The 57671-nt window shown below is 41.4% G+C and carries 60 protein-coding genes and 1 tRNA gene (2 of these 61 running past the window's edge); 32 read left to right on the top strand and 29 right to left on the bottom strand.

The window, feature by feature from the left end; genetic code table 11:
- Positions 1-1157 carry the 5' portion of an excinuclease ABC subunit UvrB gene (uvrB, locus tag FTU09_RS02540; protein ID WP_104851763.1) on the bottom strand. Its footprint begins 871 nt before the window's first position, so the window shows 1157 of its 2028 coding nt (coding positions 1-1157); the start codon lies at positions 1155-1157; its stop codon lies beyond the left edge, outside the window.
- A gap of 252 nt (positions 1158-1409) precedes the next feature.
- On the opposite strand from uvrB, the gene FTU09_RS02535 reads away from it, so the two are divergent.
- Positions 1410-2198, top strand: a complete 789-nt coding sequence (locus tag FTU09_RS02535) for a hypothetical protein (RefSeq protein ID WP_004971705.1) — start codon at positions 1410-1412, stop codon at positions 2196-2198.
- Positions 2199-2254: 56 nt separating this feature from the next.
- Here the strand turns inward: FTU09_RS02535 and FTU09_RS02530 are convergent, their stop codons facing one another.
- The gene (locus tag FTU09_RS02530) at positions 2255-2434 is read right to left on the bottom strand and encodes a hypothetical protein (protein WP_004971707.1); all 180 of its coding nucleotides are present in this window, start codon (positions 2432-2434) and stop codon (positions 2255-2257) included.
- Between the two features lie 218 nt (positions 2435-2652).
- Between FTU09_RS02530 and FTU09_RS02525 the strand changes: the two genes are divergently transcribed.
- A complete protein-coding gene (locus FTU09_RS02525) occupies positions 2653-3888 on the top strand; it encodes a pyridoxal phosphate-dependent aminotransferase (RefSeq protein ID WP_004971708.1) in 1236 nt (411 codons plus the stop codon).
- Between the two features lie 195 nt (positions 3889-4083).
- Here FTU09_RS02525 and FTU09_RS02520 read toward each other — a convergent pair whose 3' ends face one another.
- Both FTU09_RS02520 and FTU09_RS02515 read right to left on the bottom strand, forming a co-directional pair.
- Positions 4084-4911, bottom strand: coding sequence for a DMT family transporter (locus tag FTU09_RS02520; RefSeq protein WP_180051606.1), 828 nt, complete (start codon positions 4909-4911; stop codon positions 4084-4086).
- A gap of 124 nt (positions 4912-5035) precedes the next feature.
- A complete protein-coding gene (locus FTU09_RS02515; RefSeq protein ID WP_179990066.1) occupies positions 5036-5494 on the bottom strand; it encodes a hypothetical protein in 459 nt (152 codons plus the stop codon).
- A gap of 250 nt (positions 5495-5744) precedes the next feature.
- On the opposite strand from FTU09_RS02515, the gene FTU09_RS02510 reads away from it, so the two are divergent.
- Positions 5745-5820 (top strand) — tRNA-Asn (locus FTU09_RS02510).
- Between the two features lie 281 nt (positions 5821-6101).
- Here the strand turns inward: FTU09_RS02510 and FTU09_RS02505 are convergent.
- From FTU09_RS02505 to FTU09_RS02455, 11 genes are all read right to left on the bottom strand, one after another.
- A complete protein-coding gene (locus FTU09_RS02505) occupies positions 6102-6755 on the bottom strand; it encodes a tRNA-(ms[2]io[6]A)-hydroxylase (protein WP_004971715.1) in 654 nt (217 codons plus the stop codon).
- Between the two features lie 39 nt (positions 6756-6794).
- On the bottom strand, positions 6795-7520 hold the full coding sequence (pdxJ, locus tag FTU09_RS02500; protein ID WP_167846448.1) for a pyridoxine 5'-phosphate synthase: 726 nt from the start codon (positions 7518-7520) through the stop codon (positions 6795-6797).
- An 11-nt stretch (positions 7521-7531) separates the two neighbouring features.
- Positions 7532-8245 (bottom strand): DNA repair protein RecO, encoded by a 714-nt coding sequence (gene recO, locus FTU09_RS02495; RefSeq protein WP_180008383.1) that lies wholly within the window; start codon positions 8243-8245, stop codon positions 7532-7534.
- 8 nt (positions 8246-8253) lie between these two features.
- A complete protein-coding gene (locus FTU09_RS02490; protein ID WP_019837686.1) occupies positions 8254-8454 on the bottom strand; it encodes an NF038104 family lipoprotein in 201 nt (66 codons plus the stop codon).
- Positions 8455-8476: 22 nt separating this feature from the next.
- Positions 8477-9505, bottom strand: coding sequence for a GTPase Era (gene era, locus FTU09_RS02485; protein WP_004971721.1), 1029 nt, complete (start codon positions 9503-9505; stop codon positions 8477-8479).
- Complete coding sequence (rnc, locus tag FTU09_RS02480) at positions 9502-10203, bottom strand: ribonuclease III (RefSeq protein ID WP_004971722.1); 702 nt, start codon at positions 10201-10203, stop codon at positions 9502-9504. Before rnc ends, era begins: the two co-directional genes overlap by 4 nt.
- Positions 10175-10546: a DUF4845 domain-containing protein gene (locus tag FTU09_RS02475; RefSeq protein WP_004971723.1), complete on the bottom strand. Its 372-nt coding sequence runs from the start codon at positions 10544-10546 to the stop codon at positions 10175-10177. Before FTU09_RS02475 ends, rnc begins: the two co-directional genes overlap by 29 nt.
- 24 nt (positions 10547-10570) lie before the next feature.
- On the bottom strand, positions 10571-11398 hold the full coding sequence (lepB, locus tag FTU09_RS02470; protein WP_004971724.1) for a signal peptidase I: 828 nt from the start codon (positions 11396-11398) through the stop codon (positions 10571-10573).
- A 21-nt stretch (positions 11399-11419) separates the two neighbouring features.
- Entirely contained in the window at positions 11420-13237 is a 1818-nt protein-coding gene (gene lepA, locus FTU09_RS02465) for a translation elongation factor 4 (RefSeq protein ID WP_004971725.1), read from the bottom strand.
- 318 nt (positions 13238-13555) lie between these two features.
- Entirely contained in the window at positions 13556-14002 is a 447-nt protein-coding gene (locus tag FTU09_RS02460) for a thioesterase family protein (protein ID WP_180079481.1), read from the bottom strand.
- A 167-nt stretch (positions 14003-14169) separates the two neighbouring features.
- A complete protein-coding gene (locus FTU09_RS02455; protein ID WP_180050404.1) occupies positions 14170-15552 on the bottom strand; it encodes a Do family serine endopeptidase in 1383 nt (460 codons plus the stop codon).
- A gap of 331 nt (positions 15553-15883) precedes the next feature.
- Here FTU09_RS02455 and nadB point away from each other — a divergent pair, with 331 nt between their 5' ends.
- Positions 15884-17518: an L-aspartate oxidase gene (nadB, locus tag FTU09_RS02450; protein WP_035310664.1), complete on the top strand. Its 1635-nt coding sequence runs from the start codon at positions 15884-15886 to the stop codon at positions 17516-17518.
- Between the two features lie 178 nt (positions 17519-17696).
- Here the strand turns inward: nadB and mtlD are convergent, their stop codons facing one another.
- From mtlD to pabC, 5 genes are all read right to left on the bottom strand, one after another.
- Positions 17697-19826: a bifunctional mannitol-1-phosphate dehydrogenase/phosphatase gene (mtlD, locus tag FTU09_RS02445; protein WP_180079480.1), complete on the bottom strand. Its 2130-nt coding sequence runs from the start codon at positions 19824-19826 to the stop codon at positions 17697-17699.
- Positions 19827-20020: 194 nt separating this feature from the next.
- A complete protein-coding gene (locus tag FTU09_RS02440) occupies positions 20021-20431 on the bottom strand; it encodes a PaaI family thioesterase (RefSeq protein ID WP_004971730.1) in 411 nt (136 codons plus the stop codon).
- A gap of 140 nt (positions 20432-20571) precedes the next feature.
- Positions 20572-21168, bottom strand: a complete 597-nt coding sequence (gene tmk, locus FTU09_RS02435) for a dTMP kinase (protein WP_179990080.1) — start codon at positions 21166-21168, stop codon at positions 20572-20574.
- Positions 21169-21170: 2 nt separating this feature from the next.
- Positions 21171-22241, bottom strand: coding sequence for an endolytic transglycosylase MltG (mltG, locus tag FTU09_RS02430; protein WP_179990082.1), 1071 nt, complete (start codon positions 22239-22241; stop codon positions 21171-21173).
- The gene (gene pabC, locus FTU09_RS02425) at positions 22234-23067 is read right to left on the bottom strand and encodes an aminodeoxychorismate lyase (RefSeq protein ID WP_179990084.1); all 834 of its coding nucleotides are present in this window, start codon (positions 23065-23067) and stop codon (positions 22234-22236) included. Before pabC ends, mltG begins: the two co-directional genes overlap by 8 nt.
- Before the next feature lie 160 nt (positions 23068-23227).
- Between pabC and FTU09_RS02420 the strand changes: the two genes are divergently transcribed.
- The 7 genes from FTU09_RS02420 to FTU09_RS02390 all read left to right on the top strand — a co-directional run bounded on the left by FTU09_RS02420 (position 23228) and on the right by FTU09_RS02390 (position 30368).
- Positions 23228-24235 carry a sulfate ABC transporter substrate-binding protein gene (locus FTU09_RS02420; RefSeq protein ID WP_180079479.1) on the top strand — a complete coding sequence of 336 codons (1008 nt, stop codon included), beginning with the start codon at positions 23228-23230 and terminating at the stop codon, positions 24233-24235.
- A gap of 319 nt (positions 24236-24554) precedes the next feature.
- The gene (locus tag FTU09_RS02415; protein ID WP_096901106.1) at positions 24555-25160 is read left to right on the top strand and encodes an alpha/beta hydrolase; all 606 of its coding nucleotides are present in this window, start codon (positions 24555-24557) and stop codon (positions 25158-25160) included.
- 87 nt (positions 25161-25247) lie between these two features.
- Complete coding sequence (cysT, locus tag FTU09_RS02410) at positions 25248-26081, top strand: sulfate ABC transporter permease subunit CysT (protein WP_180079478.1); 834 nt, start codon at positions 25248-25250, stop codon at positions 26079-26081.
- Positions 26078-26971, top strand: coding sequence for a sulfate ABC transporter permease subunit CysW (cysW, locus tag FTU09_RS02405; protein WP_096901108.1), 894 nt, complete (start codon positions 26078-26080; stop codon positions 26969-26971). Before cysT ends, cysW begins: the two co-directional genes overlap by 4 nt.
- A gap of 11 nt (positions 26972-26982) precedes the next feature.
- Entirely contained in the window at positions 26983-28044 is a 1062-nt protein-coding gene (locus tag FTU09_RS02400) for a sulfate/molybdate ABC transporter ATP-binding protein (protein ID WP_179990088.1), read from the top strand.
- Positions 28045-28096: 52 nt separating this feature from the next.
- Positions 28097-29020, top strand: coding sequence for a CysB family HTH-type transcriptional regulator (locus FTU09_RS02395; RefSeq protein ID WP_131261163.1), 924 nt, complete (start codon positions 28097-28099; stop codon positions 29018-29020).
- A 184-nt stretch (positions 29021-29204) separates the two neighbouring features.
- Complete coding sequence (locus FTU09_RS02390; protein WP_180079477.1) at positions 29205-30368, top strand: outer membrane protein transport protein; 1164 nt, start codon at positions 29205-29207, stop codon at positions 30366-30368.
- 55 nt (positions 30369-30423) lie between these two features.
- Here FTU09_RS02390 and carO read toward each other — a convergent pair whose 3' ends face one another.
- Entirely contained in the window at positions 30424-31140 is a 717-nt protein-coding gene (gene carO, locus FTU09_RS02385) for an ornithine uptake porin CarO (RefSeq protein WP_180079476.1), read from the bottom strand.
- A 299-nt stretch (positions 31141-31439) separates the two neighbouring features.
- On the opposite strand from carO, the gene dapD reads away from it, so the two are divergent.
- The 5 genes from dapD (at position 31440) to FTU09_RS02360 (ending at position 34760) form a co-directional block, all read left to right on the top strand.
- Positions 31440-32261: a 2,3,4,5-tetrahydropyridine-2,6-dicarboxylate N-succinyltransferase gene (gene dapD, locus FTU09_RS02380; protein WP_004971762.1), complete on the top strand. Its 822-nt coding sequence runs from the start codon at positions 31440-31442 to the stop codon at positions 32259-32261.
- Positions 32262-32341: 80 nt separating this feature from the next.
- Complete coding sequence (gene queE / locus FTU09_RS02375) at positions 32342-33052, top strand: 7-carboxy-7-deazaguanine synthase QueE (protein WP_136144777.1); 711 nt, start codon at positions 32342-32344, stop codon at positions 33050-33052.
- Positions 33053-33141: 89 nt separating this feature from the next.
- Positions 33142-33813 carry a 7-cyano-7-deazaguanine synthase QueC gene (gene queC / locus FTU09_RS02370; protein ID WP_136144778.1) on the top strand — a complete coding sequence of 224 codons (672 nt, stop codon included), beginning with the start codon at positions 33142-33144 and terminating at the stop codon, positions 33811-33813.
- A gap of 13 nt (positions 33814-33826) precedes the next feature.
- Complete coding sequence (locus FTU09_RS02365; RefSeq protein WP_004971768.1) at positions 33827-34231, top strand: hypothetical protein; 405 nt, start codon at positions 33827-33829, stop codon at positions 34229-34231.
- Positions 34232-34301: 70 nt separating this feature from the next.
- Complete coding sequence (locus FTU09_RS02360; RefSeq protein ID WP_096901114.1) at positions 34302-34760, top strand: peroxiredoxin; 459 nt, start codon at positions 34302-34304, stop codon at positions 34758-34760.
- 78 nt (positions 34761-34838) lie between these two features.
- On the opposite strand, the gene FTU09_RS02355 is transcribed toward FTU09_RS02360, so the two are convergent.
- On the bottom strand, positions 34839-35411 hold the full coding sequence (locus FTU09_RS02355) for a nicotinate-nicotinamide nucleotide adenylyltransferase (protein WP_096901115.1): 573 nt from the start codon (positions 35409-35411) through the stop codon (positions 34839-34841).
- A gap of 411 nt (positions 35412-35822) precedes the next feature.
- Between FTU09_RS02355 and FTU09_RS02350 the strand changes: the two genes are divergently transcribed.
- Together FTU09_RS02350 and FTU09_RS02345 are read left to right on the top strand one after the other, a co-directional pair.
- Positions 35823-36623 (top strand): enoyl-CoA hydratase-related protein, encoded by an 801-nt coding sequence (locus FTU09_RS02350; protein ID WP_131261168.1) that lies wholly within the window; start codon positions 35823-35825, stop codon positions 36621-36623.
- Between the two features lie 150 nt (positions 36624-36773).
- Positions 36774-37550 carry a nitroreductase family protein gene (locus FTU09_RS02345; RefSeq protein WP_180079475.1) on the top strand — a complete coding sequence of 259 codons (777 nt, stop codon included), beginning with the start codon at positions 36774-36776 and terminating at the stop codon, positions 37548-37550.
- A 562-nt stretch (positions 37551-38112) separates the two neighbouring features.
- Here the strand turns inward: FTU09_RS02345 and FTU09_RS02340 are convergent.
- Complete coding sequence (locus FTU09_RS02340) at positions 38113-38430, bottom strand: NGG1p interacting factor NIF3 (protein ID WP_180079474.1); 318 nt, start codon at positions 38428-38430, stop codon at positions 38113-38115.
- A gap of 263 nt (positions 38431-38693) precedes the next feature.
- On the opposite strand from FTU09_RS02340, the gene FTU09_RS02335 reads away from it, so the two are divergent.
- From FTU09_RS02335 to ruvB, 3 genes are all read left to right on the top strand, one after another.
- The gene (locus FTU09_RS02335) at positions 38694-40034 is read left to right on the top strand and encodes a deoxyguanosinetriphosphate triphosphohydrolase (protein ID WP_104851741.1); all 1341 of its coding nucleotides are present in this window, start codon (positions 38694-38696) and stop codon (positions 40032-40034) included.
- A gap of 129 nt (positions 40035-40163) precedes the next feature.
- Entirely contained in the window at positions 40164-40766 is a 603-nt protein-coding gene (gene ruvA / locus FTU09_RS02330) for a Holliday junction branch migration protein RuvA (protein WP_178865673.1), read from the top strand.
- A gap of 242 nt (positions 40767-41008) precedes the next feature.
- Positions 41009-42016, top strand: a complete 1008-nt coding sequence (ruvB, locus tag FTU09_RS02325; protein ID WP_004971787.1) for a Holliday junction branch migration DNA helicase RuvB — start codon at positions 41009-41011, stop codon at positions 42014-42016.
- Positions 42017-42098: 82 nt separating this feature from the next.
- On the opposite strand, the gene FTU09_RS02320 is transcribed toward ruvB, so the two are convergent.
- Positions 42099-42677: a hypothetical protein gene (locus FTU09_RS02320; RefSeq protein WP_180079473.1), complete on the bottom strand. Its 579-nt coding sequence runs from the start codon at positions 42675-42677 to the stop codon at positions 42099-42101.
- A 228-nt stretch (positions 42678-42905) separates the two neighbouring features.
- On the opposite strand from FTU09_RS02320, the gene ybgC reads away from it, so the two are divergent.
- From ybgC to pal, 6 genes are all read left to right on the top strand, one after another.
- Positions 42906-43313 (top strand): tol-pal system-associated acyl-CoA thioesterase, encoded by a 408-nt coding sequence (gene ybgC, locus FTU09_RS02315; protein WP_004971791.1) that lies wholly within the window; start codon positions 42906-42908, stop codon positions 43311-43313.
- Positions 43314-43340: 27 nt separating this feature from the next.
- Positions 43341-44039: a protein TolQ gene (gene tolQ / locus FTU09_RS02310; RefSeq protein WP_179989288.1), complete on the top strand. Its 699-nt coding sequence runs from the start codon at positions 43341-43343 to the stop codon at positions 44037-44039.
- Entirely contained in the window at positions 44039-44488 is a 450-nt protein-coding gene (gene tolR / locus FTU09_RS02305) for a protein TolR (RefSeq protein ID WP_070154130.1), read from the top strand. Before tolQ ends, tolR begins: the two co-directional genes overlap by 1 nt.
- Before the next feature lie 3 nt (positions 44489-44491).
- On the top strand, positions 44492-45772 hold the full coding sequence (tolA, locus tag FTU09_RS02300; RefSeq protein WP_180079472.1) for a cell envelope integrity protein TolA: 1281 nt from the start codon (positions 44492-44494) through the stop codon (positions 45770-45772).
- A gap of 193 nt (positions 45773-45965) precedes the next feature.
- A complete protein-coding gene (gene tolB, locus FTU09_RS02295; protein WP_026438303.1) occupies positions 45966-47249 on the top strand; it encodes a Tol-Pal system beta propeller repeat protein TolB in 1284 nt (427 codons plus the stop codon).
- A gap of 71 nt (positions 47250-47320) precedes the next feature.
- Positions 47321-47890, top strand: a complete 570-nt coding sequence (gene pal, locus FTU09_RS02290; protein WP_180079471.1) for a peptidoglycan-associated lipoprotein Pal — start codon at positions 47321-47323, stop codon at positions 47888-47890.
- A 156-nt stretch (positions 47891-48046) separates the two neighbouring features.
- On the opposite strand, the gene FTU09_RS02285 is transcribed toward pal, so the two are convergent.
- Positions 48047-48232, bottom strand: a complete 186-nt coding sequence (locus FTU09_RS02285; RefSeq protein WP_004971800.1) for an NF038105 family protein — start codon at positions 48230-48232, stop codon at positions 48047-48049.
- 177 nt (positions 48233-48409) lie between these two features.
- On the opposite strand from FTU09_RS02285, the gene FTU09_RS02280 reads away from it, so the two are divergent.
- From FTU09_RS02280 to FTU09_RS02260, 5 genes are all read left to right on the top strand, one after another.
- Positions 48410-49384 (top strand): class 1 fructose-bisphosphatase, encoded by a 975-nt coding sequence (locus tag FTU09_RS02280; RefSeq protein WP_004971801.1) that lies wholly within the window; start codon positions 48410-48412, stop codon positions 49382-49384.
- Positions 49385-49434: 50 nt separating this feature from the next.
- Complete coding sequence (locus FTU09_RS02275; RefSeq protein ID WP_180050424.1) at positions 49435-50211, top strand: RNA methyltransferase; 777 nt, start codon at positions 49435-49437, stop codon at positions 50209-50211.
- 156 nt (positions 50212-50367) lie between these two features.
- Complete coding sequence (locus tag FTU09_RS02270; RefSeq protein WP_004971803.1) at positions 50368-50982, top strand: RNA polymerase sigma factor; 615 nt, start codon at positions 50368-50370, stop codon at positions 50980-50982.
- Positions 50979-51299, top strand: a complete 321-nt coding sequence (locus FTU09_RS02265) for a hypothetical protein (protein WP_004971804.1) — start codon at positions 50979-50981, stop codon at positions 51297-51299. The genes FTU09_RS02270 and FTU09_RS02265 overlap by 4 nt, the downstream gene beginning before the upstream one ends.
- Positions 51289-51690 carry a DUF3106 domain-containing protein gene (locus tag FTU09_RS02260; RefSeq protein ID WP_004971806.1) on the top strand — a complete coding sequence of 134 codons (402 nt, stop codon included), beginning with the start codon at positions 51289-51291 and terminating at the stop codon, positions 51688-51690. Before FTU09_RS02265 ends, FTU09_RS02260 begins: the two co-directional genes overlap by 11 nt.
- A gap of 100 nt (positions 51691-51790) precedes the next feature.
- Here the strand turns inward: FTU09_RS02260 and FTU09_RS02255 are convergent, their stop codons facing one another.
- From FTU09_RS02255 to cxpE, 4 genes are all read right to left on the bottom strand, one after another.
- Positions 51791-54205, bottom strand: a complete 2415-nt coding sequence (locus tag FTU09_RS02255; RefSeq protein WP_257226844.1) for a CSLREA domain-containing protein — start codon at positions 54203-54205, stop codon at positions 51791-51793.
- Between the two features lie 57 nt (positions 54206-54262).
- Positions 54263-56080 (bottom strand): rhombotarget A, encoded by a 1818-nt coding sequence (rbtA, locus tag FTU09_RS02250; RefSeq protein ID WP_180079469.1) that lies wholly within the window; start codon positions 56078-56080, stop codon positions 54263-54265.
- 122 nt (positions 56081-56202) lie between these two features.
- Positions 56203-56907, bottom strand: coding sequence for a DnaA regulatory inactivator Hda (gene hda / locus FTU09_RS02245; RefSeq protein WP_004971812.1), 705 nt, complete (start codon positions 56905-56907; stop codon positions 56203-56205).
- A 14-nt stretch (positions 56908-56921) separates the two neighbouring features.
- On the bottom strand, positions 56922-57671 hold the 3' portion of the coding sequence (gene cxpE / locus FTU09_RS02240; RefSeq protein ID WP_167845886.1) for a chloramphenicol efflux transporter CxpE. The gene runs 471 nt beyond the window's last position; only the last 750 of its 1221 coding nucleotides appear in the window; the start codon falls outside the window, past its right edge; the stop codon is at positions 56922-56924.

Below are 57671 nucleotides of genomic sequence, written 5' to 3'. Positions count from 1 at the left end.
CGCTCCCATTCTTCAAATTTCATTGGACGGTTGTCTAACGCACTAGGTAAACGGAAACCATAATTCACCAAGTTTTCTTTACGTGATCGGTCACCTTTATACATCGCGCCAATTTGCGGAACGGTCACGTGCGATTCATCAATAATCAGCAAGGCATCATCAGGTACATAATCAAACAAAGTGGGCGGTGCTTCGCCTGCAGGTCGTCCAGACAAATGTCGTGAATAGTTTTCGATGCCGTTGGTATAGCCCAATTGCTGCATCATTTCTAAATCATAGCGGGTACGTTGTTCTATGCGCTGCGCTTCTAGCAATTTGTCATGTTCGCGAAAAAACACCAAACGCTCTTTTAGTTCTTCTTTAATGGTACCAATCGCACGTTCCAAATTATCCTTAGGCGTAACATAGTGACTTTTAGGATAAATAGTCACGCGCGGCACTTTACGCACCAATTTGCCTGTTAATGGATCAAACCAACGAATCGAATCGACTTCATCATCAAATAATTCTATGCGAATAGCATGCTGATCAGATTCAGCAGGGAAAATATCTAAAATTTCACCACGAATACGGTAAGTACCGCGCAAAAACTCTAGCTCATTACGGCTATATTGCATTTCCACCAAACGACGGATCAAATCATCACGATTCACCCGATCACCTTGCACCACATGCAGCAACATGCTCATATAAGCATTGGGGTCACCCAAACCGTAAATTGCAGATACCGATGCGACAATAATGGCATCACGACGCTCTAGCAAAGCACGTGTGGCCGAGAGTCGCATTTGGTCAATATGATCATTAATAGCCGCATCTTTTTCAATAAAAGTATCGGAAGATGGTACATAGGCTTCAGGCTGATAATAGTCATAATAACTGACAAAATATTCGACTGCGTTGTTCGGAAAGAACGCTTTAAACTCACCATACAACTGCGCTGCCAGCGTTTTGTTATGTGCCATGACAATGGTCGGACGCTGTGTTCTGGCAATCACATTGGCCATGGTATAAGTCTTACCTGAGCCTGTAACCCCAAGTAATAGCTGATCATGATAGCCCTGTTCTATCCCTTGAACCAATTTTTCAATGGCTTGTGGTTGGTCACCCGCAGGTTGATAGTTGGTGACTAAATCGAAAGGTTGCTTATCACTCACAAATGCAGCTCTCAGGTTTGATGCGACCTAATATTTTAGCAGATTTACCTACACTCAGGACATCCGAATATGTTGTGGCGATGTTGCGTAGCTACAAAGCCATTGCTCGGTTTTAATTCTGTAGTGGACGCTGTTAGAACGAAGATGTGCTACGACTAAATTGAGCACGGGGAAACTGCTTTAAGACTTGACCCACTGGCTATTCAAAGGCAACATGAAATTTCAGGACGACAACCATAAAAGCACACATTCATGACTTACCAATATCACGACGAATCAATTATCAAAAGCCTCCCTGAAGATACTGTTTTCGTATTTGGCAGTAACATGGCAGGACAACATGCAGGTGGTGCAGCACGAACAGCCAAAGAATTTTTTGGTGCCGTTGAAGGCGTCGGGCGCGGTTGGGCAGGACAAAGTTTTGCCATTCCAACCATGAATGAACATTTACAACAAATGCCACTATCGCAAATTCAGCACTATGTGGATGACTTTAAAATCTATGCCAAAAACCATCCTAAAATGAAGTATTTTTTAACTTCAATTGGTTGTGGTATTGCAGGTTATACGGTTGAAGAAATTGCCCCTATGTTTAAAGGCATTGCCCATAATGTGATTTTTCCTGCGTCGTTTCGTCCTTTTGTCGAAAAAGCATTGCCTAAACTAACGCAAAAATTACTACACACCATTTACCGTGATTCTGTGATTTTTACCCCTGCCACCGATGAATTAATTGAAGTCTTGGCATTGAGCGATAATGAAAAAGCCTTGGCTAAAATCATATTGAATACACAAATGTACCCAACTGACAGCAATGGGCGTGATCGGGTCTTTGAAATTCAGGATATTTTGCACAACTTAAATGGTAAGGTATTCGAGTTCCAAAATAATTCAGAAGGCCCAATGCTATTTGGTGCAGCGATTTTGGCTTTATTGGAATTGTATAATATCAACGAGCAAGATTTTAGCGATGTATGGCATGGCGTACGTGAAATCTCGCCGCCAAAACCTGCCAACAAAGCGCGTAAGCATGTTCGTTAATTTCAATACTTTTAAATCCCCATCAATAAAAAATGCCACGTAATTGTGGCATTTTTTTAGCGCTTACCCATCGAACGACGAGTACCACGTGGCGGTGGCCAAGTCTTATCCGCATATTGCTCAGGTTTAGGACGCACCGAATTATGTACCGCCTGATCATTATCCTGCGCTGTGTTTGGCATTGGGAATGGGAGATTCACCAATGGTTTTTTTGAAGTAGGCTGCTGCTTACTCATGACCATCACTCTTATAAAATTTGGACTATTTTAAAGTTTTTTGCCGCCCGATGCGAGAAACTTCCACCTCACAGCAGTTTTAATCACGATTTCATAGGAAATTGGTCTAATTTGGTGATTTTTTATTAATTTGATGCAATTTTAAACGACGCAGACATCGAATTTAGGCTAAGATAATATGCTTTTTATTTTTTTATCCCTATAAGAAGGAATATGCCGTGGACGTACGTCTCTCTGATCGTGTCAATGCCATCAAACCGTCCCCAACACTTGCAGTAACCAATAAAGCCGCTGAACTTAAAGCTGCGGGTCATAACGTTATTGGTTTGGGTGCAGGTGAACCGGATTTCGATACACCACAACACATCAAAGATGCAGCTATTGCAGCAATTAATAACGGTTTTACAAAATATACTGCTGTTGACGGTACGCCTGGTCTTAAAAAAGCCATTATCGCAAAATTAAAACGTGACAATAATCTTGACTACCAAGCGAACCAAATTTTGGTGTCTTGTGGTGGTAAGCAATCATTCTTTAACTTGGCGTTGGCTTTGTTAAACAAGGGTGATGAAGTGATTATCCCTGCACCGTTCTGGGTAAGCTATCCAGATATGGTGATTATTGCTGAAGGCGTGCCAGTCATTGTGGAATGTGGTGAAGAACAACGTTTCAAAATCACGCCTGAACAATTAGAAGCTGCGATCACTGACAAAACACGTTTAGTGGTGTTAAACAGCCCATCTAACCCTACAGGTATGATCTACACCAAAGCTGAATTAGAAGCTTTGGCTGCTGTACTACGTAAATACCCTGAAGTATTCATTGCATCTGACGATATGTATGAACCAATCCGTTGGGATGATGAGTTCTATAACATCGCGACAGTTGCACCAGACCTTTATGACCGCACAATCGTATTAAACGGTGTGTCTAAAGCTTATGCAATGACTGGCTGGCGTATTGGCTATGCAGCGGGCCCTGCTAAACTAATTGGTGCGATGAAGAAAATTCAATCTCAATCGACTTCTAACCCAACTTCTATTTCGCAAGTTGCTGCAGAAGCTGCATTGAACGGCCCACAAGACGTACTTGAGCCAATGGTTGAAGCATTCAAACGCCGTCACGACTTAGTTGTAAATGGTTTGAATGACATCAAAGGTATTTCTTGCTTACCTGCAGATGGCGCATTCTATGCGTATGCAAACATCAAACCATTGATTCGTGCGAAAGGCTTAAAATCTTGCACAGAATTCTCTGCTTGGTTATTGGAAGAAACTGGTGTTGCCGTTGTTCCTGGTGATGCGTTCGGTTTAGGCGGTTTCATGCGTATTTCTTATGCAACTGCAGACGAAGTGCTTGTAGATGCGCTTGCACGTATCAAAAAAGCAGCAGAATCAATTGAAGGTGTAGATGAAGCGATTGCTTCAATCGAAGCTGAAAAAGCTGCCAAATAATCTAAACCTGTTTAGATGAACAAAACCCACGATTGAATCGTGGGTTTTTGTTTTAATTACGTTTTTTCACTCATCATTTTTCCTCATTTCTGAGGAGAGAGATCACAAATAACACTTTTAAAAAGCCTCAAGATCATTTCTTGATAGATATAAGAAATTCAATAAAAGACCAAACCCGCTGCAATCTAAACGGTTTTATACACGTGGTTTAGTTAAAATCACCATCAAAATACCACATAACACAATCAAGGTTGCCACGACCTTCAACAGGGTGAGTTGTTCGCCTAGAAAAATTACACCGCCTAAAATCGCCAAACACGGCACAGAAAGTTGCACAGTACTTGCGGTAATGTGATCAATTTTTTTCACAATGCTGTACCACAACACATACGCTCCAGCCGAAGCCAATGCACCCGACAAGACCGCCAAAACCACCCCCTGCCAAGTGATAAAACTTTCGGGTAAATACCAAAGAAAAAATACAGCAACAAGCGGAGTCGCCAGAATGAAATTAGACAGAGTATTAGTTAAAGCATGCTGCATCGTCTTTGCAGTAATGCTATAAAAACCCCATGCAATACCTGCCAGTAACATCATCAGCGCATATTTGAACGTTGGCGTACTGGCTTCAGGCAATAGCAACAAGCCCATCCCCAATACAGCACAGCCTAACCCGACCCAGCGCGGCAAAGTCATGCGCTCACCATGCAAAATTGCATAACTGATCATGGTGATTTGCACTGCGCCAAATAGAATCAATGCACCAATGCCTGCATCTATATGCAAATATGCCAACGAAAAACCGAGTAGATATACAGCAAGGCTTAATGCAGATTTCCATTGGAATTGAATTGGTTGTTGAACCTGCAAAACAGCATAGAATATGCCTAAGCACACTGCCCCACTGCCAACCCTGAGCAAACTAAAACTCATAGGGTCAATTTGCTGTTCAGCCAATGCCAAACGACACAGCAAAGAATTTGCAGCAAATGCGAGCATGGCAATGCATATTTTAATCCACACGGCTGAATATCCTTTTCAAGCTGTTCGCAAATTTTTATCGCAGTTTATAACACTATTTTGGTGCGAGTCATTTAACTCGATTCAATGCAAATCTATTTGGCTGGCAATGATCAATCATCATAGATTAAACACTGTTTTTCAACGCAGTAATCAGTTCTGATTTAGACACTGTAGGTTGAGATGTTCCTTTATATTCACATAAATAGCGAAAAGTAAAGTCTAATTCTACACGCAATTGTTTTTGTTCAGACACAGACCACACGCGTGAACGGTTACTCCCCGAAAGCGCGCTGCCCGCCAGTTGGTACAAATACAAATCATGATCACGCTGCAATGGTTTTTTTGTGCCGTTGTCTGGATGGTCTGAAAGCAATTGGCAGGTCGATTGAATGAGCCATTTTTCACTAAACCACAACTGCAATAAATCGCCCAAATACAAATCTTGAGGTGCCAAAGGCCAGACATGAATAAACGCGCCTTCTACAGCAGTGTAGTATTGTTCAGGCGTAGACAAGATAGAAAGATAATGTTCTTGATAATAAGAAAATTGAGAAAAAATGTCAGAAATGCTGAGCGTATTCATTCGCTTACTCCGATTTAGCCATTTTAGTGCTGGCAAGTTGGGTTAAATCCACACTGTTTAAGATGCTACTTAAACGCTTTGTTCTGTTACTCAGACTAACAACCGATTTTGTGTAACGCAAGTCTTGTGGGTGATTTTTTAATAAAATTTTGTTTTTTGTTCAAATAAAAAGCATATAAAGTCAAAATGAAAGAAACATGACAATTTATGCTTGACCCTTGCTTAAATCTGCTTATAATCGCATTCAGATTCTCCCATAGCTCAGTCGGTAGAGCGACGGACTGTTAATCCGCAGGTCCCTGGTTCGAGCCCAGGTGGGAGAGCCAAATTCTAAAAAGCCCAAGCATAACGACTTGGGTTTTTTATTGCCTAAAATTTATGGATGATGTGGTCTGTAAATAACCAAGCAGCGATTCATGCCTTAATCGTTCAAAAAGATGAATGTAACTGTTTTGGGCAATTCAGCTTAATGTAATTCCTAATCTTAGCCTTGATCATTTCTAAGTGACTTAGGCAACAATCCACAATCAAAATACCTAAGCAATAACTTGATTGATAAAAAAACGGAACCGAAGTTCCGTTTTCTATCTTAGATCATCTACAAGTTTTAAGCGGCTTGCACAGGCACACCACTATGAAAACGGAACAGATCATCTGGACTTAAAATAAGATTCTTTTCCACTTCACGTATATGCTGAATTCGCCCCTGAATATCTTCTTCAGGGTTTTTCAGTTTTGCTGTTTTTGCTACATCCAAAGCCAGTGCCAAATAATCTTCATAATGCCGTGATTCTGATTTCAGTAAATAACGGTAATACTTACCTAATTCTTCATCTACCAATGGCGCAAGCGCATAAAACCGCTCGCATGAACGTGCTTCTACAAAGGCACCTATCACCAAAACATCAATTAGTGCTTCAGGTTCATAGGTACGGATTTCTTTACGTAAACCGCCTGCATAACGCCCTGCACTTAAACCCTGCCACATTTGCCCACGCTTTGCCATGAACTCTAGCACCTGCTCATAATGCAGCATTTCTTCGCGTACCAACTGTGCCAGTTTGACCTGCAAATCGGTAAAAAAGCTGTAACGAAACATCAGATTCATGGCTGTGCCTGCTGCTTTTTTCTCACAGTTAGCATGATCTTGCATCAAAATATCTAAATTATTTAATGCTTCGTTCAACCATTCTTTGGGTGTTTCGCAGCCTAAAAATGCTATCACAGGCTGCATCAATTCATCATAATTTATGCTGGACATAACGTTTCAAATTTTATCTTTCAATTTTAAATATGCAGATTAACGCGCTGCATCAATCGCAGCTTTCATGCGTTTAACAGCCTGTTCCAAGCCGACAAATACAGCATCACCAATTAAAGCATGACCAATATTTAACTCATGGATGTGTTGAATAGCGGCAATTGCACCTACATTGTCCAAGTTCAAGCCATGCCCTGCATTAATCACTAAGCCACGGCTAGCTGCATATTCTACGCCCTGAACAATACGGGTCAATTCGGCTTGCTGTGCAGCTTCATTTTCTGCATTGGCATACGCGCCTGTATGAATTTCAATGGTCGGTGCACCACATGCAACGGCCGCATCAATTTGTGCAAGATCTGCATCAATAAACAGTGACACATCACAGCCAATTGCTGTTAATTCCTGAGTAGCGGCCTTAACTGCTGCAAAATTGCCTACTACATCCAAACCACCTTCAGTGGTTACTTCTTCACGGCGCTCAGGTACCAAACATACATGCTGTGGACGAATTTCTTTGGCAAACTCGATCATTTCTTTAGTAACTGCCATTTCCAAATTCATACGAGTTTTTAGCAACGGACGCATACGACGCACATCATCATCCTGAATATGACGACGGTCTTCACGCAAATGCAAAGTAATCCCCTCTGCACCCGCCTGTTCACAAACTAATGCGGCCTTCACAGGGTCTGGATAGTTCGTGCCACGCGCTTGTCTTAAAGTTGCCACATGGTCAATATTGACACCGAGTAAAGCCATAATAGGTTCCTACATTACGCTTGGGTTTGAGAATTCTGAATCCACAATTGGCGACTTTTTAAAGGTCGATCACCCAACAGTGAACTAATCATTTGTCGATACAGCCGAGACAGTAATTGTAACTGCTCTGGGTTAAAATCCCTACCTTTTTCATAGTCGCACATACTCAGGATCTGTGCGCCAAGCAAATTTGCTCGTGATACTTGCGCGGTGGGGATAAAACCATCATTCAGTTGAAAATGATAATGTAGATTGGGCTGAATCGGCTCTTGGTTCGCATCGACTGAAAAATCAATCGCATAGCCTAATTCTTCCAATAATGCATGTTCAAACTGACGTAAAATTTGTCTTAAGAATAGATTGGGATTTTCTTGACTAGATAAGTGTTGTAAATGCGCCAAAGTCTGGTGATATTGCACAAAAGTTTCTGGCATTTCCACTTCGGCAGAACATAAGCGCAGCACGATTTCATTTAAATAAAAGCCTGAAAAAAATGCATCACCAAAGAAGAAAACCGGTTGATTGACAATTTCCAGCTTGGTGAAATTTTTAAGGTCTGATTTTCCCGAAGCTTGTATGCGAATCGGTTGATATTGTGGCGGTGGCATTTGTCTTAAAATACCATCAACCCGCCCATGTTCGCGGGTAAACAAGTGCACAATATGGCTACGTTCGCGGTATTTTCGATGATGGATTAAATAACCATGCAAGATTTCATTACGCATGATAGCGTCAATTAATCCTGTTCTTTAGAGGATTCTTGTTTGGATTTTTCTTCGTCATCACCATCTGGAATGACAGCACCAACTACAGCAGCAGTGCCTTTCACCACACCCTTTGTAGTTTTGTAGGCAACTTTTACGGGAACTGTCACAACTTTGTGAATACAACCTTGCAAGACAAACATACATGCCACAATGGCCAACACTTTCATCATCACAGTTCCCTTTTCGTCAAACTTAGATATCACTATATCCTAAGCTTTTTAATGCACGTTCATCATCAGACCAACCACCTTTGACTTTCACCCAAAGCGTCAGCATGATTTTTTGCTCGAACATTTTTTCCATGTCGACCCGTGCATCCATACCAATTTTTTTCAGCTTCGCGCCTTTTTCACCAATCACAATGGCTTTTTGACCAGAGCGATCTACAAAAATAGTGGCATCAATATAGGTACATGGTGCTTTCATACGACCCGTTTTTTCATTTAAAACCGCATCTTCAGTTTTAAATGATTCGATTTGCACGGTTAAATCGTAAGGCAGTTCTTCGCCCAATTGGCGCATGATCTTTTCACGGATAATTTCAGATGCCAAGAAACGTTCTGAACGGTCTGTGATTTGATCTAGCGAGTACAACGGTGGCTGGAATGGCAAATAGCGTTCAATCGTGTCACGCAAATGATCTAGGTTCGCGCCGCGCAATGCCGATACAGGTACAATTTCGGCAAAGTTCATTAACTTGGCACGTTCTTGAATAATCGGCAAAGCCTGATTTTTATTCTCAAAAGTGTCGAGTTTGTTAATCACTAGAATCACTGGCATTTCTGCATTTTTCAGCTTTTCTAGGACTAACTCATCATTTTGCGTCCATTTTTGTGCATCTACCACAAACAAAACCAAGTTCACATCACGCAAAGCAGATGATGCAGCACGGTTCATCATTTTGTTGATGGCACGGACTTCTTTTTTATGCATCCCTGGTGTGTCTACAAACACAGCCTGAGATTTTTCACGTGAATCAATTCCCACAATTTTGTGACGTGTGGTTTGCGGTTTACGTGAAGTAATGGATAGTTTTTGACCCAATAAGTGGTTCATGAGGGTCGATTTACCCACATTCGGGCGACCAACAATCGCAACAAAACCACTGCGGAAATCAGATGGAATTTCAGTTCCCTGACCGCTAAAGAATTGGTTAATTAGGTCATTGGCGTCGTTATTCGACTCGTGATCAGCATCTACGTGATCGGAATGGATGGTCATTCAGACTTTTGCTCCAAGAATTTTAAAATATCTGCCGCAACTGCCTGCTCGGCAAAGCGACGGCTTGAACCTTCACCCTTCATTACAGGCAAACTATCGACTCGGCATTCCACAATGAAATGCTGATTCGGTGCATCGCCCTGAATATCTACAACCTCGTAAACCGGGAGAGGTTTTTTACGTGCTTGTAAATACTCTTGTAAGCGTGATTTAGGGTCTTTGAGTTGATCGGTTGGCTCAATATGATCTAAATAAGGGCTGTACCATTTTAGCACAATCGTTTGCAGCAAATTCAAATCACCGCTATCGACATAAATAGCGCCAATAATCGCTTCTACGGTATCTGCCAGTATAGACTCACGATGATGACCGCCAGATTTCAATTCACCTGTACTGAGAATTAAATTTTGGCTGAGCTTTAAATCATTGGCGATTTTGCCTAAGGCTTCCTGACGTACCAGTGTTGCCCGCATGCGCGTTAAACGCCCTTCATTTTCATGTGGATAAGCCACATATAAATAATTGGCAACAATCATTCCCAATAACGAATCGCCTAGAAATTCCAGACGTTCGTAATTGTGTTTATGACTCACCGAGCGGTGAGTCAAAGCCAGTTTAAGCAATTCAGGTTGCTTAAACTGATAACCGATTCGGCTGGCTAGACGGGTCTCATTTAGCTTGGACTGAGCTTTGATCAAAACTTTTCTCGAACTTCATTACAATATCAATATTCAATAAGAAAGGTTTTCTTATTTCATATTCTTTTTTCACTTCTAAACCATCTACGTTGGTCACTTGAGCTACATCTGCAAATTTAATATCGCGAATGTTGTTCATGCTTAAACGCTTGTCCATTTCACCAATAAACTTTTGTGGTGATAGGTTTTTTGGCCCATTCAACAATTGCTCTTCAATTTGATTGTCCAACATTCGATCATCGAAATATGGTCCCCAAACCGCAATTGCCACTTTTGCCATAAATGCAAAACCAATAATTGCAATTAAAATTGCAATATAGGATGCCCCCTGTTGATGACGCATTTTTTATTTTCCTAATCTGCTTTATTAATCAATTTTGCCGTTACGACTAAATGACGGCAAATTAAACCCAGGTTCTTTATGCATCCAGACATAGAATGCACGGCCTGTTAGGTTTTCCTCTGGTACAAAGCCCCAAAAACGACTGTCAGCACTTTGATCGCGGTTATCCCCCATCGCGAAGTAATGACCTTCAGGTACTTTGACTTCCCAATATAAACCATTTTCTGCTGAATATTTACCATTGTCTACATAGTTCAAGAATGGTGCCTGACGCGCCACGTTTACACCTTCAAGTTCGCGCATGGTAAATGTATGCGCGCCTAAAGTTTCCTGATGATAAATTGAAGTAGGTGTATCTAAACTATCTTTTTCACGACTAAACTGGATTGGGGTTTTCGTTACTTTCTCGCCATTAATGCTCAGCTGACCATGATCATAAACAATATGATCGCCTGGTAAACCGACAATACGCTTAATATAACTAATGCTTGGTTGTGGTGGATAACGGAACACCGCAACCTCACCACGTTCAGGTGAACCCACATCTATAATTTTGCTGTTAATAATTGGCAAACGTACACCGTATTCAAACTTATTCACCAAAATAAAATCGCCCGTTTCTAAGGTTGGCACCATAGAATCTGACGGAATATTAAATGGTTCATACAGGAATGAACGCAGTACCATCACCACTGCCAAAACAGGCCAAAAATCATAAGCCCATGTGATAATGAAGTTTTCATTGCCTCGCCCTTTCGTCGCTCTTTGTTTAAATACAAATTTATCGAGCAGCCACACCGCAATAAAAAATAATGTGGCAGGAACGAGAATCAAATTAAAATCAAAATCCATGGGTTTATTATCCTTATAATTTTAGCGTTCGACTTTAAGTACAGCTAAGAAAGCTTCTTGCGGGATTTCAACACTTCCCACTTGCTTCATACGTTTCTTACCTTCTTTTTGCTTGGCAAGTAGTTTCTTCTTACGAGAAACGTCACCGCCATAACACTTCGCAAGTACGTTTTTACGCATCGCTTTCACGGTTGAACGCGCAATAATTTGCGCACCAATCGCAGCCTGAATAGCCACATCAAACATTTGACGCGGAATCAAGTCTTTCATTTTTTCAACCAAGGCAATACCACGGTGACGTGCATCCTGACGGTGACAAATCATCGCTAAGGCATCAACTTTTTCACCGTTAATCAGTACATCGACTTTAACCAAAGATGAACTTTCAAAACGCACAAAGTTATAATCTAACGATGCAAAACCACGTGAACATGACTTCAATTTATCAAAGAAATCCATCACGACTTCTGCCATTGGAATTTCAAAAGTAATAGACACTTGGTTACCCAAGAATTTCATGTCTTTTTGCACACCACGACGCTCAATACATAGGGTCATGACGTTACCCAAGTATTCTTGCGGCACTAAAATATGACATTCCGCAATCGGTTCACGCAAATCTTCTACAGTTGAACCATCAGGCATTTTAGATGGACTGTCGATATAAACCGTTTCGCCATTTTTCATCACAGCTTCATAAATAACCGTTGGAGCTGATGAAATTAGGTCTAAATCGTACTCACGCTCTAAACGCTCTTGTACGATTTCCATGTGCAACATGCCCAAGAAACCACAACGAAAACCAAAGCCCAAAGCATCTGAACTTTCAGGTTCAAAGAACAATGCTGAGTCGTTAATTTGTAGTTTGTGCAATGCTTCACGGAACGGTTCAAAGTCGCTGGCATCAATTGGGAATAAACCCGCATAAACCTGCGGCTTAACTTTTTTAAAGCCTGGTAAGGTTTCTACTTCTGGTGTCGTTGCAAGTGTGATGGTATCACCGACTGGCGCACCGAAAATATCTTTAATACCCGCAATAACAAAGCCAACTTCACCTGCTTCTAAAATACCTGTTTCGGTATGTTTTGGATTAAAAATACCAACTGAGGTAATGATGTGCGTTTGACCTGTCGATTTCATCAACATTTTATCGCCTTTACGCACACGACCTTGCTTGATACGTACCAACGACACAACGCCCAAATAGTTATCAAACCATGAGTCAATAATTAAGGCTTGCAATGGCGCATCGCGGTCACCTTGTGGTGCAGGAATGACATTCACCAAGGTTTCTAATACATTGTCGATGCCTAAACCTGTTTTAGCCGAACAGGTGGGTGCATCTTGCGCTTCGATACCAATAATTTCTTCAATTTCATGAATCACGCGCTCAGGTTCTGCCTGCGGTAAATCAATTTTATTCAGTACAGGTAAAACTTCTAAGCCTTGCTCAATTGCGGTATAGCAGTTTGCAACTGATTGCGCTTCTACCCCTTGTGCCGCATCGACTACCAATAGCGCACCTTCACAAGCTGCCAAAGAACGTGATACTTCATAGGAAAAGTCAACGTGTCCTGGGGTGTCAATGAAGTTTAACTGGTATTCCTGACCATTTGGATGGTTGTAGTATAAAGTCACTGAGGTGGCTTTAATGGTAATCCCACGCTCACGCTCAAGCTCCATAGAATCCAACACCTGAGCTTGCATCTCACGATCTTGTAAACCACCACAGGTTTGAATGAAACGATCTGCTAGAGTCGATTTACCATGGTCAATATGGGCAATGATCGAAAAGTTACGGATGTTTTTAATATCAACAGTTTTTTTAGCTTGCGCCATGGGTTACCTTGAAAAATAACACGCTCTGCACCTCAAAATTCATGCAGAGCAAAAGCCGAATAGAAATTGCGAAGGATTATAGCAGATGGATTTTTCAATGTATCCATAATAATGACTTCCTTTTGCAGCCTCACGCGTTTTTCTTTTTATTCGAGAGTTTCAGGCTTTTTATACAAAGATTTATGTCGTGATTAAGCTGAGAATTGAAAGCCACGTCATGCTATTTGAAACAGGTGAATACCCTCTTTAACAACATCGACAGCAATAACATGCGGCAACTTTCAATGACGCTACACTTGGTGCTTCAATTCCTCTTAATTAATCATACTCACTAAAATCCAACGGATTCACATCTGCAGTAAGTGGTTGATAGGCCTGTGTAAATGTCGGTGACATGCGTTTTGGACGACCTGTAGCAATTTCCACACAAGCCCATTGTGTATTGCCCATAAACAGCAGACTTTTATCTTGAGGGCGATAAAACGCATATTGGCGGAATGAATACAACGCATTCAAATCACTTAACCATGTACGCAAAATCAGCTCCTCACCTTCGAGTGCCGCTTTACGATATTGCACATGATGTTCCACCGCCACCATCGCATGTTTTAGTTTTAAGTATTCCTGCACACCTAAGCCTAATGTTTTGATATGTGCCGATGCTACATCCTGCATCCACTGCACATACACCACATTATTGACATGCCCTAAAATATCAATATGTTCTGGCTGTACGGTGATTTTTAAATCAAATATGCTGCTCATGTCATCCTTTTAACTAAAACGGCGATGTCGGTCTAGTCTAACAAAAATACCGAGTTACATAAAAAAGTCGCCCTAATTCAAGAGCGACTTCCTTAAAATAAGTGGCTATTTAAAGTTTAGCAAGATTCTAAATTTTAGATAGATTTACGATTTTATGCCACATCAACTTATTGAATACGCATGCCAATAATCGCACGTTGCCCTTGACGGATAATCACCACACGCGCAATTGTACCTTGTTTCAAGGTAGATACTGTTTCAACAAATTGGTTGGCATTTTGGATGGTGGTGTTATTCAGTTGCACAATCACATCACCTGGCATAATACGTGCCTGAGCTGCCGAACCACCACGACGCACTTCCTGAATCAGCACACCGCCTTTAATATCTAATTGGCGTTGTTCTGCAACGCTTAAATCACGAATCGACACCCCTAAAACAGGGCCTTTGGCTGCGGTATCAGGGTTGTTTTTGGCAGGCGTGTCGTCAGGTGCTGTGCTCACCGTAGCGGTAATATTACGGCGTTTATCATCGCGTAATACTTCAAGCTGAATACTTTGATTTGGCACTGAACGGTTTAAATAGTTCAACAATTCAGACGTTCTGGAAATAGGTGTGCCGTTGTATTTAAGAATCACATCGCCCGCGCGCAAACCTGCACGTGCCGCAGGTGAGTTTGGTGCAACTTGAGTAATTAATGAACCTTCAGGCTTACTGAGTTTATAAGATTCTGCCAAATTGCGGTCAATATCTTGCAAACTCACCCCTAAATAAGAACGAGTCACTTTACCGTTACGCTTTAACTGATCGGCAACATCCATGGCAACATCAATAGGAATGGAGAATGACAAGCCCATATAACCACCCGTACCACTAAAAATACGGGAGTTCACGCCGACCACTTCACCGCGCTGGTTAAATAGTGGCCCGCCTGAGTTACCTGGGTTAAGCGCCACATCGGTCTGAATAAATGGCACTGAAGTTTCACCCATCATATTACGCATTTTGGCACTCACGATTCCTGCCGATGCAGAATAGTCAAAGCCAAATGGTGAACCAATCGCAAGTACAGGCTCACCTACACGTAATTGATCGACATTGCCTGTACGCAGTTCTGGATAACTGCTGCCCTGCACTTTTAATAACGCGACATCGGTACGTTCATCACTACCCACGACAGTTGCATCAAGTTCACGGCGGTCATTCAGTACAATGGTAACTTTAGAAGCATCTTCAACAACGTGGTGATTGGTTAAAAGGTATCCATCTTTACTGATAAAAAAGGCACTGCCGTAACCTGTTTTTTCTTGTGGAATTTGCTGTTGAGGAATAATCACTTGATTGCCAAAAAAACGGCGTAAAATTTCTGGAACTTGTTGTTGTAAGAGTTCTTCCTGACTCATTTTTTTGACAACATTGACACTCACCACCGCAGGACTAACCTGCTCAACCAAATTAGAAAAGTCTACTGGTGGTGCTGCTTGAGCCTGCACAGTTGCCATAGTAAAAACAGCCGCATATAAACCTTTTTTTAAGTTGCGATTTTTCATAAATAGCATTCACTCAATAATAATTATGACTTTGAACTCACCTTATTTAGCACAAAATAATAGGCTTTTGCGTAATAAAATGTTGAATCTTTTTCAATTACGGTTTGGCAGGCACTGTGGAGGATAGCTGAGATAGCATCTTATATTTGACCCATCAAAAATGATGCGCCAAAGTGCTATAAATGAAAAGCGTGGAATCGAATCACAATAAAAGTGGGATATTCCATAAAAGTTGCCAGTTTATTCTTTTTTTTCATTATTCAAATCCACTTCGCACTTGCCTTTTTCTGTAAAAAGGGGTGTCATTATCCAACTTTTTTCAAATTAGCTGATGGACATGCCTAATTTAAACACAACACATCAATTTGATGTGATTATTGTGGGAAGTGGTGGTGCAGGTTTGAGTTTAGCGCTCTCATTACCCCAGCATTTCAATATTGCCGTTTTGGCGAAATCTACCCTTACTGAAGCCAGCACTTTCTATGCGCAAGGCGGTGTCGCGGCAGTTCTTGATGAAACAGATTCAATTGAACAACACATAGATGACACTATGATTGCAGGTGCTCATTTATGTGAAATGGATGCCGTCAAGCAAACCGTAGAAGGCGGCAAACCTTCGGTAGATTTTCTGCTGAAACAAGGTGTGCAATTTACTTTAGATGAACAAGAACAGTTGCACTTAACCCGTGAAGGCGGTCACTCACAGCGACGTATCATTCACGCTGCCGATGCAACGGGGCGCGCAATTTCGACCACTTTGGTACAACGTGCCCAAGAACAGCAAAACATCACCATTTTTGAAAATTATATTGCGATTGACTTAATTACCTCGCAAAAATTAGGTTTAAATGAAAGCAATCGCGCTTTGGGCTTATATGCATTAGATGAAAAAACACAAAAAGTGCATAGCTTCCTTGCGCCATTTACCGCACTTGCCTGCGGTGGTGCAATGAAAGCCTATCTATATACATCTAACCCAGACATTGCTACAGGTGATGGTATGGCGATGGCATACCGTGCAGGTTGTCGTGTGGCAAATATGGAATTTAACCAATTCCATCCGACCTGTTTGTACCATCCTCAAGCACGTTCGTTTTTAATTACTGAAGCCATGCGTGGTGAAGGTGCATATTTGCGTTTACCCGATGGTGAGCGTTTTATGCTGCGTTTTGATGAGCGTGCAGAGTTGGCACCACGTGACATTGTCGCACGTGCAATTGACTATGAAATCAAACGCTTAGGTATTCGCCATGTGTGGTTAGACATCACTCATAAACCTGCAGAATTTGTAAAGGAACACTTCCCAACGCTGTATGCACGTTTACTGGAATTAGGTATTGATATCACCACTGATATGATTCCTGTTGTACCTGCTGCCCACTACACTTGTGGTGGTGTGATGGTGGATGAACATAGCCAAACCGATATTGCAGGTTTATATGCGATTGGTGAAACTTCTTATACAGGTTTGCATGGCGCTAACCGTATGGCAAGTAACTCTCTTTTAGAATGTTTTGTCTATGGAATGGCGGCCGCCAAACATATTGAAGCTCATTACACCGCAGATTATAGCTCGCCTGAAGTTCCTGCTTGGGATGATTCGCAAGTGACCAACCCTGACGAAGATGTGGTGATTTTACAAAACTGGGATGAGCTACGTGCAACCATGTGGAACTATGTCGGCATTGTACGCACCACTAAGCGTTTAGAGCGTGCCTTACACCGTATTGAAATGCTAAAACGTGAAATCACCGAGTATTATCAGGACTATCAAGTCAGTAAAAACTTGATTGAGCTGCGTAATTTGGTTCTGGTTTCTGAAATGATTGTGCGCTGTGCCATGCAACGCAAAGAATCGCGTGGTTTACACTTCACGCTAGATTATCCTGAACTCGCACCTGAATTGCGTAAGACTGTGCTTATTCCACCAAATTTCCAAGTGGAAACCCCATTGGTGAATGAGTGATCTGATTGCTTGTTACACAACAGCATTTGCATAAAAGTATCTGTGAATAAAGTGCATTTGAATTCTAATGCAAGAAAGCACCGAATCGTGTTCCATAACACGATTCGGTATTTTATCATTTTGAATATGATGACGTTAACTTACTAAACCTCCCCCCAAGAATTCATCAAGTTGATTTTTAGATTACGGCTGCAACTTGAGTACCATCTTGAATAAATGCTTCTAAGCGAACTTGACCAGCCAATAGTTGCTGTAATTGGTGGCTAATTATGTACTGCAATTGCTGCCGTGTTTGTTCGTCTATAGGCGCATTTTGCAATTGTTTTGACAAATGCTGTAATGCTGCTTGAGCCCCCAACTGCTGCATTTTAATTGCATACAGATAGCCCAACACCACTCCTTTCTGCACATAATTTGCAGCTAAATCATGCTGCAGATGATAAATCAAAGCACCCATCACCCGTTCATTGGCTGAGAGTTTACGCAAAGGGTCACGTGCCACACGCTGACACGGGTCTTTATAGGCATGTTCACATGAGTCCAGAAAGCTCTGTGCCAGATGCTTTAAGTTTTGCTGACGATGCGGCAACTGTGCAGCTAATCCCAACGCTACTTGTGCCGAAACAGCGCGGGTAAAATCTGCAACCAATGGGTCTGCCATTGCGACACCAATACTGTTATGCCCTATTAAACTGGATAACCAAGCCATCATGGCATGTACACCATTCCATAAACGATTTTTAATGAGTTGAATTTCGGCAATATCATCTACCAAAATCATTTGACGCATGTGTTGCAATAATGGACTGGCATTTTCCACATAAATAGGCATGTCACTTTCAGCATGAAATAAAATTAAATCCATACTTTGCAAAATGTGACTGGGCTGAAAATTGCGTCTTAAATCTTCTACATATAAGGTGGCTTGACGCTCTTGCTCAGGCTGCAATCGAGTATTGTCTTCAATTTCAATTGGCTCTGCTTCGTCATCCAACTGAAATTGCTTAAAAATATTATACTTGATGCGTAATTGGCGATATAAGTTTTGATCGTTTAATTTAGAGACCATTCTATTTACGACAGTATCGCAAAAATAATGCTGCGCCATAATTTTGGCTGCCGTATCGGGATCCAACAACGTCTCTAACGCCTGATGAATATGCGTCATCAAGAGCTGTTTTGCCCCAACTTTATTTAAAATTACCAAAATAGTTAAAGGCTGATGGGGTTCAACTTGCGCTATAAAACGGGCATATAAGCCCTGCGCAATTACTTTAGCCTCTTGCTGTAAAGCATGTTCAGGCAAACATAATGCAATTAGGCTCGACTCCACATACATTTGCTGCATCTGCTGCAAGTTCTCCGCATCAATGATGTGCATATTTTCAATTCGTTCATCATAAGAACATTGTCCATAACGAATTGAATACGTTCCAAAGGCGTTTACTGCAGAACGATATAAGGTATTCCGTGTAGAAGCATAAATACGTTTAGGACGGGTATAGCCATCCCAGTGCGATAAAATTTGGGCCAAATAGCCCCCACCTATTGCACCAAAACCATGAATCCCCACACTCAACTGATTTAAAGTTTGCGGGAAGGCCTCTTGTAAACTCGGCATTTCCAATACAGGAATAACTTGATTTAAGTCATCTAAATAAGCTTGCATACTTGCGTAATAATGCTGCGTGAGTGACAACATATTAGCATTAGGTTTTTTGATATCCCGAAATAGTATGGTTATGCCACCCGCTGCATGTGCAGATTTGATTCCATTTTCAGAATCTTCCAGCATGAAACATTCGCTGGGTTCTAGATTAATTTTTTGTGCAGCTGTTATAAAAATTTCAGGATGTGGCTTGCCCTGTTGCACCTCATCGCCACAAACTAATACATCAAAAAACTTATAGACATTGGCATTAATCAAATATTCTTCGGCAATGGCACGACGACTAGACGTAGCAACCGCCATTCTCAAGCCAGACTTTCGTAACCGCTCTAATACCTGCAACAAACCTTTTTTAATGGGCACACCAAAATTGCGCACACTTTCTAATTCTAGTTCATCAGCACGCTGACGGATCTCACGGTAAGGAATGTCTGCACCATATTCTGCTTGCGCCAGTTGTTCAGCGCTCTTTGCACTCAAACCCAAACATTGCATGAGGTATACGTCTGAAAATTCAACGCCAATGAGCTCCTGAGATGCCTGCTTCAATGTTTGAAACCGTAATCGTTCAGTATCAAACATTGTTCCATCCATATCAAAGATTGCTCCATGAACAATATTGTTCTTAAATTTAAGCATTTAGCTCCCTTGTTTTATCACTTACGGGTTGCTAGCTTAGACAAAAGCAGATTTGATCTATATGAAAAACATAAAATGAAATATTTGTGATTATTTTTTAACCAATCAAACCCTGATTTTCATGTGGTATGTGTACATATGTAACCACATGGTAAATATAAGTAACTAAAATTAAGATAAAGCTGACTTTATTCTCAGCCAATCTGTGGAATCGAATACGTCCCTGTGACATGCGCCACGGCATCATCTACACCTTCGGAATATACCCAAACCTCACCGACCACGAGGTTTTTCCCTACTTTCATTAAGCGACATTCACCACGTAAATTACGCCCTGCTGCGGGCTTACGTAAAAAGTTGATGTTTAAATTACTGGTCACCGCCAAAGCCACCAAACCCAACTCCCCTAAAATGGCGATATAAAGTGCATAGTCTGCAACAGTCATCATAGTCGGCCCTGATACCGTACCACCTGGGCGTAAATCACGTTCATCGATGTGATAATTCACCAATGCCCCACGTGGCGTGATGGACACAATTTCACATTTTTCCAGACTTTGCGGAAACTCTACTTTTAAAAATTCAATAATTTCTTCTTTGGTCATACTTACTATTCGCTATTTTTTTAAAAAATCTTCTAAAGCGTTTCCACTATAGAAGATTTTTCCATTCAATCAAATGTCTAACTACAACCCAATGGCTTGTTATGCCTTTTTGTATATGCCTTTGCGTTTTATGCCTTCGCTTACAAATAGTGCATCGCTTGTGCAAATACTTGATCTGGACTTTGTGTTGCATCTAAGCGCTTCACCCGCTCAGGATGTCGCTCCCACAAAGATTGATAGCCACCCCTTACTTTCTCAAAAAAAGTGGCTTTCTCTTGCTCAAAACGATCAAGCGCTCCACGCGCACGTGCACGGGTCATACCCAGTTCAATCGGTGCATCGAGCCAAAAAGTTAAGTCAGGCATACGTGCGACAAAGTTATTATTTAAAGTCATCAACTTGCTTTCACTTAAACCACGTCCCGCACATTGATAAGCAAAACTGGCATCGCTAAAACGGTCACATAGTACAGTTTTTCCTGCAGCCATTGCTGGTAAAATCACCTGATCTAAATGCTGAGCACGCGCTGCATACATCAACAATAACTCAGTGTCTGAACACATTTTTTCTTCATGGTTGACCGCGAGTAACAAAGCACGAATTTGCTCTGCCATAGGGGTTCCACCTGGCTCACGGGTTAAAACCACCTCTTGACCTTGTGCAGTAAAATAATCATGAATACGGCGAATGAGTGTCGTTTTGCCTACCCCTTCGGTGCCTTCAAAACTGATAAACATGCTTATTCCCCTGATTTTTTCGCGCGCAGTACATTTAAATATTCCTGCACGGCACGGTTATGATCTTGCAAATTGGTGCTAAATTTATGTCCACCATTACCTGTCGCGACAAAATAAATGTTGTCAGATTGGTCTGGATGCATCGCCGCTTCAATGGCTTTTTGACTTGGCAAGGCAATTGGTGTTGGCGTTAAGCCACTCATGGTATAGGTATTGTATGGCGTTGGCGTGCGTAAATCCTGACGGGTAATATTGCCCTGATATTTATCGCCCATTCCATAAATAACAGTTGGATCGGTTTGTAAACGCATGCCTAGTTTTAAACGGCGTACAAATACCCCAGACACTTGCTGCAACTCAGCATCGACATTGGTTTCTTTTTCAATAATTGAGGCCATAATCAAGGCTTCATATTTATTTTTATAAGGTAAATCTGCTGCTCGATTATTCCAAGCATCATCTAATGCTTTCATTTGACGCTGATATAAATCGGTTAAAATTTTACGATCAGTTTCACCTTTAGCAAAAAAATACGTATTTGGTGCAAACAACCCTTCTGGATGTGCATAAGGAATATTTAAAGCTTTCAGCAATTCTGCATAAGGTAAATACACTACTTCTTTACTGACCAAATCATCTTTCTTTAATGCCTCAATCAATTGCTTAAAAGTCGTGCCTTCAATAACCAAAATACGGTTCATTTGCGCATTTTCAGCATTGGCGATCATTTCCAAAACCTGACGTACACTCATGCCCTGACGGACTTCATACACGCCTTTTTTCATGCTGTCGTGAATCATCACCCGTTGATAGAGTTTTAAAACAATTGGAAAATTCACATGATCTTGTTCTGCCAAACGGTCAATAAAACGTGAGTAAGTATCACCATTATTAATCGCCAATAATTGTTTTTGACCTTCAACAGGATAATCTCTAAACAGACTTGACCATAAAATCACGCCAAGCACCAGTAATAGCCCCAGTATAAAAATGATGCCACCTTTCAAGGCACGCATAGACTGTACTGTATTAGTTTTCTTTTTAGATTTTGATGGGCGTTTAGGTTTAGACATAAGAATGTATCTGATTCAGTTGAAGTTGCTTAAATAATTCCACACACGGCTGCACATCTAAAACCTGCTGCCCTAAATGGCTGACAATTTTCATGGGCGTTAAAGCATTACAGAAAAACAGACTTTGAATCTGCGCAATTTCCGCAGCATGAATATCACGCTGTTCACAATGCAAATTCTGTTGTTGCATGCGCGATAAAATTTCTGCCCGCATGACACCGTGCACGCCATTATAACCAAGTTGCGGAGTAATCCATGTATTGTTTATACGAATGAAACAATTACTACTCACACCTTCAACCACACTGCCCTGTACATCAGTAACCAAAGCTTCTGTCCAGCCTTTTTGATCGGCTTCTTGTTTGAGCAATACCTGTTCAATTCGGTTTAGACTTTTCAGCCCAACTAAATTCGGCATGCTCAGTCCAATCGCTTGAGTCAAGACGCCACTTTGAATGATGTCATAATGATATGCCATATCTAAAGCCGCTTGTACTTGTGGATAGAAAAACACCCAAACATCGGCAGGATGATCAGGCAAACTGTAACCTCGCTGCCCTACACCACGACTTAAAACAATCTTCAAAGTACCATTTAACTCGCCATGCGCCTGCTTTAAAAGTGTCAGCGTTTCAGTGATTAACTCAAGATTGGCATTTAAAGAAAGTTGGCGATTGGCATATTGCAAACGCGCCAAATGGCGGTCAAATAATTCAATTTGATTTTGGCGAAAACGTGCAGTGCTAAAGCATCCATCACCATAATGAAACGCGCGATCTAACACATGAATCTGCTCGGTAGGCTTGGCATTTTTATAACACTGCATGGAAGAAGTACTCGTTATTTATCTCTAAATATAGAAAACAATGAAGAAATTTATATTTATCATTTACTGATATTCACCGCATTTTAAATTATTTTTTCAGCAAATAGACTACCGATATGCTTGCCTCATTCAACAACAGATTTAATACCTGAGGTCAAACATGAACTTTACAAAACTGAAAATTGGACTACTGGCGGCAGTACTTTCGGCAACAACCTTGAGCGTTTCTGCAAAAGACTTTCTGAATGTTTCCTACGATCCAACCCGTGAATTATACGATAACTTTAACAAAGATTTTGGTGCGTACTGGAAAAAAGCCACCGGGCAAAACATTAACTTTAAACAATCACATGGCGGTTCGGGCAAACAGGCACGTGCGGTGATTGATGGTCTAGGTGCCGATGTCGTGACTTTGGCACTGGCTGCCGATATTGATGAAATTGCTAAACGCGGTCTATTACCTAAAGACTGGCAAAAGAAATTTCCGCACAACTCGACCCCTTATACATCCACAATTGTATTTTTAGTGCGTAAAGGCAACCCGAAAGGTATTCGAGATTGGGGCGATTTGGTCAAACCTGGTGTGGAAATCATTACTCCAAATCCAAAAACATCTGGCGGTGCACGCTGGAACTATTTGGCAGCGTGGGCATGGGCAAAACATCAACCTGCGGGCAATGATGCTAAAGCGCAAGAGTTTGTTCGCCAAATTTATAAACAAACCAAAGTATTGGATTCAGGCGCACGTGGCTCAACCACCACTTTTGCAGAACGTGGCATTGGTGATGTTTTGTTAGCTTGGGAAAATGAAGCCTATTTAGCCGTGCGTGAACAACCGGGTAAATTTGAGATCATCACACCTTCTCTATCTATTTTGGCTGAACCGCCTGTGGCGATTGTAGAGAAAAATGTGCAAAAAGATGGCAATCAACACTTAGCCAAAGCCTATTTAAACTATCTCTATTCGCCTGCGGGTCAAAACATTGCTGCGAAGAATTATTACCGACCACGTAATGCTACGGTGTTGGCACAATATAAGTCGCAATTTAAACCATTGAAGTTGGTGACTATTGATCAAGAGTTTGGTGGATGGAGCAAAGTTCAGAAGCAACACTTTGAAAATGGTGGCATTTTCGATCAGATTGTCAAAGCCAACCAAACCAAATAATACTCCGAAAGGTAAATCATACCAAAGCGCTAGCTGAAAACACCCAAATTGAAAAATGCGGGTGTTTTCACAAACGCATTTTTACCTGATTCACATATATCTCTTTTATTCATATAAAATTCATTTTTAATTATTTTTTTTGCATAGAAACTCTAGTTATCCTTGTTGCAGATTATTTAAAACATGAATTTTACAGCATTATCTTACTGAGTTTTGAATCCAAGTGATCACAGCCAAAGCTGAAAATGATGGGTTCAATTCATATTCAAGCGTTATTCAGATCATTATTTCAGGCTGAAATATGCGAAGGAGCATCGACATGATTCATACCGTAATTGTTCCAGGTGTAGGTGGCAGTGAATATGCGCACTGGCAATCTTGGTTACAACGACAACTCATGTCTTGCTCGCGTGTACAACAGTCAGACTGGAATAGCCCAATTTTACAGAACTGGGTTGCTGAATTTGTCAAAACAGTTGCCCCGATTCAGAACGATATTCAAATTGTGGCGCACAGCTTTGGTTGTCTGACCACAGTGGCAGCCTTAGCACAGCAACCTAAATTGCAGGCGAAAATTAAAAATGTGGTTTTGGTTGCACCTGCTAACCCTGCCCGTTTTGGTGAATCTGGTTTTGCACAACACAGCCAAAGCAATTATTCGGCTTATTTTCAGCAACTTAAATTGGCTGTACCGACACGCTTATTGATCAGTGAAAATGACCCATGGCTAAGTTTTGCAGATGCACAGGCACTTGCCCAAGCATGGCAATTAACACCGATTAATTTAGGACAAGTGGGTCATATTAATGTTGCATCAGGCTTTGGGGCATTTCCTGAAATTTATGATTATTTGATTGCAGAAAATATGCAATCACATATCAGTATTTCTGATAACAACAAGTATTTATTCAAATTTGCAATTTAATCTTCGCAAATTATGCTTGTGCCGAATTTATCTTTTACTTTTATCTGTTTGTTTTCAAACACTCATTCTCTCTTTTGAGGAGTCATCATGTCGCAGCGATCCAAAGTGCTGCCAGGATTTGGTCTTTCTCTAGGCTTTACCCTAGCGTATTTATCCTTAATTGTTCTTATTCCCTTATCGGCAGTATTTATTAAATCGCTTGGTATTGGTTGGGATGGTTTATGGGAAATTTTAAGTTCAGAACGTATTCTAAAATCTTTGCAACTCAGTTTTAGCGCTGCGCTCATTGCAGCCTTTATTAATGTCGTCTTCGGCTTATTATTGGCATGGTGTTTGGTACGATACAGCTTTCCGGGCAAACGTATTATAGATTCTTTGGTCGATTTACCTTTTGCATTGCCTACTGCAGTTGCGGGTATTGCCCTGACTTCTTTATACGCACCGACTGGCTGGATTGGACAATATTTAGAACCATTAGGCATTAAAGTCGCGTATACCCCTATCGGGATTACCCTTGCCCTGATTTTTATTGGTATTCCATTTGTTGTGCGTACCGTGCAACCCGTACTCAGTGACTTAGAAACCGAGTTGGAAGAAGCAGCATCTGCGCTAGGCGCGAACCGCTTTCAAATTGTCAGCAAAGTGATTTTCCCTATTTTATTGCCTGCACTGATTACAGGTTTTGCACTCGCATTTGCGCGTGGCGTGGGTGAATATGGCTCGGTGATTTTCATTGCAGGTAACCAACCATTTAAAACTGAAATTGCACCCTTAATGATTATTTCTCGTTTAGAAGAATATGACTACGCAGGTGCAACCACAATTGCTGTGGTGATGTTGCTGATTTCTTTTGTCATGCTGTTCTTAATTAACTTATTACAAGCATGGGCAAGTCGTCGCACAGGGAGAACTGCACGATGAGTTTAAATACCAACAGCAATGCTTTGGCTGAAAAACTACAATCACGCGATGCAACACGTGAACCGACTTGGGTACGCTATACCCTGATTGCAATTGCCTTCATTTTCTTCTTAAGCTGTCTGATTTTGCCGCTGATTTTGGTTTTTGTAGAAGCCTTTAAACAAGGCATTGGTGTCTATGCACAAGCATTGGTGCATCCTGACACTTTATCGGCAGTGAAATTAACCTTACTCACTGCAGCCATTGCCGTACCTTTAAACGTGGTATTTGGTATTGCCGCAGCGTGGTCAGTGGCGAAATTCAATTTCCGTGGTAAGTCGATTCTCACCACCTTAATTGATATGCCTTTTTCAGTTTCTCCTGTCATTGCAGGTTTAATGCTAGTCCTGATTTTTGGTACACAAGGTTGGATGGGCGGCTGGTTGATGGAACACGACATCAAAGTTTTATATGCCGTACCTGCAATTGTGATTGCCACCATCTTCATTACTGTACCTTTTGTGGCGCGTGAATTGATTCCTTTAATGGAAGCGCAAGGCACAGAGGAAGAAGAAGCTGCGATTGTATTAGGTGCATCGGGTTGGCAGACCTTCTGGAAAGTCACTTTGCCAAACATAAAATGGGGGTTAATTTACGGCGTGATTCTGTGTAATGCCCGCGCAATGGGTGAGTTTGGCGCGGTATCTGTGGTATCGGGGCATATTCGCGGAGAAACCAACACCCTACCGCTGCACGTCGAAATTCTCTATAACGAATATACCTTTAGTGCTGCGTTTGCGGTGTCCTCTCTCTTGGCACTTCTCGCGATTGTGACCCTGATTTTAAAAACTTGGGTTGAAATTCGCCAAGAAAAGCAAAACCAACGCAATGAAGATTCAACTGTTTCTTAAGGAATGACCGCATGAGTATTCAAGTTAAAAATATTGAAAAAAATTTTGGTGCATTCCATGCACTTAAAGACATCTCCCTCGATTTTCCAGATGGCCAACTGGTGGCGCTGCTTGGGCCTTCAGGCTGTGGTAAAACCACCTTGCTGCGTATTATTGCAGGATTAGAGTCGGCAGATCGTGGGCAAGTGATATTAGAGGGTCAGGATGCAACCGATGTGCATGTGCGCGAACGTCAAGTTGGATTCGTTTTCCAACACTATGCCCTATTCCGCCACATGACCGTATTTGACAATATCGCATTTGGTTTACGGGTACGTCCACGTGCAACCCGACCTTCAGAAGCCGAGATTAAAAAGCGTGTTATGCGTTTACTCGACTTGGTACAGTTAAGCTTTTTAGCAGACCGTTATCCTGCACAATTATCGGGTGGACAACGTCAACGTATTGCTTTGGCACGTGCCTTAGCGGTAGAACCACGCGTATTGTTATTGGATGAACCTTTTGGTGCGCTTGATGCCAAAGTGCGTAAAGAATTACGTCGTTGGTTAAGAACTTTGCATGATGAATTACACATCACTTCAATTTTCGTGACCCACGATCAGGAAGAAGCACTCGAAGTTGCCGATCAAATTATTGTCATGAACAAAGGTAATGTCGAACAAATTGGTTCACCGCGTGAAGTGTATGAACAGCCTGCAACTCCGTTTGTATTTGACTTCTTAGGTCAAGCCAACCGTTTTGAAGGACAACATCATCAAGGGGTTGTGCAAATTGGTGAAGATCGCGTACAACTTCTCAATCAACCAAATGCACCACAAGGCAAAGTGATTGCATTTGCGCGTCCAGATGAGTTGCATATTCATGCCCAACCACAGGAAAATACCATTCAAGCGACCTTCTTACGTGAGGTTTGGATTGCTGGTAAAGTAGTTGCAGAATTGCAAGATCGCCAAGGGAATTTAATTGAAATTGCACTCACTGCAGATGAAGCGAAACTGCACCAATTCCGCCCAAATCAAACGGTTTGGTTAAGTGTAACCACTTTACATTTATTTGAAAATCAAGTCGCATAAGGACATCAAGATGGAGCCTAACCCGCTCCATCCTTTTTAGGGTTGCACCACTATGAACTTCCAACAACTTAGAATTATTAGAGAAACCGTTCGGCAAAACTTTAATTTAACCGAAGCGTCTGCGGCACTATACACTTCTCAATCGGGCGTGAGTAAGCACATTAAAGACCTTGAAGATGAACTTGGTGTGCAGCTTTTTGTGCGCAAAGGCAAACGTCTATTAGGTTTAACCGAGCCAGGACAAGCGTTGCTAAGTATTGTCGAACGCATGTTGGTTGATGCAGATAACATTAAACGCCTTGCTGATGACTTTAATAAAGTAGATGAAGGCACGCTCACCATTGCGACTACACATACCCAAGCGCGTTATGTGCTGCCGCCTATTGTGAATTTGTTTAAAAAAGAATTCCCTAAAGTACATTTGATTTTGCAACAAGCCAGCCCTGTTGAAATTGCCGAAATGCTGCTACAAGGTGAAGCCGATATTGGTATTGCAACCGAATCTCTAACCACTGAAGAGAACTTGGCAAGTGTGCCTTATTATGACTGGCGCCACAGCATTATTACCCCGCAAGATCATCCTTTAGCCAGTAAAACTGAGATTAGCCTGACCGATTTGGCAGAATATCCAATCATCACTTATCACGGCGGCTTTACGGGACGTTCTAAAATTGACAAAGCATTTACCGATGCAGGAATTGATGTCAATATCGTTATGTCTGCACTTGATGCAGATGTCATTAAAACCTATGTTGAATTGGGCATGGGCGTAGGCGTGGTAAACAATGTGGCATACGATGCAGAACGCGATTACCGTCTAAAACAAATCCAGACCGATATTTTTGGGGTAAACACCACATGGATTGCGGTTCGCAAAGGACATTTACTACGTGGCTATGGCTATGAGTTTATTTCTTTATGTGCACCAAATGCCGATATTAAAGCGTTAAAGCGCATTGCTTATCCTGACGAATAACCCCATTCACATAAGAGAGCGCATTCGCTCTCTTATGTTTCATTATTTCGCCATGATCTTCGTTTATCTTAAAACAGGAAAATAATGTTTTAAATTGATTCAAATTATGCATAAAATATAATCAACAATAAAAATGATTATTTGATTTTAAACACAATTCTATAATTTCGACCAAGGGCGTAACATGAAATATCACATTTATACTGCGTTATTCTACATGCTGCCCATCGGTCATGTTTGTGCTGCAGGCTTAGAACGCAGTAATCAATCTATTCAAGCTTTCTTTGAAAAAGGCAATTATGCAGAAGTGTCCGTGCTGCAAGTCAACCCGAATGTTTCAGGAAAAGTGCAACCTGTTTCATCTCTAGGGAATCCTGAGTTTTCTACAGGCGATATGGTGAATAAGCAACACTACTTTCAAGCCGCCTTAAAACTACAACCACATCCACAAGTTTCGGTCGCATTATTATTTGACCAACCTTTTTTTACGGATGTGGATTATCAATTCGACACGAATCAACCCTTATCAGAAATTGCAGACGTTGAATTCGATTCAAACAACATGACTGCACTGGTCGGCTATCAACCAAATGCAAACTGGAATCTGTTTACGGGTGTGAGCTACCAATCCTTTTCAGGGAATCTCAGAATTGGTACACACGTCGAAAATTTTTACGTTGATTATGCTGTGCATTTCCCTAAAGATCACGCATGGGGCTGGCTGGTAGGTGCCAGCTATCAACTTCCTGAATATGCATTTAATACAGCAATTACCTACCGCTCTAAAATTAAGCACCATACCAATGCTAGCGAAAGTTTTTGGGGGTTTCCTCTAGAGATTGCACCACAGCATGCGACTACTATTCAAACACCAGAATCGATTAATCTAGATTTTCAAACAGGTTTACCTGCCCAAAATTTTCTCTATGCATCATTAAGATGGGTGAATTGGCAAGATTTTGAAATTCAGCCCACACAATATGCTGCAATGCTACAGCAAGTACCCAATATGAATTTAAATCTGATTGATTACCCAAAAAATCAGTGGTCGGTACGTTTGGGTTTAGCGCATCAATGGTCACCCAAATGGATCACTGCTGTTGAAGGATTGTGGGACTCAGGTGCAGGAAACCCAGCTTCCAGCTTCAACCCTGTAGATGGTTATTTAGGTTTAGGTACTGGCCTTATTTATAATTTCACCCCTAAAACTTTTGTGATTAGTGGGATTCATTATCTGTACTTTAATCAACCAAAGAATGAACAAGAGGCTTCTTGGCTTTTAAACCTTTCACAACTCGAAGAACGGGATGCTTGGATTTATCATCTCAAACTTGCACACCGCTTTTAAACCATAAAAAACGAGCCGAGGCTCGTTTTTTTGATTTAGCTAAAGCTATCGGATATTACCAGTGGTAACTTACACCTAGTTTGGCAACTGGCATCCATTCGTATTTGTCGTCGTTACGAACTTCATTAAGGTGATCAACAACTAATTGGTTATCTTCCCAATTGCCTCCTTCAACTTTTACATTAGTCACAGTTGGATTACCTGTATAGTAAGCACCAACCTCACCAAATACACCCCAATTTTTATTAATTTTTGGTGCAAAGCCTAGGCCTAAATATGGTGCAATGTCATTGCTATAATCTAGATCATAGCCAAGTTTACTTAAACCAGTATTTTCACCTTTAACTTTGATCGTTCCACCATCATTTCGAGCTTGTAGAGCGTATTGTTGATCGATGTAACCAACACCTGCAGCTACATAAACACCTTGTGCCCATTTACTTGGACTTGCACCCCATGGACGAATCTCAGCATTTAAGTAAGTCAAGTTGTTGTCCATATCAACATCATAGTTAACATCATCAACTTCTACGTCATCCGACCAAGAAATATCGCCACCGTTATAACCCAGCGCTAAGCCCACATACGGGTTTGCAGTCCAAAGTAAGGCACCGCCATAACCTGTTGTACCTACTTCAGCACGTACACCTGTTGGAATGAGTTGGTTACGGTCAAATGCATAACCATCTTGCACAACAGCTGTATCTGCCATTGCAGAACCTGCAGCTGCTGCCAATACCGAAGCGGCTAAAATTGTGTGTAAAGATTTCATTGTGTTTCTCCTCAAACTAAAACTTTTTGAATTTTCATTCGTGTTTGTCATGAGAAAACTATAGAGCATGTTGCGGTCAGCTTTTATGCAAAATTTACCCCGTTTTTGTTATTTTTTGATACAAATTTATTCTTATTGTTTATTGCAAAAGCATTTATTTTCAAAACTTCAACAATTTAGCGCGCAACTTAACTTGTTTATCTTACTAAGGATAAATTCCAATCTGTTCCAATTTTTATCTATTCCTCACTCAATATAGTGTAAAATCTTTGGAAAATTTTTTTCTGGTAAGAACATCGATGTCTCAGCTTTCAACAATCATTGAACAAGCATTTGAAGACCGCGCTAATTTCAGCGCTGCAGATTGTCCCGCTGAAATTCGTCAGGCAGTTGAACAAGCAATTGCAGGTTTAGATAACGGCACATTACGCGTTGCTGAAAAAATTAATGGTGAGTGGATCGTTCACCAATGGTTAAAAAAGGCAGTTTTGTTATCTTTTAAACTCAATGATAACAAGCCAATTGAATCTTGCGATTTGCGTTTCTACGACAAAGTAGACACGAAATTTACAGGTTGGACTGACGAGCAATTCAAACAAGCAGGTGTGCGTGTTGTACCGCCAGCAGTTGCACGTAAAGGTTCATTCCAAGCCAAAAATGTGGTGTTAATGCCATCTTATGTCAATATTGGCGCTTATGTAGATGAAGGCACCATGGTTGATACATGGGCAACGGTAGGTTCATGTGCACAAATTGGTAAAAACGTGCATTTATCGGGTGGTGTAGGTATTGGTGGAGTACTTGAGCCACTTCAAGCAAACCCAACTATTATTGAAGACAACTGCTTCATTGGCGCACGTTCTGAAATTGTTGAAGGCGTGATTGTGGAAGAAGGTTCTGTCATTTCTATGGGCGTTTATATTGGTCAATCGACCAAAATTTATGACCGTGAAACTGGCGAAATCCATTATGGTCGTGTACCTGCAGGTTCGGTGGTAGTTTCTGGCAACCTGCCTTCTAAATGTGGCACTTATAGCTTGTATGCTGCTATCATTGTGAAGAAAGTAGATGCGAAAACCCGTGCAAAAACCAGTTTGAACGACTTATTACGCGAAGACTAAACTTTTTTTAGTTTTCTCCATCTCTACGGCCAGCAATGACCGTAGGGATTTTTGTTTTTTTACATACTGTGATGAATTTTATGAATACCCTCCGATCTTCCGCTATTCCTGTTTCTGATCCGTCTGCGGGTTTACGCATCACGGAGATTTTCTATTCATTGCAGGGCGAAGCCAATACATCGGGCTTGCCAACCGTGTTTATTCGTTTAACGGGTTGTCCATTGCGTTGCCATTACTGTGATACCACTTATTCTTTTGAAGGTGGCGAACGTCAATCTTTAGATGACATCATCCAAACCACGCTAGAATTTAAAACACCGTATGTATGTGTGACGGGCGGTGAACCTCTGGCTCAACCGAATGCACTGCCACTCATGCAACGCTTGGCAGATTTAGGTTGTGAAGTGTCTTTGGAAACCAGTGGAGCTTTAGATATTTCTAAAGTGGATAACCGTGTGTCGAAGGTGCTGGATTTAAAAACCCCTGCATCGGGTGAAATGTCACGCAACTTATTATCAAATTTAGATTTTTTAAACCCACATGATCAAATCAAATTTGTGATTTGCAATCATGACGATTATCTTTGGGCGAAGCAGCAAGTTGAGCAATATCAGTTGCATAAAAAAGTCGATACAGTGTGGTTCTCCCCTGCATTTGCTGTCGAAAAAGGTGCAGTCGCCTTGCCACAACTTGCACGTGATTTGGCACAGTGGATTTTAGCCGACCATCTCCCTGTTCGTTTCCAATTGCAATTACATAAATTGCTTTGGAATGATGAAACAGGTCGTTAATCTCCTCACGAATCCCCATTCGTATTGACGTCAATCTTCACACTTTTGCTCAAGTTCTATCGCTATATTTTAAAATTTGGAGTTCAATTATGCGCCCTCGTGCCATTGTATTGTTATCTGGTGGATTAGACTCAACCACGTGTTTGGCATGGGCACAAGCGCGTTATGAATGTATTGCACTTAGTTTTATGTATGGTCAACGCTCGACTACAGAGCTAGATGCTGCACGTGCCTTGACTAAAAATGCAGGCATTGAGCATCGTGTGATTAATATTGATTTAGGCAACTTGGGCGGTTCTGCCCTGACCGATCACAGCATTGAAGTACCTGATCATGAGCAAGAAGGTATTCCTGTGACTTATGTGCCTGCGCGTAATACCATCTTCCTGTCTTATGCTTTGGCAGCTGCCGAAGTTTTTGATGCAGAAGCAATTGTGATTGGTATTAATGCGGTAGATTATTCGGGCTATCCTGACTGTCGTCCTGAATTTATTGATGCTTTTGCCAATATGGCACGCTTGGCAACCAAAGTTGGCGTAGAAGGCAAACCGTTAAAATTTGAGACACCTTTGTTACATTTATCCAAAGCAAATATTATTCGCTTAGGTATTGAACATGGCGTAGACTATAGTCAAACGGTTTCTTGCTACCAAGCAGATGACCAAGGACGTGCTTGTGGTAAATGTGACAGCTGTCGCTTACGCAAACAAGGTTTTGCCGATGCCGGTGTTGCAGACCCAACGCGTTATATACCGTCATAACAAGGTAAAGTGTATGAAAAATTTAAAATCAAACATTATAGTTTCTGCGATTATGTCTGTTGCTGCATTATTCGCAACAACGACACACGCAAATAATGACAAGTTGCAACAAGCATATAAAAGCACCAATGTAAAAGCAGCTTTAATTAATGTTTGTAAAGAAGAAACTGCAAAAGGCAAAAAACTGACTACAGCTGAAGTAAGCAAATATTGTACTTGTGCAGTAGAAGCAGATGGTAAATTAACCAACGCTCAAAAATGGGAAATTCAAAGCGCAATTAACCAGAAAAAGAGCCCTGCGACTTTAGCTTTTGTACAAAAGCAAAATAAAGATTTGCAAACTTGTTTTGGTCCTCAGCTTACAGGTAAATTAAAAACCTTAACTGAAGAAGCAATGAAAGCGGCTGAGAAAAAATAATTTTTCTTAACAATTTCAACTAGCCACTTTATGTGGCTAGTTTTTTATGTGCATGATTTTGGAGAAAAATATGAGCACGACAATTCAATTACCAAATCAAGCTTTTCCTGCAACCACAGGCGAAGTCAATTTAACCGAACTTGGTACAGATTGGTTAGTGGTGTATTTTTACCCGAAAGATTCTACCCCAGGCTGCACCACACAAGCTGTCGATTTTACTGCGCTAAAGCCACAATTTGATGCGCTTAATACCACCATCATTGGCATTTCGCGCGACTCAGTCAAAGCCCATCAAAACTTTACCGAAAAACAATCTTTAGGCATCAACTTGATTAGCGATAAAGAAGAAGTATTGTGTCAGTTGTTTGATGTGATTAAAGAAAAAAATATGTATGGCAAAAAAGTTATGGGCATTGAACGCTCTACTTTTATTTTCCATCAAGGTCAATTACTGAAAGAATATCGTAAAGTCAAAGCTGCAGGACATGCCGAGCAAGTGCTTGCGGATTTAACCGCTTTACAGGCTTAATTTTCAGCCTCTAAAAAAACACAATGTTCTGGATGATTGAAAGCTTTTTCAATCATCCTTTTTCATTTAAAAACTGGATTACTCCGTCAAATTACTGCTGTCCTGCTGCTGGTATTTGTCTTGTAATTGACGATAAATTTCCGTGTTTTGAAATGCTGTTAAGAAATCAATTGTGCCTTGCGGGAAAAAATTAGGCTGTATTTCCCCACGATAATAAGCCTCACGTGCAGGCGTAGCAGACATGGCATCTTGCAAGCTGTCTAATTCTACCATCTCCCATTCAGGGAAAAACTTTAAATAATAAGACGAGTCATCTTTAAAATGCCCAATTAAACCAACACGATCTTGCGGTTGAATCAATTCACCGACTAAAGATTTGACTAGTTTTTGCCATTTTTCATCATTGTAGACATCTACGACATGCACAAACTTAATCCGTTCTTGCATCTCAGGTGAAAAGTTAGACAAAATCATCTGCTCACGTTCTTTGGCTAAAAACGGATTTTTTAAATTGCGCTCATTTTGTGCAGAACCTAATGCCAAAATCACATAATGACTACGTGCTAACGCAATTTGAATGGTTTGCAAATGCGCCAAATGAAATGGCTGAAAGCGGCCAATGAAAACCAAATAATCAAACGTATATTGCATAATAAATACGCCAATCCTAATTTTGATAACAACATGATGCTATCTGATACGCGGAAATGTCATCCACAACCTGCGTGGTATCAACTCATTATTGTTTTTGCAAGATAATAAATCAAAAACAATAATTGGGCAGGTTTCGTGGATGACAAATGGTTTTGCCTACTTTTGCTAAAACAAAAGTAGGTCGAACCGAAGGTTAATCCTAAAATAGAATTAATAGACGTTAAGATTCCGCCTTGCTTATTCATTTTTTAAATGAACAACCCCAAATTCTAAATAAATTTCACATTGAATTAGGAACGCAAATCTCATCATTCACTAACTTTTTATGAACTCATGAGTTGTGCCAGCGCTGCGAATTTGCGACATAATGAGCCATAAATTCTAACCAATCAAAGCAAGGATAGTACGATGACACTGAGCTGTATTCAACAACCTCACCCACATTTGAATGCGAATTTAGACAATGGCGTACTGACTTTAGCCATCAACCGACCAGAAGCAAAAAACGCGCTGTATGGTGAATTATATTTGTGGATTGCACAAGCCTTAGATGAAGCAGATCAGTCCAACGCAGTACGTTGTGTAATTTTACGTGGCACAGATGCAGATTTTAGTGCTGGCAATGACATGCAAGACTTTATGAAGTCTGCTGCACTTAAAGGACAACTACCTGCTGCCGAAGGCCCTCCATTCATCTTATTAAAATCTGCAGCTAAGTTTTCTAAACCGCTGATTGCAGCTGTACGTGGGGTGGCAATTGGCATTGGTGTCACAATTCTATTACATGCAGATTTGGTATATAGCGACAATACTGCCCTATTCCAAATTCCATTTGTGAGCTTGGGCTTATCGCCTGAAGGTGCATCAAGCAAACTTCTAGTAGAACAAGCAGGCTATCACAAAGCGGCTGAACTGTTGCTAACTGCACAAAAATTCAATAGCGAAACGGCATTATCGGCAAATTTAGTTAATAGCATTGAAACCGATGTCTATGCAACAGCACAACAAAAAGCAGCGCAATTGGCGGCTTTGCCATTGGCTTCACTCAAACAATCTAAAGCCCTCATGAAACATAATGTCGATGAAATCGTGGCGTGGATTGACCATGAAGCAGAAATTTTTATGCAACGTGTCGGTTCAGCAGAAATGATGGAAGCAGTGCAAGCCTTTATGCAAAAACGTAAACCTGATTTCAGCCAATTTAATTAAACGTTGTTTAGCTGAAATGTACTTACACCCATTTCAAGTAAACTAGACGTTTTAAAACCACATTCATTTTGGCTGAATGTGGTTTTTTCTTTATTCGCCCCCATATTCTGCAATGAGCTGTCAATCATTAAAAAATTGAGGAAAATTGTAATGTCTAATCCAAATCCAGCCGATGTTAAAGCTGAAAAAAAAGAACGTTATTTTGAACCTGCACCACAAGATATTGATGTAGAAAACTTTAAAAAAGTCATTCAAAGCCGTCGTTCGGTGCGTAAATTTACCGACAAAGCCATTCCTGCGGAAGTATTGGATGATTGTTTAGATATGGCTTTATTGGCACCAAACTCATCTAATTTACAACCGTGGACTTTTGTCGTGGTGCAAAATCCTGCCAAGAAAAAACAACTGGTTAAAGCCTGCTTAGGACAAATCGCTGCTCGTACTGCAGCAGAGCTAATCGTGTGTATTGCACGTACAGACCGTGTTGATGAAATGGCAAAAAAGAATATCAGCGAGTTCCCTTTTCCTGAAGCACCTGCTTCAGTCAAAAAATATTACAAGTTTATTCCTTATAACTACATGACTGGCTACTTAAACGCATTAGGTAACTTTAAGAAAGTCGCTTTCAAAATTGCACGTAGTTTAGATAAACAATTACCTGTGACTGCATTTAACCCTGCAGATGCCAAACTTTGGGCAAGTAAAACTACAGCACTCGCCTGTGAAAATATGGTCTTGGCCCTTCGCGCACACGGTTTTGATAGCTGCATGATGGAAGGTTTTGATGAGCCGATGGTACGCAAACTCTTAAAACTGAATGATCAACAATTTCCAGTGATGGTGATTGCTGCAGGTGAACGTGCCGAAGATGGTGTCTTTTTCCCGCAATACCGTTTTGACCGTGACCTGTTTATTCAGAAAGTCTAGGGGCTGTTAACATTTCATAAATGGCTTGCGCTGTAGGCTAAAACTGAGCAGATTAGGCATGAAACGCAAGGAATAGCGAGACTATTGCCAAGTTTCATAACGTAATCTGAGAAAGTTTTAGCCACATGAGCAAGAACAAAGCGCTGCTTTGTTTGCTGCGCAAGGGGACGAGCATATTTTTTGCTGCTATTGCGTTATGAGTCAGTCATTTAGAATAACTAAATTTCCTGCCCCATGCCTTATATCAGCTAAAAAACCTTGCGAGATATATCTCTCACGTCGCAAACATAGATGAAGTGTCAACAGACCCTAATATTTCAACTGTATTTTTAAAACCTAGCCACATTTTGACTCGTGATAAGGCGACAAGGATGTCGCCCGTTAGACTGTGGTACAGGACGTACCATCAGTCTAACAGAGGGCTTTTGTTACTTTTCGCCCGTGAAAAGTAAAATCTATCTACGCAACTTATATTTGCCCCAATCCATATATGAGTGATCGTACAATTCTATTTTTCTTTAAAAATTGGTATTTAAGTCTTTAAAAATTGGTATTTAAGTCTTTAAAAATTAATATCTAAAAGTTGCATAAACTCAAAGGCAGGCTCTTCGTAAGGATGGCTTGCCTTGAGCGCTTTTGCGACTGCCTGAGCATTTTGCTCAGGTACAATGGTTTCCACGCGCCATTCGGCAACGTGTTCCAAAGCATCTAACTCACCAATAAAAGTATTTGCTCCTTTTACAGGTTTAAATTGCCCTGTGCCTAAAACCTGCCATGCACAATGTTCATAATTGCCAATTCCACCTGCACCCGCTGCAAAAATAGCCAGTTTGGTTTCTTCAAGATGAGATTCAGGCACATAATAAATCAGTTTGAGCATATTTAAGCTTCGCTATCCATTTCACAATTAATTAGAAATTAGCATAAAAATTTGAGCATTGTTGCTATTTTGGCAACCTATACGCATCATCCAATCCTCGATTTATATAGCCCCAAAAAAAAATTTAAAGTACGCTTCGCCACAAACTTATCCCCCATTTTGTATGAATTTAGATTTAAAAAGACAAGCCATGTCGCACGCCCCTAGAGCTTTTGTCATTTTTTTGGCATGATGCAAAACAAGCACATAGTGAATAATGATAAATGACTCAAATGCGTTGGTTAGAACTGCTTTCCACAGTTCGAATTGGTAGTAAAAAACAAAGTACAGAACAGGCGCGCAGCCCTTTTCATAAAGATTATGACCGTATTATTTTTTCGCAAAGTTTTAGACAGTTAAACCGTAAAACCCAAGTCCATCCATTGACTCAACACGATGGTATTCACACTCGCCTAACCCATTCTTTAGAAGTGTCTTGTATTGGACGTTCATTAGGGATGTTGGCTGCAGAAAAAATTAAAGACCACTTGCCTATGTGGATTTCCCCTGCCGATGTCGGTGCGATTATTCAAGCCGCATGCTTGGCACATGATATTGGCAATCCACCTTTCGGACATGCAGGCGAATACGCCATTCGTGAATGGTTTGATGATGCTTCACACGGCAATTTCCTCGCCAAACTTAGTGATGAAGAAGAAGCCGATGTCCGTCAGTTTGAAGGCAATGCGCAAGGTTTACGGCTACTCACCAAAATTGACTACCATCCAAATGATGGCGGCATGCGTTTAACCTATGCCACTTTAGGCGCTTATTTAAAATATCCATGGCTCTCCAAAACCATTGCCGAACAAGGCAACCGCCCTGCCAATCAACGTGATAAGTTTGGTTGTTACCAAGCCGAAAAAGAAATTCTCAAACAAATTGCAGAACAGCTTGGTCTGATTCAATTGGGCGATTATCACTATTGCCGTCATCCACTGACATATTTATTGGAAGCAGCAGATGATATTTGCTATGCCTTAATTGATTTGGAAGATGGCATTATCTTAAACATGCTCAGCTATGAAGAAGTTGAACCGATCTTTTTAAACTTGATTGGTGACTACGGCATTCCCGCAGAACTGGCGATGGCACGTACCACATGGCAACAAAAAATTGCCGCTTTGCGTGGTCGGGTCATGAAGCGTTTGGTCGATGAAGTCACTACAGCATTTGCCAAACACCATTTGGAAATTCTGATGGGACAGCTCAAAGGCAGTCTTTTACAATATTGCTCGGCAGATATTGAAATTGGTATTAATCGCGCCAAAGACTTAGCTCGTGAGAAAATTTTCGAGCATCCACAAAAGGCAGGGCTGGAAATTATTGCGCATCAAAGTTTACAAAACATTTTGGATGCGTTTATTCCACTCACCACGCCACATAAAACCCTAAGTTTTAAAGAGCAGCGTTTAATGTCAATCTTGCAACGCTCAGGGGCAGATTTTGCGCATAATCACTATGACAATATTATGCAAGTCTTGGATATTATCTCTAAGTTTTCAGATCACCAAGCCTATAACTTATCGCAAGAATTACAAGGCAATAAGGTCGGCTTGCTATAATGAGTAATTTGCATATCAATACTTGTATCTAAATAGAAGTAGGATTTAAGCGCAGATTTTGCCTTTTGTGAAAATGCGCTCTACTATGCGAACAGCAACTTATTTTAAATTAATCAGTGAACCACAAATATGATCGGATGTCTTATTGGCGAAGTATTGGCTTTAGAAGCACCAACCGTGTTGCTGAATGTAAATGGTGTGGGCTATGAAATTGACACACCACTCACCACATTTTGCCAGTTACAAAAGGGGCAGAAAATTACCCTGTGGACGCATTTAGCTGTGCGTGAAGATGCTCAATTGTTATATGGCTTTTTAGAAGCCCAAGAAAAAACCATTTTCCGTACTTTACTCAAAGTCAATGGTGTCGGCCCGAAAATGGCGCTAGGTATTTTATCAACCTTGAGTGTCGAATTACTGATTCACACCGTAGAACATGAAGACATTAACACCCTGATTAAAGTACCGGGTGTGGGCAAAAAAACCGCTGAACGCCTGATGATTGAATTACGTGATCGCTTTAAAGCCATGTCCAACGAAGTGAGCAGCAGCAATTCCACTGTGACCCAAATTCAGTTTACAGGCAATTCTGCTGTTGCCGAAGCCGAAGCCGCTTTACAATCTTTAGGTTATAAACCTGCCGAAGCACAAAAACTGATTAATGCAGTTAAGGCCGATTTTACTGAAGCCAGTGATATTATCCGTGCAGCATTAAAGTCGATGAATAAATAAAAGATGCCAACAAACCTAGCGTAAGTTCATCTTTCCAATATTGGATACATGACTGGCGACATGGATGTCGCCCGTTGAGTTGGGGTATAGGGATATACCCTCAACTCAACATAAGATTTTTGTTACTTTTGATCTTTCAAAAGTAAAATCATGCCTTCGCAAAGGCATTTAAACGCAACTCATACTTTGAGGCTGTGCATGCAGCATCAAAATGCCCAGCTCAAGAGATTAGTTAACACGATATGCAAGACCGTCTAATCAGTGGTTCTGAAAAACCCGAAGATCAAATTGATCGCGCCATTCGCCCCACTTCACTCGATGACTATATTGGGCAACCTGTAGTGCGTGAACAAATGGAAATTTTCATTGGTGCAGCCCGTGGACGCGCAGAAGCACTGGACCACACCCTGATTTTTGGACCACCAGGTTTAGGTAAAACCACACTCGCCAATATTATTGCCCGTGAAATGGGCGGCAATCTTAAATCCACTTCAGGGCCTGTCTTGGAACGCGCAGGTGATTTAGCCGCCATGCTGACCAATCTTGAAGAAGGCGATGTGTTATTTATTGATGAAATCCATCGTCTTTCACCTGTGATTGAAGAAATTTTGTATCCAGCGATGGAAGATTATCAACTGGACATCATGATTGGTGAAGGGCCTGCAGCACGCTCCATTAAACTGGACTTGCCACCATTTACCCTTGTCGCCGCCACCACACGCGCAGGTTTACTCACCTCACCGTTGCGTGACCGTTTTGGTATTGTGCAGCGTTTGGAATTTTACTCGGTTGAAGATTTGACCCATATTGTCAAACGTTCGGCAAGTCTAATGGATGTGCCAATGACCGATGCAGGAGCTAATGAAGTCGCTCGTCGTTCGCGCGGTACACCACGTATTGCCAACCGATTATTGCGTCGCGTTCGTGACTATGCGCAGGTCAAAGGCACAGGTGAAGTCACGCAAGAGATGGCACAACGTGCGCTAGATATGCTGAATGTCGATAAAGATGGTTTAGATACCTTAGACCGTCGTTATTTATCAATGTTATTAGAGCGTTTTGATGGTGGGCCTGCAGGTGTGGAAGCTTTGGCCGCTGCTATGGCTGAAGACTCTGGCACTTTGGAAGATGTAATTGAACCATACCTAATTCAACAAGGTTATGTAATGCGAACCGCTCGCGGGCGTATTGCGACCAATATGGCGTATTTACAATTTGGGATGACACCGCCAGAGCCAAAAGAAAAATAGCTCAAAGGAAAAAATAGCTTGAAGGGAGCTATCTCCCTTTAAGCTATTAAATATTTAGGTCAATTGGGTCTGTAGATAGACCCTAATTTTCAATAATACGCACATTTTCAATAAGCATTAATTCACACGCGCCCGCCCCTGTATCATGACGGCTTAAAGAACTGCGCCACTGCCACCCATCTGCGGCAGTAACTTCAACCAATTTACCTTTCAAATAAATCAAATCATCTTCATCAATCTGTTTTAACTGTGTCGCAATCGCGGGTGTGGCAGGAATTAAATGCGTATTAGCGCTCAAACTTGCAATCTCTTGCACAGGAATCGGTGGTGCTTGTTCATAACGCCAATGATACCAACGGTTGCTTTGACGAATAGACAACTGTTTATACACTTCAGGCTTGGCCATTTCGCCCCATCCCAAAGCAAAATCGACAGGGCTAAGTTCGGCTTCACGTCCAAAATTATAATTTTCACGTGACAATACCCGAAACTCACCTTCATAGGTTTCCAAAGCTTGAATGGTATAGTCTTTAAATTGATGCACTTGCTGCGATGACTGATAGGTTGTGCTATCCGCAATTCCTCCATCTGGCTGGAACAGCGTCATCCACAACAAATACAATATGGCAATTACCACAAAAAATTTAACTAAACGGCTCATGTGCTGCTCATTGGGGTGGATCATCTGCATGTATCAGGCAGGCAGCTAATTTTAACTTAAAAGCATGTTTGAAATCTTGTGCCATTGGACGAAGCGTTGAGAATGATAAACTGCCACGCTATACACAGCTTGACTTATAGCCCCGATTCACGTCAATTTCACAGACACGGCGTAAGCTATAAGTATTGCTTATCAAACAACTTTGCAACATTGAAGCGGAACATCATCATGGCGAATAAATTTGAATTTAAAATTCGTATCTATATGGAAGATACTGATGCAGGCGGCATTGTTTACCACGCCAACCATATTCGCTTTATGGAACGTACCCGTACCGAATGGCTTCGTGCATCGGGTGTTGATCATTATTGGCATCAACAAGATTACAACTTTGTCGTGCATAAAATTAACGTGAAATATTCACGTCCAATCTTAATGGATGACCTAATTACTGTTACAGCAAGTGTAGTTTCGTGTAAAGCGTCATCATTTGTATTGCAACAAAATATTTATCGTGGTGAAATCATGCTTGCATCTGGCGAGGTTGAATTGGCCTGTCTTGGTTCAGATATGAAACCACGTCGTCTGCCAGATGAAATTCGTAGCCTTATTCTGAAAGAATTAGGACAAGATTAAAAAAATGAATTGGCACATGTAGTAACTATGGCAACACAACTCGAATCATCTCTTCAAGTATCAGATCTTATTTTACAAGCAAGTCCTGTTGTTCAGCTGGTAATGCTCTCGCTGCTTTTAGCATCATTATACAGTTGGTATCTGATTGCCAAGTTACACATGAGCTATAAAAAAGCACAGGCAGATGATCAGCATTTCCAAAAAATCTTCTGGTCTGGTGCAGAATTAAATACGCTTTACAACAACGCACAGCTCAATTCAAAACGTGTCGGTTTGGAAGATATTTTCTATCAAGGCTTAGGTGAGTTTTTAAAACTCAAAAAGCGCCAAGCGCCTGCTCCACAAACCATTGAAGGCACAGAACGTATTTTACGTGTCGGTTTAAGCCGCGACCAAGCTCAACTTGAACAAGGCTTAGGTGCATTAGCCAGCATTGGTTCGGTTGCGCCATACGTTGGTTTATTTGGTACCGTCTGGGGCATTATGAATGCCTTTATTGGACTGGCAGATGTCGATCAAGTCACATTGGCAACAGTCGCACCAGGGATTGCCGAAGCCCTCATTGCCACAGCCATTGGTTTATTTGCCGCCATTCCTGCGGTACTTGCCTTTAACCATTACACCGCCAAAGGCGAAGCGATTTATTCTGATCGTGCTTTATTTGCCGAGGAAATGGTGGCTTTATTACAACGTCAATCTTTAGGCAATACTAAGGATCACGACTAATGGCCATTCAACGCTCAGGACGCTTCGAGCGCATTAAGAAACCACTCAAAAGTGACATGAATGTAGTGCCCTATATTGATGTCATGTTGGTGTTATTGGTGATTTTTATGGTTACTGCACCGATGATTACCAGTGGGATTCAAGTCGATTTACCTCAAGCCAATGGTAATCCAATTGAATCGAAAGATGCCCCTGCTTTGGTGACTTTAAATAAAGATGGGCAATATTTTTTAGAATACAAAGAACACAAAGCCGAACCTTTGGAATTAGCCCAACTGAAACAAATTTTGACCGATGCTCAAATTCAAGCCAAAGCTGAAAACAAAGAGTTTCAGGTTGTTATTCGCGGTCATAATACACGCCCTTATGGTGATGTGATTGCGTTAATGTCTGACTTACAAGATGCGGGTTTAACCCAAGTTGGATTGCTGACCGAGCCTTTAAAGTAATTTATGAAAGATTTTAAAAAGCCACCTTTTCAACAAAAAGCCATCGCGATTGGGTTCACCGTAGGTGTCCACCTTATCGCAGTGGTTGGCTTGCTTTATTTGGGCATGAGTAAAGCACCTGAGCCGCCTAAACCCATTAAAACGGTATTAATAAAACCAGAAGATTTAAAACCCTTATTAGAAACTAAATCTGCTGAAACCACACATGAAAATGTAGCAGAGCAAATTACTCAAACAGCCGAGCCTGCTCTTGAACCTGCCCCTGTCATTCCAACACCTGCAGCGGCTCCTACGCCACCCGCTCCTCAAGTTGATACACAAAAAACTGCACAAGCAGCAGAGGCTCAAGCACGTGCAGAACGACAAGCTGCTGAAGCCAAACAAATTGCAGAGGCTCAAGCACGTGCAGAACGACAAGCTGCTGAAGCCAAACAAATTGCAGAGCGACAAAAACTAGAAGCTGAACGCTTAAAAGCTCAACAAGCACGCGCCGAAGAACGTGCTCAACGAGAAGCTGACGCCAAAGCAAAAGCTCAAGCCGATGCCAAAGCACGTGCTGAAGCAGATGCTGTACGTCGTAAAGAAGCCGAAGCCCTGAAAAAAGCAGAAGCGGCAGAAAGACGTCAACTCGAAGCCAATGCAGCAGCAAAACGCAAAGCTGAAGCAGATGCAAAAGCCAAGGCAGATGCTGAGGCAAAACGTAAAGCTGACGCAGATGCAAAAGCCAAAGCTGATGCAAAACGTAAAGCTGACGCAGATGCAAAAACCAAAGCAGATGCCGATGCAAAACGTAAAGCTGCAGCAGATGCAAAAGCCAAAGCTGATGCCGACGCAAAACGTAAAGCTGCTGCAGATGCAAAAGCCAAAGCTGATGCCGAAGCAAAACGTAAGGCTGACGCAGATGCAAAAGCCAAAGCTGATGCCGAAGCGAAGGCACGTGCCGATACTGAAGCCAAAGCTTCAGCTGCCAAACAAGCTGCAGAAGAAGCCGCTCAGAAAAAGGCCGAAGTAAGACGTATTGCATCCACAGCTAAACGTGATTTTGAAAATAAAATTAGACGAGCATGGGATACCCCAGCAGGTTCTTCAGGTCAACGTGCAACTGCTCGTGTGACTTTAAGTGACAGTGGTGCAGTTCAGTCTGTCGTGGTTAATTCTAGCGATCCTGATATGAAGGCCAGTGTAGAGGCTGCCGTTCGTGCTGCTGCGCCTTATCCGATGCCGTCAGACTCAGAGGCACGACGCGAAGCACGTAGCTTCACCTCTACCTTTACAGCACAATAAGTTACCAGTTAGCCGAATAACATCTATTCGGCTAACTCCTTCTCAAAATATTCGTGAGTATAAATAAATTTAAATTTTCACAGTGTTATAACAGTTTTATTATAAATTCATGCTTTCATTCCTACCAAAGCATGCCATTATGTACCACAATTACATCCAAAAAAGTTATGTTGATTTGAGAAAATAGCGAATGATGGAAACAACGCGTAAACACCTACTTTGTCTTGCTATTTTAACTGCGCTTAGCCCAGTTTTAAGCACACAATCTTTTGCACAACTGCATTTAGAAATTGCCAAAGCACCAGAAGAAGCACCTAAAATTGCGATTGTGCCGTTTGGCAATGATCAAAGTATTTATCCTATTGTAGAAAACGATTTAAACCGTTCAGGCAAATTCACCAGTTCATCTAAAAACCTTGCTGCAACTGCAAGCATGAACAATCCAAATGCAGCTGCATGGCAAGCCGCAGGTGTACCTTATGTGGTGACGGGAAATGTCAAAGCCACTGCAGAAGGCGGTTATGAAGTTCATTACCAACTTTATGATGTGCAAAAACAGCAATACTTATTGAATGAATTATTAAGCGTGCCTGCGTCACGCGTACGTTCTGCTGCACACATGATCAGTGATGCCATTTATGAAGCACTCACGGGCATTAAAGGTGACTTTAGCGGACGCATTGCTTATGTACTGCGCAACCCTGCAACACCTGAACAACGCTATACCCTGCAAATTGCCGATACTGATGGTGAACAGCCTAAAACTATTTTGACTTCGCGTGATCCTATTTTATCGCCTGCGTGGACACCAGATGCCAAAAAAATTGCCTATGTGTCGTTTGAAACCAAGCGTCCTGCTATTTATGTGCAAGACTTAGCGACAGGTCAGCGTGAAAAATTAGCCAGTTTCCGTGGTTTAAATGGTGCTCCAAGCTTCTCACCAGATGGTCAAAGCATGTTGTTTACCGCATCCATGCATGGCAATCCAGAAATTTATCAAATGAATTTAAGCACCCGTGAACTGCGACGCATGACCAATGACAGTGCGATTGATACCGAAGCACGTTATGCACCAGATGGTAAATCATTTATTTACACTTCAGATCGTGGTGGTTCCGCACAAATTTATCGTTATGACTTTGCCACAGGCAGCAGCAAACGCCTAACCTTCCGCGGTGCATTTAACGCACGTGGTACGCTCAGTGCCGACGGTCGTAAACTGGCATTGGTACATCGTCCAAGTGGCAGTAACTACAAAGTCGCAATTCAAGACATCAACACCAATATCACCAATATTTTAACCCCAACCAGTTTGGATGAGTCGCCAAGCTTCTCACCAAATGGGCAAATGGTAGTGTACGCGACACGCGAAGGCGCACGTGGCTTATTGTCGATTATGTCTTTAGATGGTCGCTTCCGCATGAACTTACCAAGTGAGCAAGGCGAAGTGCGTGAACCTGCGTGGGCACCAAAATAATGAGTACCCGCAAAGTAAATACGTTTTCAGTTCTGTTTTAAAACCAAAAATCAAGCTTCATGGAGATGAGGATGAACGCAGTGAAATTATTGGTACTCCCTGTTTTGGCATCGGCTTTAGTGATGACAGGTTGTGCAAACCGCAAAACAACGACTGACTCACAAGCAGGTCAAACACCAAGTGGTGCAACTACAGTCAACACCCAAGGTTTGAGTGAAGATGCAGCTTTAAATGCACAAAACCTTGCAGGTGCATCTGCCAAAGGTGTAACCGAAGCCAACAAAGCTTTCTTGGCAAAGCGCGTGGTGCATTTTGACTACGACAGCAGCGAATTATCTAATGATGATTACCAGACCCTACAAGCACATGCACAGTTTCTAATGGCGAATGCCAACTCTAAAGTAGCGCTTACAGGTCATACCGATGAACGCGGTACACGCGAATACAACATGGCTTTAGGCGAGCGTCGTGCCAAAGCGGTTGAGAGCTTCTTAATCACCAGCGGCGTTAACGCAGGTCAGCTTGAAGCAGTGAGCTATGGTAAAGAAATGCCAGTCAACCCTGGACATGATGAAAATGCATGGAAAGAAAACCGTCGCGTAGAAATTAACTACGAAGCTGTTCCACCATTATTGAAATAATAATTTGCTGTTTGGGAAAAACTCGTTTAGAACGTGTTTCCCCAATACGAAAAAAGCGCTCTTTATTACAAGGGCGCTTTTTTATGACATAAAAAACTGGGCGAACGAATATTTTAAAAACTAACAGATAAGTGCAGAAATACAGCTTTGCTTCAGTTATTCCGACTCGGCATCAGCTTTTGCAGTTTGCATAGATTCAATCAAATCATGCTTGTTAAACTTTTTATATTCAGGTTTAGACTCGTAATCTTTCCAAGCGGCTTTCATCTTGTCCTCAGAAATATCGTCTAAACTAATCCCTTCGCTTGGCGTTGGAGTCGCATCAAACTTTAACGTTGTCATATCTGTGCTCCTATCTCAAATTAAATCCTTCACATCAACATAGCACTTTCTGCAGGACTTGCAAGGGTAAAATCACAGCAAATAGTCGAGTTTAATTTTTCTTTTAACGCGTTCTCATCTAAACTATTGCAGCATATTGTTATCCTCATTTTTGCAGTCATTCGGAGTTTTCCAGTCATGTCATACCGCACCCTTTCCCAATTTCTACAACAACAAACTGGAAATTTAACACCCGAACTTGCTCAAGTGATTGAAACTATAGCCAATACTTGCAAAACAATTGACCAAACATTACAAAAAGGTGCATTGGCGGGCGTATTAGGCAGTGCCCAAAATGAAAACGTACAAGGCGAAGAACAAAAGAAATTAGATGTTATTTCAAATGATTATTTAATTGAAGCGTTACAAAAACATCCTAATGTGGGTGGTTTGGCGTCGGAAGAATTAGACGAATTCACTCCTGCTCAGGAAAATGGTCAATATTTAGTGTTATTTGACCCACTGGATGGTTCAAGCAACATCGACATCAATATGTGTGTGGGTACCATTTTCTCAATTTTACCTGCAAAAAATGCCGTGACCCAAGCTGCAGACTTTATGCAAGCAGGTACACAACAAGTTGCTGCAGGTTATGTCCTGTATGGCCCATCTACCATGATGGCGCTCACTGTTGGTGCAGGCGTGGTATTCTTTACCTTTGACCCAGAAAGCCAAGAGTTTTTGGTGACTGCAGACAACATTCAAGTTGCTGCCGATACAAAAGAATACGCGATCAATGCTTCAAACCAACGCCATTGGGAAGCACCTGTAAAACGCTATATTGATGAACTTTTGGCTGGTAAAACTGGGCCACGCGAAAAAGACTTTAACATGCGTTGGGTTGCATGTATGGTGGGCGATATTCACCGTATCCTTTGCCGTAGCGGGGTTTTCATGTATCCATACGACTTAAAAGACCCGAAAAAAGCAGGTCGTTTACGTTTAATGTATGAAGCCAATCCAATGAGTATGCTCATGGAACAAGCAGGCGGTGCGGCAACCACAGGTCGTGTGCGTATTTTAGACATCCAACCCACAGACCTACATCAACGTGTGCCTGTCATCATTGGCTCAAAAAATGAAGTCGATTTGGTCAGCAGCTACCATCAATAATTTTTAACAGCAGCAGTCGGCCATTCGCTGACTGCTGTGGATTTTATCGCATGCCTACGATTTTTTTAGAATCAAAAGATAACCCGAAAATTAAACACTTACGTGGTTTAATTGAACAAAATAACTATCGCAAAAAACAGGGACAAACGGTACTTGAAGGTACACATTTGTGTCTGGCGTGGTTACATGAAAATAAAAAAATCAATTCGATTTTTACCACCGAACATGCACTAAGCCATCCTGACTATGAGCGTATTTTGGCTAAATACACAGGCGTGGTCTTTGTCATTGGCGAATCTTTATATAAAGATTTAAGCACTTTAGGCACTTCCCTTGCCTGTTTAGCCATTGTCGACGTGCCAAGTTCAAGCCAAGCTTTAGACTTTAAAGCAGACACACTGATTTTAGAAAATGTGCAAGATCCGGGTAATGTCGGGACCTTATTGCGCTCTGCAGCAGCAGCAGGTATTGAACAAATTATTTGTACCAAAGGTTCTGCCTCACTTTGGTCGCCACGGGTGTTACGTGCAGGCATGGGCGCACACTTTAGCTTGCATACCTTTGAAAATATTGAACTCGAAGATCTCTTAGCACAATTTCAGATTCCTGTATATGTGACCAGTTCACACCATGCAGAAAGTCTCTATTCCAAAAATCTGCGTAAGGCTTGCGTCTGGATTCTAGGCAATGAAGGTCAAGGTGTGTCCGATTATGCCTTACAGCATGCAGAAGCGGTAAGTATTCCACAACCAGGTGGACAGGAATCTTTGAATGTGGCAATTGCAGGCTCAATCTGTTTCTTTGAAATGGTACGCCAACGTCTGTAAATGGTTAATTTATTTTAAAAAGACTAGCCCTGCAAAAAAAATAGATTAGACTGAAAATAATAACTTGCAATGTCAACCAAACCATTGTTTTTAGCGTTATAAAAATATGATGTTAAAAATAATGGTGGGTATCCAATGACAGGATTTTCCATCTCTATGGATTTAAACCCGAAGTCGTCACACTCGGAAAATTTGAGTGCTCTTAAGAGTACGGCTGAGCAACGTCTGAAGAATTTCATGCAAGACGTAACGGGGCGTGCCTTAGTGATGATGGAAAGTGCAACGCAAGGACAGCACGGCATTGCTATGGATTTGGTGCAAGAAGCCTTTATTTCCTTGCATAAATCTTATGCTGACAAAGCCACAGAGGAATGGTATCCCCTGTTTTACACCATTTTAAATAACAAATTACAAGATTGGCGTCGTAAAGAAGCTCGCCGCGCTCAACCGTTTTCATGGTTCAAAAAAATCAGTTTAGATGATGACGATGTTGAACAACTTGATATTGTCGATGAGCAAGCACTCAATCCTGCAGAGTTTTTAGATCAAGCTGTGACTGTAGAAGAAATTCAGGCAGCAATTGCGGGGCTTCCTGTGCGGCAACAACAAGCTTTTATGTTACGTGCTTGGGAAGGTTTTGATACGCAAACCACCGCACAAATTATGAACTGCACTGAAGGCAGTGTAAAAACGCATTATCACCGTGCTATTCAAGCTTTACGCAACAGTTTGGCACATATGAATCCGTATCTGGGAGGATCATCAGAATGAAACAAGATGATTTCTTAAAACAAGTGACATCTAAACTTGATGGATTGGCTCGCCACCATCAAGACAAAGCCGCGGTCATGAATCATGTCTTGGACAATATTCAAGACAAGAAAACATCGCGCTATGGGCTTTGGAAAATGTCAGGTTTTGCATTGGCTGCGGCAATTGCAGGTTTTGTGGTCTTGCCAAATTCAATGGAAATGACCACACAGCCGCAGAATCAAGCTGTATCTGTTCCTAAACTTTCTCCACAAATGGTGGAAGATTTAGAAATGTTAATGGTGTTGGGTGAGGACAAAGTTCCACATGGCAGCTAAACGAATTGTGATTGCGTGTTGTGCGCTCAGTTTTTTACAAACCAGTTTTGCAGGGTTTGAGCGTTTTTGGATTTTTTCCAAAGATGCAGATACGCAAATTTCAGAAACCTGGGAAACTCTTTCTGAAGAAGAACAATTGGCCTTAATTAAGCGCTATCAAAACTTAAAAGAAATTCCTGCAGAAAAAAGCGTAGCTTTACAGCAGCGGATGGATTGGTTTACTCAACTGCCTGATAGCGAAAAACAAAAAATGCGTGAAACTTGGCAAAAAATGAGCACGCAAGAACGTCGTGAATTAGGACAACGCTTGCAACAAGCAACACCTGAACAACGACCTTTAATTCGTCAGGAATACATTCTTAAATATCAGCAGCCTGCAATGAGTCACTAATTTTATCTGTTCATGGATAATAGAAAGTACTTGAAGTCACCAATAACAAAAGCCTCATCGTGTAAAACAGATGAGGCTTTTGCAATAAAGAGTCGGTAGATTACGATTTTCTTGGACGTTGACGATAGAACGCCAATCCGATTAAACCAAACATACCCCAGAAACCTAAGCTTCCCCCACCGCCACCACTGGCTTCATAATTGGTATTTTTCGCTGTATTTTCTAAAGTAATGGTCGCTTCAGGCGATAATTCCAGTTCATGATCGAAAATCGTGTATTTCAGCTCATAATCAAATGGACTAAAGCTATTTCGTACTTGAACCTGAATATTGCCACCATAACAAATTTCACGTGCATAATCCCCAGGACAAGGTGCTTGACGATCTGCCGTAAGTACCACACCTGAAGGTACTTGTGTAAAACGAATTGCCAGTTCTTGTCCTGTACTATCTTTATAGAATGCAGGCTTATTGGTATTTTCAGCTAAAGTACTGATTATGCCATCCCCACCATCGCTATCATTCAGCAATGGATTAAAACTCACTTTGAGGTCTGTACCATATTCAAGTCGTACACGATCATCTTTTGCAATTGGGGCAATATTGCTAAATTTACCTTCAAGTAAGCCCGAAGAATGCAAATTACTGTCCAATTTTGAGGTAATGGTGTATTTACAATACGCTGAATCGGTTGCTTCTGTGACTTTATCATTCAGTCGATACATCACAATCCGTTGCAACTGTGCATCCCATTCACATTTGAATAGTGGATCTTGGGTCAATTTATCGGTACTAAATGTGGTACCTGAACCCGAAATTGCACCAATCCCCAATACTTCAGTGCTAATGCTAAAGTTGTCAGAATTAAGCTGTCTTAACTGAACAAATTTCCCATCTGCAGTTGGTTCATCTTGCTTTAATGCCATCGCAAATGGATCAACATAAATGGCACGATATTGCTGCTTAGCTTTGGTATTCGCCAACAAATCCTGCATCGTTTTCAAATCAGTACGCGATTGAGAAACGACCGAAGATGCAGCATCTTTACTTTGATCTATCGCAGACTGAATACGGTCAATTTGTTGCTGATAATTGGCAAATAAACTTTCATAAGAGACATTACGCAAGCTTTGAATATCGGCTGCATTTAAGCGCATCACTTCTACAGAGCCAATTTCACAGGTATTTTTTGCATCAGGATTTAAAGTTAAAGTTGCATTACTCACCCGCGCTAAACCACGTTGTTCATAATCACTACACCCCATGCTGTTTACATCAATCAAATCTTTCGCAGGATCTGAACCAAGTTTTGGATAATACAACGGCAGGAATAAATTATAAGCAGATGGTTCTTGCAAGGGCTGCAATACTTGATCAAAGCTAAGCCCTGTCAAATCCAAATTTTTAGCACCATCATTAGAACTATTTGCTGTTTCAGGCAAATCACACTCGCCTTGCTCTGTCGCTGATCCCATTGCGAATAAGGCATTGCGAATTGTGTTGATGTTGCGCGCCTGCTCTAAGCTCGCAGGGAATGCATAACGACAAGATTTACCTTGGTTAAAGGCCAACATATTAAAAGAGAGGACAATACGTGGATAATTGTCATAAAACAAAGTACTCAATGCTTTATTTTCAACAATGGTATTACTTTGCAAATACACCTGTGACAAAGTGCTAAGCGGATGATTTTCTGCATTACTTAAGTTAAAGATATGACCTTTGCTGGTATTAGCTTGGTTTTGTGCAATCGTACTGGCAGTCAACGCAAGATCTGGTTGGCCGCAAAGATCAAAAGTACTAAGACTATTTGCAGCACCATTTTTCACAATACTGCTGCGGTCAATTTTCACCATAGAGCGTGTATTGACCAAGTTGGCACTACAATCCATTGCCAACACACTACCTACTTTGGCTTGGTTCGCATGGATATAAGCATTCTCTAAATTGACTTGACGCTCCGCTTGATGAGCAACAACGTAAATTGCACCACCTTGTTCTGCATGCGAATTTTGAATTTCGACATTGTTCGCAGCTAATGGGCCTGCCACAAATAATGCACCACCCTTGCCTGCATCTGCAGGGTTTGCATTACCACCACCATGGGCATTCCCATTTTTTAGAATGACATCGTATAGCGCCACGCTGGCTTGGGTATCTGAAGTATTGATAATGCGGCTATTGCCATGTGCATTAATAGTGGTTTTTAACGGTGCAATTGAAGGATAACGATGTGTAATTGGATCTACTTGGTTATAGTCGACCGCTGTCGCCCCATAAATACGCACCATAGATTGCGGGCGTAATTCTGAGTTTAAGATATATTCCCCAGCCTGCAACTGAATCATATCGGTTGCACCACGGTTGGTATTGCCTGCGCTACATCCACCGAACGCAATATTCTGCTTGGCCGCAACTAACGCTTCACGTAATGAACATTTGCTTAAGTCTTCACCATTTTGATCTTCAAAGGTCGTGACCTGAATCACACGATTATCTGCTGCCATAAGCGACATAGCAGACAGCACCATTATCCCTAATAGTGTTTTTTTATTATTTTTCATATTCATCCTTTATGCTTTTCTACGGCTTAAACCCAACAAGCCCAATAAAGCCATTAATCCGTAAGCGCTCCATGCACCGCCAGAAACTTTTATTTTATCGCTTTCCATACGATTTTCATGTTCTTGAATAACTTGGACTTTCACTTCCATATAAGGTGTTGTGCTGTTAAAGCGTGTGGTGCTGGTAACTAATTTAACTTTAAAGACATCTGCACCATGCCAAGCAGAATCTGGGGTATATACCAAATTCCCCAACTCATCTACGGTCAATTTTCCTTTAGAACGTGTATCGAGTTGCTCAATTTGCACACAACCTGCTTGCCATGCTTGGCCTGTCGGATTGTTTGGATAGACTTGATCACAAAATTCTTTAGGCACCAAATCACTATCACCCAACAAATCACTCACCGACATTTTAGCAATTTGACCCGCCAAAATATCTTGACCTATAAGCCCCATAGTTTCAGGAACCACCACCTCTATTGCACCACGGTCACATAAGGTAATATCTGACTGACGGTTTTTACCGCGCTGATCTGAAGCAGCACAACCGACTACCTTATTATCCCCCAGTTGTAATTGCCCCTGATTCAACACCACAGAATCTTTCAGGCTGTTATAACTGAGCAATACGCGTGGGCGCATAAAGCCCAAGAATGAGTTTTCAGGAACTTGATATGGACAAAAGAGTGCCGTTTTATCTTGACTGAGGGTTTGGCATGCACCTTCAAGCAGATTACCTGCAAGCACCGAATTTGCAGTCCATAGCGTATTTGGATAGTTGCTATCGCCTGCTCCACAGCCTGCGCCGACTAAATTATTTTGCAATCTTGTTGCATCTGAACCTGCTTGCACACAGTTTGCTGCAGTATTGACACTGATAGGATGTGGATTACCCAAAATCACACTATTGGCAATATAGGCTTTACCCAAAGGTGCGTTGAGATACACACCACGGCTGTTACCAATCAAGCTAATGTTATTGACACCAATATCATCCAGCACATTCATGACATAGCCTTCATTTGCAGTAAAAGTACTGCTCACGATCATATTCCCCATACTAGGAAAGGCTTTGATTTCTTCATCTGCCAAACTTGCTGCAGAATAGAGATTGGCTGAAGCAACTGATATGGTTTTGTTGCCTTTAAATACTGAAGTTGTAATCACAAAGCGTGGGAATTGCGTATAAATGACGCCACCTTCCTGCGCTTGGTTAGCTTCAAGCAAGCTATTTTTGATCTCAATAAAACCTGCAGGGATCTTCTCGTCAGTCATTTGTGCGAGGTTATAAATTGCCCCACCTTGATTGGCTACACCCTGACTCAGTTTCACATAGTCTAAAATTAAATGTTCGTTATTATAAATCAGACCACCTTGTTGCTGACGACAGCGTTCCTCACCGCAGCCCTGTAAAGTTAATTCTTTTAAAGAAACTTTTAAGAAACGATCCTTGCTATCTTCAATGTGGAAAATTCGCTCATTGCCGCGCATCTGAATCGTGGCATTATTCAAACCTGGGGCAGTTTTATCATTCAGACTACTGTCATAGGTGGTTTTAATTTCAAGGTTTTCTGTAATTTTAAGTTGAGTATCAATTTGATAGACGGCTTTCTTTTCTAATAAAATCACACTTGAGGCATTTTTGCCGCCACAGCCCAAATAGCCTTCTTCAGGCATGCCTAAATTAATATACTCAATGGCTTCACGCAAAGAACATTGTTGATCATCTGCTTTGGTGTCAGCAGTGGTGGTGACAATGATATTACTACTATATGCATGACCTGCGATAAACAGCATACCAATGCCGATGCTCTGCTTGAGCATAAGCGTACTCCTTGTAATTTTCTTTGTTTTTTTTCTTCTTTAGTTGCAAATTCCCTGCAACTTCGAATTATTTTCCGAATAATTTGGCATAGCTTGCGCAAATTCTCAAGTAATTTTAATTTTTACCGATATTCGTCAATTAAAGCATAAATCTGACGCAGGTTTGCGCCACTTAATTTCGTTTTCTCTCCTTTAAGTAATTGCACCAACTGTTCAAGGCTTTGCAGCAAAATCGAGGTCTGCTGTGGGCCATGTAACAATAAGTAATCAATAATTTGTGGGTCGATGATAATCCCGCGACGCTCTAACACGGAACTCACTAAAGCTTGTCGGTCTGCATACAAACTGCCTGAAGGCACTTTAACACTCACTGCCTGCGTCAAACGTGATTGCAAATCGGGCAATTCAAGCTTTAATTCAATCGGTGCAAAACGTGATGAAAACACCAACTGACCACCAACCTCATTGCTGTAATTGATTAAGTGAAACACCGCACGTTGCCAATGTGGTACACCACTAATCGCTTCAATATCGTCTAAAGCAACCAAATCATAACGGTCTAAAGAGGTAATTGCTTCAGTGGGGGCATCCAATAATTCAAGTAAAGATACTTTAATGGCTGATTTGCCAATTTCTAAATAGGAATCACAAATTGCAGACAATAAATGACTTTTGCCTGTACCCGCACCACCATAGACATAAAAGCGATTGACCAATCCTGCATGAAGCTGTCGAACTGCATCAATCACATGCCCCCAACCTGGACCAGAAAAATCACTGATCCGTGCATCTAATTGAGGCTCGATATCTAACTGCAGTTGACGCATAGAATTGTAATCACCTAGGAGTTTTGCTGATCTGAGGGCTTTATCTTACTTGATTTTTCAGTCTGTTGCAGTGAATTTGCTGACTGAGGATCAAGCTCAATATCAATATGAACTTGTGCTGTATCAATGCTGATGTCACCCGATGCACCATCTTCCGACACCACCACAGGTTGCCCATACAAATAACTTTTTTCGTAAAAATCACGTAAATGACGCAGTAAAACCACAATCACTGCTGCTACTGGTAAAGCAATCAACATCCCCATGAATCCAGCCAGTTGTGCACCTGCTAAAACAGCAAACACCACCGCGACTGGCGAAAGCCCGATTTTATCACCCAATAAAAACGGTTGTAGAATATAGCCTTCCACCGCCTGTCCAATCATAAAGACCACAAGGACTAAAACCAATTGCATCCAGTCAATGCCAAATTGTAGGAAAGTGGCAATAATGGCTGCAACAATCCCTACAGCGAAACCTAAATACGGAATAATACTAGCAAGTCCCGCAACCATCCCAATAATCAAACCGACTTCTAAACCAATCAGTTGCAATCCAGTCGCATAAACGACGCCCAACAAGATCATCACCAAAAACTGACCTTTAACGAAAGCACCTAATACACTGTGACATTCTTGCACCACAGCTAAAGTGCTTTGCTCATAAGGACGCGGAATTAAGCGACGCAGGCTGTCGAGCATACGCTGCCAGTCGAGTAGAAAATAGAAAGCAATAATTGGAATCAGCACTACGGTACCACCAAT

Source organism: Acinetobacter sp. YH12058 (genome assembly GCF_013419805.1).
Lineage (GTDB): Bacteria > Pseudomonadota > Gammaproteobacteria > Pseudomonadales > Moraxellaceae > Acinetobacter > Acinetobacter towneri.
Note: the sequence above shows the minus strand (reverse complement) of the source record. Positions and strands in the feature narration are given on the sequence as shown.

Coding starts and splice junctions, on each gene's coding strand:
- FTU09_RS02535 (WP_004971705.1), top strand. CDS start 1,410: ATGACTTACCAATATCACGACGAATCAATTATCAAAAGCCTCCCTGAA.
- FTU09_RS02530 (WP_004971707.1), bottom strand. CDS start 2,434: ATGAGTAAGCAGCAGCCTACTTCAAAAAAACCATTGGTGAATCTCCCA.
- FTU09_RS02515 (WP_179990066.1), bottom strand. CDS start 5,494: ATGAATACGCTCAGCATTTCTGACATTTTTTCTCAATTTTCTTATTAT.
- FTU09_RS02505 (WP_004971715.1), bottom strand. CDS start 6,755: ATGTCCAGCATAAATTATGATGAATTGATGCAGCCTGTGATAGCATTT.
- FTU09_RS02490 (WP_019837686.1), bottom strand. CDS start 8,454: ATGATGAAAGTGTTGGCCATTGTGGCATGTATGTTTGTCTTGCAAGGT.
- era (WP_004971721.1), bottom strand. CDS start 9,505: ATGACCATCCATTCCGATCACGTAGATGCTGATCACGAGTCGAATAAC.
- FTU09_RS02475 (WP_004971723.1), bottom strand. CDS start 10,546: ATGCGTCATCAACAGGGGGCATCCTATATTGCAATTTTAATTGCAATT.
- lepB (WP_004971724.1), bottom strand. CDS start 11,398: ATGGATTTTGATTTTAATTTGATTCTCGTTCCTGCCACATTATTTTTT.
- lepA (WP_004971725.1), bottom strand. CDS start 13,237: ATGGCGCAAGCTAAAAAAACTGTTGATATTAAAAACATCCGTAACTTT.
- FTU09_RS02460 (WP_180079481.1), bottom strand. CDS start 14,002: ATGAGCAGCATATTTGATTTAAAAATCACCGTACAGCCAGAACATATT.
- FTU09_RS02455 (WP_180050404.1), bottom strand. CDS start 15,552: ATGAAAAATCGCAACTTAAAAAAAGGTTTATATGCGGCTGTTTTTACT.
- nadB (WP_035310664.1), top strand. CDS start 15,884: ATGGACATGCCTAATTTAAACACAACACATCAATTTGATGTGATTATT.
- mtlD (WP_180079480.1), bottom strand. CDS start 19,826: ATGCTTAAATTTAAGAACAATATTGTTCATGGAGCAATCTTTGATATG.
- FTU09_RS02440 (WP_004971730.1), bottom strand. CDS start 20,431: ATGACCAAAGAAGAAATTATTGAATTTTTAAAAGTAGAGTTTCCGCAA.
- tmk (WP_179990080.1), bottom strand. CDS start 21,168: ATGTTTATCAGTTTTGAAGGCACCGAAGGGGTAGGCAAAACGACACTC.
- mltG (WP_179990082.1), bottom strand. CDS start 22,241: ATGTCTAAACCTAAACGCCCATCAAAATCTAAAAAGAAAACTAATACA.
- pabC (WP_179990084.1), bottom strand. CDS start 23,067: ATGCAGTGTTATAAAAATGCCAAGCCTACCGAGCAGATTCATGTGTTA.
- FTU09_RS02420 (WP_180079479.1), top strand. CDS start 23,228: ATGAACTTTACAAAACTGAAAATTGGACTACTGGCGGCAGTACTTTCG.
- FTU09_RS02415 (WP_096901106.1), top strand. CDS start 24,555: ATGATTCATACCGTAATTGTTCCAGGTGTAGGTGGCAGTGAATATGCG.
- cysT (WP_180079478.1), top strand. CDS start 25,248: ATGTCGCAGCGATCCAAAGTGCTGCCAGGATTTGGTCTTTCTCTAGGC.
- cysW (WP_096901108.1), top strand. CDS start 26,078: ATGAGTTTAAATACCAACAGCAATGCTTTGGCTGAAAAACTACAATCA.
- FTU09_RS02400 (WP_179990088.1), top strand. CDS start 26,983: ATGAGTATTCAAGTTAAAAATATTGAAAAAAATTTTGGTGCATTCCAT.
- FTU09_RS02395 (WP_131261163.1), top strand. CDS start 28,097: ATGAACTTCCAACAACTTAGAATTATTAGAGAAACCGTTCGGCAAAAC.
- FTU09_RS02390 (WP_180079477.1), top strand. CDS start 29,205: ATGAAATATCACATTTATACTGCGTTATTCTACATGCTGCCCATCGGT.
- carO (WP_180079476.1), bottom strand. CDS start 31,140: ATGAAATCTTTACACACAATTTTAGCCGCTTCGGTATTGGCAGCAGCT.
- dapD (WP_004971762.1), top strand. CDS start 31,440: ATGTCTCAGCTTTCAACAATCATTGAACAAGCATTTGAAGACCGCGCT.
- queE (WP_136144777.1), top strand. CDS start 32,342: ATGAATACCCTCCGATCTTCCGCTATTCCTGTTTCTGATCCGTCTGCG.
- queC (WP_136144778.1), top strand. CDS start 33,142: ATGCGCCCTCGTGCCATTGTATTGTTATCTGGTGGATTAGACTCAACC.
- FTU09_RS02365 (WP_004971768.1), top strand. CDS start 33,827: ATGAAAAATTTAAAATCAAACATTATAGTTTCTGCGATTATGTCTGTT.
- FTU09_RS02360 (WP_096901114.1), top strand. CDS start 34,302: ATGAGCACGACAATTCAATTACCAAATCAAGCTTTTCCTGCAACCACA.
- FTU09_RS02355 (WP_096901115.1), bottom strand. CDS start 35,411: ATGCAATATACGTTTGATTATTTGGTTTTCATTGGCCGCTTTCAGCCA.
- FTU09_RS02350 (WP_131261168.1), top strand. CDS start 35,823: ATGACACTGAGCTGTATTCAACAACCTCACCCACATTTGAATGCGAAT.
- FTU09_RS02345 (WP_180079475.1), top strand. CDS start 36,774: ATGTCTAATCCAAATCCAGCCGATGTTAAAGCTGAAAAAAAAGAACGT.
- FTU09_RS02340 (WP_180079474.1), bottom strand. CDS start 38,430: ATGCTCAAACTGATTTATTATGTGCCTGAATCTCATCTTGAAGAAACC.
- FTU09_RS02335 (WP_104851741.1), top strand. CDS start 38,694: ATGACTCAAATGCGTTGGTTAGAACTGCTTTCCACAGTTCGAATTGGT.
- ruvA (WP_178865673.1), top strand. CDS start 40,164: ATGATCGGATGTCTTATTGGCGAAGTATTGGCTTTAGAAGCACCAACC.
- ruvB (WP_004971787.1), top strand. CDS start 41,009: ATGCAAGACCGTCTAATCAGTGGTTCTGAAAAACCCGAAGATCAAATT.
- FTU09_RS02320 (WP_180079473.1), bottom strand. CDS start 42,677: ATGAGCCGTTTAGTTAAATTTTTTGTGGTAATTGCCATATTGTATTTG.
- ybgC (WP_004971791.1), top strand. CDS start 42,906: ATGGCGAATAAATTTGAATTTAAAATTCGTATCTATATGGAAGATACT.
- tolQ (WP_179989288.1), top strand. CDS start 43,341: ATGGCAACACAACTCGAATCATCTCTTCAAGTATCAGATCTTATTTTA.
- tolR (WP_070154130.1), top strand. CDS start 44,039: ATGGCCATTCAACGCTCAGGACGCTTCGAGCGCATTAAGAAACCACTC.
- tolA (WP_180079472.1), top strand. CDS start 44,492: ATGAAAGATTTTAAAAAGCCACCTTTTCAACAAAAAGCCATCGCGATT.
- tolB (WP_026438303.1), top strand. CDS start 45,966: ATGGAAACAACGCGTAAACACCTACTTTGTCTTGCTATTTTAACTGCG.
- pal (WP_180079471.1), top strand. CDS start 47,321: ATGAACGCAGTGAAATTATTGGTACTCCCTGTTTTGGCATCGGCTTTA.
- FTU09_RS02285 (WP_004971800.1), bottom strand. CDS start 48,232: ATGACAACGTTAAAGTTTGATGCGACTCCAACGCCAAGCGAAGGGATT.
- FTU09_RS02280 (WP_004971801.1), top strand. CDS start 48,410: ATGTCATACCGCACCCTTTCCCAATTTCTACAACAACAAACTGGAAAT.
- FTU09_RS02275 (WP_180050424.1), top strand. CDS start 49,435: ATGCCTACGATTTTTTTAGAATCAAAAGATAACCCGAAAATTAAACAC.
- FTU09_RS02270 (WP_004971803.1), top strand. CDS start 50,368: ATGGATTTAAACCCGAAGTCGTCACACTCGGAAAATTTGAGTGCTCTT.
- FTU09_RS02265 (WP_004971804.1), top strand. CDS start 50,979: ATGAAACAAGATGATTTCTTAAAACAAGTGACATCTAAACTTGATGGA.
- FTU09_RS02260 (WP_004971806.1), top strand. CDS start 51,289: ATGGCAGCTAAACGAATTGTGATTGCGTGTTGTGCGCTCAGTTTTTTA.
- FTU09_RS02255 (WP_257226844.1), bottom strand. CDS start 54,205: ATGTCGCTTATGGCAGCAGATAATCGTGTGATTCAGGTCACGACCTTT.
- rbtA (WP_180079469.1), bottom strand. CDS start 56,080: ATGCTCAAGCAGAGCATCGGCATTGGTATGCTGTTTATCGCAGGTCAT.
- hda (WP_004971812.1), bottom strand. CDS start 56,907: ATGCGTCAACTGCAGTTAGATATCGAGCCTCAATTAGATGCACGGATC.